Raw genomic sequence first — 53,706 nt, forward strand, 5'->3', positions numbered from 1 at the left:
CTCTTTGTGATTATCGACTGGTACAGCCGCAAAATCATCGATTACGAGCTCTCCAGCACATTGGAGAAGGCAGCGATCAGGGCAGTCATTTTACGAATCCGGATTACTTGGATTTATTGGTGAAGCACCAGGTAAAAGTGTCTATGGATGATAAGGGCCGAGCGCGAGACAACAGCCGTACGGAACGTTTCTTTCGTTCGCTCAAATACGAGGAGATCTATTGAACGAGTACGAAGACCCTCAGGCGCTTCGTAAAGCCATTACGGCCTATCTACGCTTTTACCATACCCAGCGTCCGCACCAGTCGTTGGGTTATGCCAAGCCGGATGAAGTGTATGCGCGGACCGCTTGATCGCGTCCGCTCCCCCACTACAATCGAAGGAGGACATAACTTATTTTTTCCGAAATTGTGTCTTGACAACGGGGGGCATTACACGGCTCCGCCGTGCCTCAGGGCTTGAACAATGCGTTCCCTCTATCGGGAGAATATAAAGTAATAGACTCGATTCGTTGATTTATGTTGAATCTGCTTCACTTTAAGTTGTCAGCTCCGTCTAATTAAGTATTAGACTGGCCCGAAAACAATAAGCAGCGATAGTCTAGGACGGAAAAATAAAGGCTTAGACTACTAAAATAGGACAGTTACTTCTGTACGATCTGAATAAGATTGCCGCAAGTATCGTCGAAGACAGCTATTGTGACTTCGCCCATTTTTGTCGGCTCCATTGTAAAATTCACGCCTTCTTCCACTAATCGTTTATATTCTTTGTGAATATCTTCAACGCCAAACATTGTTGCTGGGATGCCATCGGCAAATATCTTCTTTTGATACTCTTTGGCAGCAGGATGGTCATTCGGTTCGAGTAAAAGCTCGGTACCGTCTTGCTCATCGGGAGAAACAAGCGTTATCCACCTATATTTTCCTGCGGGAACGTCATGCTTCTTTACAAAGCCCAGCATTTTTGTATAAAACTCCAATGCCTTTTCTTGATCTTGAACGAATATACTGGTAACAATGATTTTCATAATGCTTTTGCCTCCTTTGATATATGCGACGTTGGTGCTCTTCTAACAAACTGGTTTCAATCAGAAAAAACCATACATTCGTCAGAAGTTTATCATTAAAGTTACTCTATCCATCCTTTCAGCAAGTTTTTAAGTGGTTCCTTGTTAAACAGAATTACTCGATACTTTCCCTTTCGTTTTGATATTACGAGCCCTGCATCTTCCAATGTAGCAAGATGTTTAGCGATCGCCTGTCGTGAAATAGAAAGATTGTGCTTCATAATGAGACGTGCCGTAAGTTCATACAACGTCAGCTCGTTGCGTTCGGATAGTTCGTCTAATATAAGCCGCCGAGTCGAGTCGCCAAGTGCTTTGAAAATAGCGTCTTTGTCCCAATTCATATATCGATTATAAGCAACCCTACAGTTGCTTGTCAAGATAAGCAACTCTAAAGTTACTTGTAAGGCATAACCAACGTATGGTTTCTTATTAAACTGTTGCCAGTTAGCTTAATAATGCCGCCAGTCTAGAACTTTATTTTCGATGTCTAACACTTTATTTTTCAGTCTAATACATATTTTCTTAGCACACCCTCGTCCAGTCAAAACAGTAACAAACGGGGACATCCATATCCGAATCCTTTTGAAAGACGGGAACTTTCAAGTCTCCCGCGGCGAAGGTCAACAAACCGATATCTTTAATGGCCTCGCCCATTCTTGCCCAACATATTTCAAGTTGTAGGTAGGTCATCCCATTCATGTATGTCCGACAATCGACTTAAAATTATTCTTCATGATCCATTTTGCAAAGTATCTGGATCCGATTTTCCCTTTACCTGCTTTAAAGTCGCTACGATAAGAAAGCTGACGATCACCAATAAGAACCAGGAACTCACCTTCCCTAGATGAACGAGACTCCATTCGTCAGTTTGGTTTGGATATTCCCAAGCTCCAAAGAACGTTGCGATATTTTCGGCTATCCATATAAAAAATCCAATGAGCACAAAAGAAAGTGCGAGTGGCATACGGTAACGAGTTCCATCAACCTCGAATGTGACCCATGATTGCCAAAAGACGAAAATTACAAGTCCAGATAACCACCAACGAACGTCAATCCAATAATGGTGGGTGAAAAAATTCAAATAAATCGCAGCTGCAAGAGGTACAACTACCAAAAACGGTGGCCACTTAACCAGTTCAACCTTAAACCTCCTCCACGCCTGGCAAAGATAACTCGCTACACTTGCGTACATGAATCCGCTATACAAAGGCACTCCAAAAATTTTGAAATATCCTTCCTCTGGATAAGACCAGGAGCCCATATTTACCTTGAAAATTTCAAGAGCAAGTCCAATAAGGTGGAACAATATGATAACCTTTAGTTCATCCCGTGTTTCAAGCCCTGAACGCACCATCCACCACTGCATAAGAAGGCAGATGATTAGCAGCCAGTCATACCGTGGTAGGAAAGGAAGTGGCATGATTTTTGTAAAAGCCAAAGAGGCAAAAATAACGACAGGAAACAAACATGATAGGGCCTGCTCCCAACTAAAACGAACGAGTTGTTTTAGTGCTCTCATGATTTGTGACACCAAAGTTTTCTTCTGATATATATATGTAAGTCCTGATTAATATAGTAGCTAAATAGATTTAGGGTTATGTACATAGGTTCACCGCCGAATAATTTCTTCTATTTTAAAAGGCTATTTAAAGAAGATTTATATCATCTAATGCCTTTTTATTTCCGAAATCTTTAGAAATGTTATGAATGGTAAAATTCATGAGTAACTCCCCTTTTATAAGTTTGATTTGATGATGGATATTATTACAGCAATGATAGAAACTAAAACAATAATATCCTGTAAAATATATCCCCACTACATTATCCTTGAGTGTCTTCGTCACTTTTGTATTCTAAAATATCTCCAGGCTGACATTCTAAAGCCTTACAAATCGCATCTAAAGTTGATAATCGAATTGCTTTTGCCTTTCCATTTTTTAATATAGAAAGATTAGCCATCGTTATTCCAACCCGCTCAGAAAGCTCTGTAACACTCATTTTCCTTTTAGCCAACATCACATCAATATTGATTATAATTGCCAAGTTATTCACCTCAGATCGTTAAATCATTTTCTGATTTTATATCTATGGCTTCTTGTAAAAGCCTTTGGAGAACAGCAGCAAAGACTGCAATAATCGTTGAAGCAAAAATAATGCCCAATCCGATTAGCATGATACCTGGGGCGTCTTCTAACTTCGCAGCGATATAGAAGAATGGCAAACCTGGCACATACAAGATACTGATTGTGATTGCACAGTATTTTATATTCTTTAAAGCCTTTACAGATAATTCCGAGAAAGCTTTTTTCTTGTCAATATAACTTAAAAGTTTAAAAGCCTGATACAGAGCGAAGAAAAATGGTATCGCCGATAAATATATAACTATTAAAAAGCCATATAGTACATAAGCGGACTCCGAATTACTTTCTGCTACTTCTTTAGCTAACATAGGCAACCCAAATATACATAAAGCAAGAACTGGAGTTCCGATAATAAAAACAGCTATTTTTAAAAACAATGTTGATCCTTGTTTCATCGAAAGCACCCCACTCATTTGTTGATAATTTGATTATATTGCCCAATTTATCGTTTTGCAATAATTTATTATTAAATTATATTATATTTTTATTGTTTTTATGAATGTATGCCCAATGATTGTTCCTTTCCCCTGCACCCTCTCACAAACCAACCGCAGGATACCGATCAACCCATTTTGATTTCTCTACTATGTCAAGAGAAAATAATTCATGTCCATCCCACTTTAGCCCCACCAAAGCCTCCAATCCCTTGCCACATAAGGGGTTTCAGGATTTGAGGAACTAGTTGGAACGAAATACCAGGAAAATAAAAAGCGTCCGTCGTTTTGGAAGAAATTAGGATAAAAGTTGACAGAGCACGAAAACGGAACGTTGAGAAATGTCCAGGGAAATAAAGAGTGAACAAATGGAGAAGACGAATTGAATCATAGCGGGAGGGGTATATTGGGAAACTGCTTGATAAATCAATATCTTTTCCTATCCCCTCTCCCCTGTATCACTTTAAAAAGAAGAAAAAGCCAAGCATGGATCAGGGCAACCCCCTGCCACGCTCGGCTTCTTGGACATTTTTTATTGTCTCTGGACAGTTTTTATTGCCCCAGGACGGGATTTATTAGCTGTCTACAAAAACTACCCAATATCGCTAACTACTCCACCGTCACGCTCTTTGCCAAATTCCGTGGCTTGTCGACATCGTTGCCGCGGGCCAGTGAGGCATAGTAGCTCAGCAGCTGCAGCGGCACAACGGACAATGCCGGGGTTAACAGAGGCAACGTTGCGGGAATGGCGAACACTTCATCGACTGCCTTGGCAAGCTCGTAATGCCCTTCCGAATGGATGCCGAATACATGCGCGCCGCGGGCCGTAACTTCTTTTATGTTGCTTACCGTCTTTTCGAACAGGTCCTCCTGTGTCGCCAGCGCGATGACCGGGATGCCTTCTTCGATCAGGGCCAGCGTTCCGTGCTTCAACTCTCCGGCTGCATAAGCCTCGGAGTGAATATAAGAAATCTCCTTCAGCTTCAGGGAGCCTTCCAGAGCTACAGCATAATCGAGGCCGCGGCCGATGAAGAACAGGTTGTCGTGCGTGGCGATTTGCTCCGCCACATTCTTGATGGCCTCCGATTGAGCGAGAATACGCTCCACCTTCTCAGGCAGCTCTTTCAACTCGGCGATGACTTCCGCGATGTAGGCATCGTCTTGCGAACCCAGTGTTTGAGCAAGGTACAATCCGAGCAAATAGAAAGCGATCAACTGCGATGTATAGGCCTTGGTCGAGGCTACGGCGATTTCCGGGCCGGCCCAAGTGGTAATGACATCATCCGCTTCACGGGCAACCGAGCTGCCCACTACGTTAGTGATGGCCAGCACACGCGCACCGCAGCGTTTGGCTTCACGGAGCGCAGCAAGCGTGTCTGCCGTTTCCCCGGATTGGCTCACAACGATAACCAACGTTTCCGGAGTAATGATCGGAGCACGGTAACGGTACTCGGAAGCTACGTCCGTTTCCACCGGAATACGCGCCAGCTTCTCAATTACCGATTTGCCGACAAGTCCTGCATGGTAAGCCGTTCCGCAGGCCACAATATGAACGTGACGAATTGCCTTGATCTGCTGCGGCGTCATTCCGACTTCATTCAGTACAACTTTTTTGCCGGACGGATCCAATCTGGAGCCCATGGTGTCACGGTAAGCTTTAGGCTGCTCGTGGATCTCTTTCAACATAAAGTGGTCGTATCCGGCTTTTTCCGCGGTGACGATATCCCAATCGACATGAAATAATTCCCGGGAAATAAAATTCCCCTCAATCGTCATTAATTCGACACCGTCTCTTGTCAGAACAGCCATTTCTCCATCATTCAAAATATACACATTTCGCGTATATTCGAGGATCGCCGGAATATCGGAGCCGATAAAGTTCTCACCTTCACCCACACCAATGATGAGCGGGCTGGATAAACGAACCGCAACCAGCTTATCCGGTTCATGCTCTGTCAATACCCCAAGTGCATAAGCGCCTTTCATCCGGCTGACCGCTTTTTGCACGGCTTTGACAATGTCGCCTTCATACAGGCTTGCAATCAGGTGAGAAATCACTTCTGTATCCGTTTCGGATACGAATACGTGACCTTGCGCCGCCAGCTCCTCTTTGAGCACCATGTAGTTCTCGATAATCCCGTTATGCACTACGGAAAACTTAAGAGAATTGTCCGTATGGGGATGCGAGTTGACATCCGACGGTTTGCCGTGCGTCGCCCAACGGGTATGTCCGATCCCGATCGTTCCGTTCAGCGGCGTTTCTCCGAGCTTGGATTCCAGATTGGCCAGACGGCCCTTCGATTTTTTGACCTGAAGCCCTTCGGATGTATAGACGGCTACACCGGCTGAGTCATACCCGCGATACTCCAATTTCTTTAATCCTTCAATCAATATATTTTGAGAATTACGATTCCCTACATAACCAACAATACCACACATAGAATAAGTACCTCCTACAGTATACAACACATAATCATTCCACTTGATCCCGTCGAACTCTTGTCCGCCCGGTCGCCCGGACGTTTTGCATTTCGACTTACGGTATGGATCATCACCGGAAGGCCCCCGCCGAATCCTTCGAACACCTTCACCTCGTCAACTGAGCCGCCCCCTGATATGCTTTTGCTTTCCGCGCTGTCCAAGAAAATGTACGGATCCCGGCAGTACCCGAGACTGGAAGGACCGGATTCGCAGAAATTTAAACCATCAGAAACAGCCGCTCAGTTCTGGCGCTTCGTATGACAAAATATACTACCCACCTTTCTCTTCAGAATAAATATAATCCCATCTTATTCATTTTGCCATCGATGTGCAACCTCTATTTTTCATGGTGTTTTCATTAATTATTTCGGCACTATGCCCTTATATAGAATCCCAGCCTCACAATTCGGGAGCTGATCCCGAAACCGTAAGGCTGGGGGTCTAACGCACTCAAATTTCCTGCAAAAAGGCGAATTAAGCCAACTCCCGCTGAATCACTTCGGCAATTTGCTGGACGTAAGCTTCCACCTGCTCCTTGTCCGGTCCTTCCGCCATGACGCGGATCAGGGATTCGGTGCCAGATGGGCGGACCAGTACGCGCCCGTTGTCGCCGAGTTCTTCCTCGACTTTGCGTATCGCCAATTCCACAGCGGCATTGTCCTTCAGCTTGCTTTTGTCGGCTACACGTACATTCACCAGCGTTTGCGGGTACTTGCGCATAATTTGCTTCAGCTCGCTCAACTTTTTGCCTGACTTCACGACCGTATCCATCAACTGAAGGGCAGTCAAAATACCGTCTCCCGTCGTATTGTAGTCGAGGAAAATAACGTGCCCGGACTGTTCTCCGCCGAGATTATAGCCGCCTTTGCGCATTTCCTCCATGACGTAGCGGTCTCCGACAGCCGTCTTGGCCGCCTTCATGCCAAGCGACTCGATGCCCTTGAAGAAGCCGATATTGCTCATCACCGTAGTCACAATCGTTTGCTGACGCAGCTTGCCCGCCTGATTCATCGCTTGTCCGCAAATGCTCAGAATATAGTCGCCGTCTACTTCCTCGCCATTCTCATCAATAGCGATCAGGCGGTCCGCATCGCCGTCGAAGGCAAGCCCGATATGAGCGCCCCGCTCCACCACAAGCTTCTGGAGCTTTTCAGGATGCGTCGAACCGAAGCCTTCGTTAATATTGCGTCCGTCCGGCTCCGCGCCGATGGTGATCACCTCGGCTCCCAGTTCCTCAAATACCTTGGGAGCAAGCTCATAGGCCGCCCCGTGAGCGCAATCGAGTACGATGCGGCAGCCTTTGAAGGAAGAATCGACCGTCGATTTTACGTAATCCAGGTACATGTATTTAGCCTGATCGTTGTCCAGAACCGTTCCAATCTCGCCGCCTACCGGCCGCGGAAGCTCGTCAAGCTCCGCATCCATCAACCGTTCGATCTCAAGCTCCGTCTCATCGGACAGCTTAAAGCCATCGGCCCCGAAGAACTTGATGCCATTATCCTCAACCGGATTATGGCTGGCCGAAATCATAACTCCCGCGTCCGCTTTCAGCGTCCGGGTCAAATAAGCAACCGCCGGCGTCGTCACGACACCAAGACGGATGACGTTTGCGCCGATCGACAGCAGCCCTGCCACTAGCGCGGCCTCCAGCATCGGGCCGGAAATCCGCGTATCTCGGCCGATCACGACATTCGGTTTTTCCACTCTCCCGGCAAGAACAAAGCCGCCGCAGCGGCCGATTTTATATGCAAGCTCCGGCGTCAATCCCTGATTGGCGACCCCTCGTACGCCGTCCGTCCCAAAATATTTCCCCATAGTTTATCTCTCCTCAAGTACAATAACCTTTTCATAAGAAAACCTTAAACGAAGCCATTCACTGGATAAGCAACCGCGATCAGAGGCAGGTTTTCTTGCAATAAAAACGGTTCAGCTCCGCAAGTTTACTCTGTCACTAAAAAAACCAATGATCCTTTTATTATCCACTAATCCTTGTATGCGGGTCAAATCCTATGACCGTTACGGTGAAGATGAAGGATTCGCGGTGCCGGAAGGAGCGGAGGCATCGCCCTCCCTGGCACTGATTTCCACCGTCGCTCTGAGATATTCCTGAGACCCTTTCTTTACAAAGGTCGGCAAGTTCCATGTCACCGGTACCTCATGCCGGCCCGGAGGCAAATTGCTCACATCCACAATGCCCTGCACATCCTGGGGCTTCAGCTTTTCAATCCAGTCCGGCGCTCCCTCGACCGTAAGATTCAATCGCCCTGATTGAGGAATCAGCACACTCGTATGAAAGCCGTCGTTTTGACCGATGATCGACAGCGGAATCGACTCCAATATTTTGGTTTGGGACGGCACAATGCTGACGCTCACCGTCACCTCACCGGGATCAATCTGCTTTACATCGCCCCGAAGCGGAATCGGCAGTGTGAATTCTTTATCCTCTTTCAGCCCGGAAAGATCCACCTGCGGCCCTTCGTAGAACTCCAGCCGATCCAGCATGTCCTGAGCTCCGTACACCGTAACCTTGTCGATGCTTTGGCGAATACCCGATACCGCAAAGCCCGGCGGCGGTTCACCTACCAGCTTCACTTGCAGCGGCACCAGCTTGAACGGACTTGTAATAGGCACTTCCACTTCCACTACCGCAGGATTGATGATGGCCTCCTCGATCGCTTTACCGTCCTTGTCATAAGCAACCAGCTTCGCCTGGGCCGTGACCGGTGAATCCGCCTTATCTACATCCACATCGGCCCGGACCGACTCCACGGCCTCATAGATACGGCTTGGCACACCTACGGTGACCTGCTTCGGTTTAACCACCGGCTGTCCCGCCTTCAAACCGACCGCCGGCGTCCCCGTAACCTGGACCGTCACCGGCATCGATTTGTTTTTCTTCTCATCGACAACCACTTTAGCATATGCCGGTGTGATTTTGACCGATACACTGGATGGGAACCCTACCGGAGTCAGCGGAACCATATGCTCCCCTTTGCCGGTGTTCGTTAAATCCAGCTCCACCGAATAATTGGTCGAATTCAAGACACGCTTCAACGTAGAGCTTCTCCCTGCTATCGTCACCGTAACTTGCGCCGGGGAGATATCCTCAATAAAAAATTGATCTTCATTATACTTGGGCGTGACCGCTACATTCCCAATCGTTTCTTCCACCGTTCCCGTCCCTGTCGATCCGGGAATGGAGCTGCCGTCCATTCGTACGACCGCCCACAGCAAAATACCGATGACGAGGGCCACTACCTTTACGACGTTCGTGTTGCGTAACCATTGGTCCATCTTACCGTCGCCTCCATTTCCAAATGGAGCTCTTTTCCTTGATTTTCATCTTCGGCTTTAATTCCTCGAACAGCTTGGCCAGCAGCGCATCCTCTTTAATGTCCCGCAGGACATGGCCATTCAAGGCCAGCGATACTTGACCCGTTTCTTCGGATACTATCACGCACATCGCATCAGATACTTCACTCATGCCAATCGCCGCCCGGTGACGAGTGCCGAGCTCTTTGCTGATAAATGGATTCTCCGACAACGGCAAATAGCAGCCGGCAGCCATCAGCCTGGATTTGCTGATAATGACAGCCCCGTCATGCAGCGGCGTGTTAGGTATGAAAATATTAATAAGCAGCTCCGAGCTGATCTGCGATTCGAGTTGAATGCCCGATTCCACATAATCGTTCAGTCCGGTTTCCCGTTCGAACACAATCAGCGCCCCGATTTTCCGCTGCGCCATATATTGTACCGCTCTCAGCACCTCGTTGATCTGCCGGTTGATATCCTGCTCCTCAACGTTCGTACGGCTGAAAAGTTTGCCTCGTCCGAGCTGTTCAAGCGCCCGGCGAAGCTCCGGCTGGAAGATGATAATGACGCCGACGAGCCCGAATGTGAATATCTGATTCATCATCCACTGAAGCGTATTCAGCTTGAACCAGGAACTGAGCGCCCAAGTCACCACGACGACGAGAATCCCTTTGAGCAGTTGAATCGCCCGTGTTCCTCTGACCAACAGAATTAACTGGTAAATCACATAGCTGACAATCAATATATCTATAATATCTGTAATACCTATGTCTGTAATCCACTCCATCGCGTGTGCCCCCAACCTGCCGCGGTGATTTCTTTCTATTATTGTCCCCTTCCTTAAATCATACCATATTTACAGCAAAAAACCCTCCCTTTTGACCATCGGTAAGGAAGGATTTATAACAATTGGGACCGATGAACTATTTCGATCCCGATACGAGAGTGAACCATTGATTCATTTTATAAAGTATCCAGCTAAACGCTTCGTCAATTTCTTTAATTTGTCCGGAGATGTGCGCCGTTGAGGCCAGGTTAACTGACCCGTCGATGACAACGATATTGCCTTCAATATCGCCGTCAACCTTGAGTTCTCCGTTCTCGACCGTTAGATCCCCCGCCACTTTCTTCCCTAAGGGGACATAGACCGTGCTCCCTTGGATGACGACCGATTGCAGGTCTGATCCTTTGACAAGCAGTTCTTTATCATCGTTCCATGTGGAAACAAAGACCGACATCATTACGAGAAAAAACACAGCCGCCACCGATACCGCCGGATGCCTGCGTATCCATTGATACCAAGGATGTTGTTCGCGAACGGGAGGCAGGACTTGCATCACCCGTTCCGTAAGCCCTTCCGGCACCGGCTGTGGAGGCCAGGCGTGGACAAGCGCTTCTACCTTCTCGTACTGTTGAAGACGCCGCCGGCATGCTTCGCAAACCAGCAAATGCTCCTTCAGCTTGGCCGACTCCCTCCGGTCTAATCCCCCGTCCAAATACTCGTGCAGCAAAGGGAGGGCTTCCTTGCAATCCATTATAAGCCACTCCTTTCATCTTTCCTACGCAGCTTGTGCAATACATTACGCACGAGCAACGCATATGTTTCAAAATTTATAATACCTGCTCCAATTTTTTTCTTAAAAATTCCCTGCCCCGGTGCAAGCGTGTTTTGATGGTCGTCACCGGCATCGAAAGGACTTCGCTGATCTCCTGCAGGGACAGATCCTGCAAATACCGTAATATGACGACCGCCTTATATTTCTCAGGCAGCGTCTCTATACTGTCGCGAATCTGGGAGCGAGTCTCCGACAACAGCACCTGCTGGTCCGGCGTCTCTTCGCGGCTGGGCAGGGTAGAATACCAATCGTTTCCTTCCCCTTCGCCCATCTCCGCATCCAGAGAATAATTGACCTTTCGTTTGCGAAGGCGGTCAATGCAAAGATTCGTACCAATCCGGTAAATCCATGTGGAAAATTTCTGCTCCTCGTCAAACCGGTCCAGATTCGTGTATACCCTCAGGAACGTCTCTTGTACAATCTCCTCCGCCTCATGCCGATTTTGCAGCATGCGGTAAGCGAGATGATAAATTTTTTCTTTATATAGCTCCACCAATTCGGCAAAAGCCGCCCGGTCTCCCTGACGGGCCAGCTTGGCGAGCCGGGTGTCCAATTGATTCACCAACCTACCTCCAACTCCGAATCGGACCCTGTTCCACCTGCGTCAAAATTCGGATTCTTCAAAGACCATGCTATTCTCTCCAAATCACGATCCTTGCTATTGTAAAAAGCATACCAAATCCTTCGCCCCGCTGTACAGTCTCCTGCAAAAGAAAGTGAAAGAATGCTGCAGATTCGGGAATTTTGGTCGGAATCGAGCGGCGGTCAAACGGAAATGAGCCGTGGAACACGGCCGCAGAATCAGGCGGGCTTTGTTCCATAATGATGAAAATCGTTTTTATTCTATCCAAAAAAGGCTCGGGTATCAAAAAGTAGCCGGATGTGCCGGATCATCCGATCCATTCCGGCGGGATTAAAAAATCCGGGAGGCTTGGCCATGCCAAGTCCCGGATTTTGTATGCGCCGACGTCATCAGCCCGTATTGCGAAGGCCTGCGGCAATGCCGTTGATCGTCAACAGCACCTCACGCAGCAGCGAATCGGCATCCCCCTGCTCCCGCAGCGAACGAAGCTCCGACAAGAGGCCTACCTGCATATAGCTGAGCGGATCGACGTATGGGTTGCGCAAGCGGATCGACTCCTGAATCACCGGTACGTTGTCGAGAATTTCCTGTTGACCGGTAATTTTCAAAATGAGCTCCGAGGTTTGACGGTACTCGTCTTGAATCAGATTGAAAATACGTTCAGCGATGCCCTGATCGTGAATCAAGCTGCTGTATTCTTTGGCAATCACAAGGTCCGCCTTGGCCAGCGCCATCTGAAGGTTGTCGATCAGCGAGCGGAAGAATGACCAATGCTGATACATATCCTGCATGATTTTCAGATTGTCCGGATTTTCTTGATAGAAGCTGTTCAAACCGTAACCGGAAGCGTACCAGGCCGGAAGCAAATACCGGCTCTGCGTCCACGCGAAAACCCACGGGATGGCCCTCAGATCCTCAAAACGGTCGCTGTTCTTGCGTTTGGACGGACGGGAACCGATGTTCAGCTCGCCAATCTCCGGAAGGGGCGTCGTTTCCTTGAAGAACGTCAGGAAATCCGGATCGCGGAAGATCAAATCCTGATACTTCTGCTGCGCCTTCTCGGAAATCCTGGACATAATTTCTTCCCAGCCTTGCTCGGCATCGTTGATTTGCGGGTTCTTTGCCCACAAAGCGCTCGTAATCAGCGCGGATGTCGCTTGCTCCAGACTGCGGTACGCGATGCCTTTCATCGAATAACGCGAAGAAAGCACCTCGCCCTGCTCCGTAATCTTGATGCCGCCGCCGACCGTATCTGCAGGCTGCGCCAGGATACTGCGGTTAAGCGGCATTCCCCCGCGGCCGAGCGCACCTCCGCGGCCATGGAAAAACTTCAGCTTCACGCCGAACGGCTTGGCCGCGGCCGTAATGCTGCGCAGCGCCACGCGCAGTTCCCAGTTGGCGGTAATCACACCGCCGTCCTTGTTGCTGTCGGAATAACCGAGCATGATTTCCTGCAGGTGGTTCGTGCTGTTCAAGCTGTTGCGGTACGCAGGAATTTGGAACAGCGTCGTCATAATTTCCGGGGCCGCATGCAGGTCGTCGATCGTTTCGAACAGGGGAACGGACTGCAGCGTGCAGGTAATCGAACCGTCCTCTTCATGCTGATACAACCCCGCTTCTTTACCGAAGACGAGCACTTCCAGAAGATCGCTGGCCCCCTGGGTCATACTGATCAAGTAACTGGAGATGCAGCTCCGGCCGAATTCCTGCTGGGCTTTGCGGATCACGCGATACACGTCCAGGCACTCCTGTGTCGATTCGGTATAGTGAAGGTACGGTGATGTAATCGGTCTGGGATCGTTCAGGATGCCTGTCAGCAGCTCGATTTTTTGCTCTTCCGTCAAAGCTCCGTAATCCGGACAAATGCTCATTTTGGCCAATATCTCCGTCATGGCCGATTCATGCTCCTTGCTGTGCTGCCTTATATCTAACGTAACAAGGTGGAAGCCGAACAATTCGACTTGACGAATGATCGTCCGTACATACGTATCGGCGATAAAATCGGCATAGTGATTGCGCAGGCTGCGTTCTATCACCAGCAGATCTTCCATGAACTCAGACGGATTGTTGTATTTTTGCCCTTCTCCGACGTTCGGATCGGCCGTATTTCGGATTTTCTGAATCATATACTTTACTTTAATGCGATAAGGCTCTTTCTCGTTGCGCCATACCACATCTGGAGGAAGAATGACGTTGCTGCGGTCCTTTTCAATGGAATCCAGCAGCTCTTTCGTCACCTCGACGATATTCTTGCTGAAGCTCATGTGCCGCATGAGTCCGGTCAGCTGCTCTTCATATTTCTTCAAGACCAGATTCCGGTGCATCGTGAGCGTCTGCCACGTAATCTTGGAGGTAACCGACGGATTGCCGTCGCGATCGCCGCCGATCCAGGAGCCGAATTTCAGGAACGTCGGCACGTACCACGACTCTTCCGGATAATATTTGTGCAGACAGCGCTCCAGCTCCTGATACACTTGAGGAAGCACGTCGAACAAGGTTTCGTCAAAATAATAAAGGCCGTACTTGACTTCGTCAATAACCGTAGGTTTACGGTCCCGCAGCTCATCCGTCTGCCAGAGGGTGATGACCTCACCGAGAAGCTTCTCCCGCAGCTGCTCCCGTTCGCGGAACGTCAGGTTCGGGTTGTCCAGCTCCATAACGTCGTTGGCAATGCGCTTATGAATATCGAGCACCGCGCGGCGGGTCGCTTCCGTCGGATGCGCGGTCATGACAAGCTCCAGCGAGATGCCCTGAATCATCTCCTGCACTTCGGCAAAGCTGATGCCAAGATTTTTCAGCTCGCGAATCGAATCCTCTATCGATCCGGGCTGCACGCTTTCTCCCGCCGTACGCTCATAGTCACGCTTACGGCGAATACGGTGGTTTTGTTCGGCAATATTAACCAACTGGAAATAAATAGCAAATGCGCGGATCACCTGATACCGGATTTCCGGCGCCAGGCCGTTCATCGTGTTTTTAAGTTCGGCATACATTTCCGGTGAATATTGGGCGCGAAGCGATTTACTCATCTCTCTGATTTTCTCTACAATAGTAAACAGCTCATTGCCGCCCTGATGCACAAGCATTTCGCCCAAAATATGCCCGAGAAACCGTACGTCTCTGCGCAGCAGATTGTTGGACGTGTTTTTGTTGATTAAACTAGCTGATTCCGACATGAGTACCCTCCATCCTACCAATGCAAGTCATAGCCACTATTTTATCACATCCGGGCTCAACCATGTAGTACGAATATTCGGTAATTCGAATGCGGCAAGCTCAAATCATCGCCTCATGGCCGGGATGCCTTGCAATAGATGGGAAACAAGGAAAAATTCATCTGCTGTATAACCCCGGGCTTCCCGGAGCAGATTGCGGATCCGATGCTGTTTCCGGCCGGCAGGAATCTTTCCTTGTTTCAGCCGCCAAACTTTACATCGACGGCGCAGAACCGATGCTTCGGAGATAAAATAAAGAGCCGCTCCTTTTAAAGGAGCAGCCCTTTGCAGCTTTGATGATCAGACGCTTCCTACCTTGGACACGGACGGATTCAACACAACATTCCGCCCCTTTGTAAACTGAGGCAGCAAATCCGCGTGGGCGTCCAACAATTCTTTGGTCATATCCCAGATTTCATCTAAAGACAATACGGACGAGGTATGCGGATCCAGCATAGCCGCCTGATACACATAATCCACATTGCCTGTAAGCACAGCCTCAACCGTCAGCTGCTGAACGTTAATATTGGTCATGTTGATGGCTGCCAGCTGCGGCGGAAGGTCCCCCACATGGCAAGGCTGAACTCCTCCCTTATTCACAAGGCAGGGCACTTCCACGCATGCATTTTGCGGCAGGTTAGTGATGAGGTTGGTGTTCAGGACATTCCCCCAAATGACACGGTCGGTTCCCGTTTCAATCGAGTGAATGATCGGAGCGCCGTATTCATGGCTTTTTTCCGTCTCGAACGATTCGCCGTTTTCAATCTTCCGCCTGGTTTCCTCAAACCGCTGCAGGTTTCGCTCACTACGGCGGATATACTCGTCAATCGGAATATCAAAACGCTGGATCAAATCATCCCGCTTATTGAAATAAGGCGTATATTCGGACATATGCTCACTGGATTCGGTCACAAAATAGTTCAGCCGCCGCATCATTTCAAAGCGAACCTTGTCTTTTGCGAATATCTCCTCGTTTTCCATCGCTTGAAAGAGCTTCGGATACAAATCCTCTCCCTTCCACTTGAGCTCCAGGAACCAGGCCATATGGTTAATGCCGGCCACCTTGTAATCCAGCTCTTCTACCGGAATGTTAAGATAGGAAGCCAAATCATCCGCCGTATTCTGGACGCTGTGGCAAAGCCCGACCGCCTTGACGGATCTCGCCTTCGCCACAGCCAGCATAAGCATGGCCATGGGGTTCGTATAGTTCAGCAAAAGGGCATCAGGACAAACCTCTTCCATTTCACGGCAGAAATCGAGCATGACCGGAGCTGTACGCAATGCTCTGAACACGCCGCCAATCCCCAGCGTATCGGCAATGGTCTGTTTTACACCATATTTTTTAGGAATTTCAAAATCCTTTAACGTCGCCTCATGCATGCCCACCTGGATAAGGTTCAGTACATAATCCGCACCCGTTAAGGCTGCCCTGCGATCGAGCGTAGCTTCCACCCGCGCCTGATTGCCAAACTGTTCCACCAATTTTTTGGCCATTTTCTCCGCAGTCTGCAGGCGAACCGGGTGGATATCGGTTAAACTGAAGGTACTGTTCGAAAGCTCCGGATACGATAAAATATCAGAAATCAACCGTTTTGCAAAAACTACGCTTCCCGCTCCAATAATTGTTATCTTAGGCATGTTGGTTCCTCCCATGAAATGATATTCTCTCTCCTATGTTTAATTATTCTTTTGTTCCCGAACTGACCATTCCCTGGACAAAATAGCGCTGGAACAGCAGGAATACGATCATGATCGGGATAATGGAAAGCAGTGTCAGACACATGGTCATCGTCCAATCGATGTAATGCTCCCCTTTGACCATAGCCAGGCCCAGCTGGACGGTGTACATGCTCTTCTCGGAGACTGCGATCAGCGGCCAAATCAGATCGTTCCATCTCCACATGAAGGTGAAAATGACCAGTACGGCGATCAAGGGCTTCACGTTGGGCAAGATGATCCGGTTAAAAATTTTGAACTCACCCGCGCCGTCAATTCGCGCCGCTTCGACGAGGGAGTCGGGGATGTTCATGATGTACTGCCTGGCCAGGAAAAGGCCGAACGCCTCCGCGCCCCGCGGAACGATGAGTCCTGCGTAAGTATTGATCCAATCCAATTGCTTCAAGATATAGAAATTGGGCACCATAATAATTTGCGTGGGAATCATCAAGGTGCTTAAGACCATCATAAAAAGAATCGTTTTGCCGACAAATTGATATTTGGCAAAGGCATACCCCGCAAGACAGTTAATGAAAACCGTCATGATGACGGCGAAGACCGCCACAATCAAGCTGTTCCCTACGTAGCCCATGAACGGAGCGGCATTCAGCGCATCCCCGAAATTGCTCCACATTAGCTTCTCGGGAATGATATGAATCCTGCTTCCAGCCGCTTCTGCCGGCGTTTTTAATGCTGTGGAAAGCATCCAGATAAAAGGAAGCAAAAATAAGACGGAGGCCGCGCAAAGAATCAAAAAGATCGCACTGGTTTTCACAGCATTCCGGTTCAGCTTAGGAATCGACTGAGTCAGGATGGACCTTTTCTTGAGGCCGGTCACTTCATGCGCTTTCATCCTTTCTCCCTCCCTAATCTTAATTGAATCGCAACCAGAACCATCATAATAAGGAACAGAACCGCACCGAGCGCTGACCCGTATCCCATGTCTCCTTCAACGAATGCTTTCTGGTAAATATATTGCACAATCACCGTGGTCGAATGACCGGGGCCGCCATTGGTCATCGTATAGATCAGATCAAATACCATAAACCCGTAAATCACGGAAATGACCAGTACGAACGTCGTAGTATGTTTTAACAAAGGTAAGGTTACATACCAAAACTTCTGCCATGCGTTCGCGCCGTCGATTTCCGCTGCTTCATATAAGGATTCGGGAATGGCCTGCAAGCCTGCCAAGTAAATCACCAGACAATAGCCTGTTCGTACCCAAAGCGTCGTAATGATCACAGCGGGCATAGCCCAGGTAGTAGAAGAAAGCCAGTTGACACCCTCAATTCCAACAAATTGCAGCAGATGATTAAACAGGCCGTAATTCGGATTATACATCCATGACCAGATCAAGCCGGTAGCCACCAAGGAAACAACGACAGGAGCGAAAAACACGCCGCGAAAGAAAGCACGCAGAGGAATCTTGCGGTTGAGCAAAATCGCCCCGGCCAAACCTAAAGCCATGCTAAAGGGAACGGTGCCTAGCGTATAATAGAGCGTATTCCAAAGCGAGATCCAAAAAACGTTGTCCGTCAATAACTGATAGTAGTTGCCCAAGCCCACAAAATCCGGCTTCCCCAAAATCGTCCACTTGTGAAAACTGATGTAAAAGGTGAATAAGATCGGAAAAATCATAAACACAAGGAACAAGAGTATGTTCGGCGCAATAAATAGGTAAGGTGCTATTTTTATCGAACGTTTTTGATACCAACTCATCAGACCAGGCACCGTTAGCCCCCCTATTGAATATTTACTTCATAAACTATTTACCGCTTAAAATATCATTGACCTTCTTATTCAACGTTTGAGCCGTTTGCTCAGGAGATACTCCCTGTGCGAATAAACCTTCCAACGAGTCTGCCAGCGCTTGATTGAGCTTCGCGAAGCTGTTGAGAGTCACCGTGTTGGCCATCGCTTTAGGCACCGTTTTGGATTGTTCAATAAACTTGTTCATCATCGACGGGTCTTTAACACTGTAGTTAAACGGACCCTCGATATCCGTTCGGCCGGGCAGGAACAAGCCCTTCTCAACGAACTTCTTCATGTTTTCTTTCTCACCCATAAAGGCCAGGAACTTCTTGGCCGCTTCAGGATGCTTGCTGTTCACCGGGATCGCTAACGCATTGCCGCCCAAGTCGGAAGCCATAGACTTCTTGCGAGGCATAAAGGTAACTCCCCATTCGTAATCTTTCATTTCCTTCTCCCACCTCGGAATCATCCAGTTCCCGTTGATCAGTAAACCGGCTTTTCCCGTTGTAAACAGAAGGTTATAATCATCGGTTCCCTTCATGCTGTTGCCTTGAGACATATAGTTTTTGAACATGGTCTGCAGGAACTTGAACGTCTCGATGGCTTCGGGCGTGTCTATATTTCCTTTCTTCAAATCTTCCGTTACAAGGGATGCTCCATTCTGGAAGAAATACGGCAATGTACGATAAGCCGATGAGGCAGACCAGTTGACAGCGATACCATAGGTAGCCAGCTTTTGATCCTGCAGCTTCTTGGCCACATCCAAAAGCTGTTCCCAGGTCCAGGCTTCCTCTATTTTGTCCGGGGCTTTGATGCCCAGCTTATCCAGATAGGTTTTATTATAAAAAACGGCTAATGTATCCGTTTGATGAGGAAGACCGTAGATCTTATCCCCGAATGTAACCGCTGTCAAAAGACTTTGATTAAAATTCTCCTTATCCTTGGCGAACGTATCCGTTACATCTAATAAGGCATCTTGGCCGGCAAACTCCCCTATCTTCTGGTATTGGACCCGGAACACATCCGGTGAGCTGTTCCCGGCGATTCTCGTTTGGATTTTCGTGTAATAATCCCCCTGACTCGGAGACGGAACCTGCTGCGCATTGACTTTGATATCAGGGTGCTTGGCTTCGAAATCGGCAATTAAACTTCTAAAGCCTTCCTCTTCACCACCTGCACTTGCCCAATAAACAAATTCAATCGTTTCTTTACTGCCTGAAGCCTGCCCGTTGGTTTTCGAATTCCCGTCACTCTGTGAAGCGGGTGTTTTCTCGGCCGCACAACCAGCCAGCATAGCCGCAGACAGGGCCGCAGTTAACCCGCCATAAACCAATTTGCGAAAAGTTGTTTTCATCTGTCCCCTCACCTTTCACTTCATTAGTCAACCCTTAAGACTTTACACCAAAGCGTAATGCGAGCAAAGCAAACCCTTATGTCCAGCCAAACGGATAATAACGGTTTCATCACCCCTTTCAAGCTAAATGCAGCTATTTAGATGAAAATCCGCAGCTTTCACGAACGATCAACTTCGTTGGAAGATAGCTCGCCATCGGCAGCGGCAAAGAGCCTTCGATCCGCTGAATGAACAACTTGACGGCAATTCGGCCCAGTTCTTCTTTATCCACTTTAACCGTGGTCAACGGCGGATGCATAAACTGAGACATTTCGATATCATCAAAGGAGGTGACGGCTATATCTCCGGGGATCGTTAATCCCGCTTCCTGTATGGCCCGATAGGCTCCCAGAGCCATCTGATCACTGGCCGTAAACAAAGCCGTAGGACGATCCTTGGCCATAAGAATTTGTTTCATCGCCTCGTAGCCGCCGCCAATCGTAAATTGCCCATCTGCGATCCATTCTTTATGAAGTGCAATCCCTTGTTCCTCCAAGGCATTCTTGTACCCCAGAAACCGCTGTTCTTTTTCCAGCGAGACGCTGTTTTGGAATGAGCTTGAACCGATATAAGCGATCTTCTTATGCCCCAAACGGAGCAGATGATCTACACTCTGTCTTGCTCCCTTCTCAAAATCAACGGTGACATAATCGATATCCAATTCAGGGGTACCCCCGACACTGATGATGTATTGCACTTTTTTGGATAACAACTCTAAAAGCTCGGTCGTGGTCGCAATGCAAATGATTCCGTAATCGTTTGCTTGAATTTCATCCACCACACTCATATTGTTCAGATCCTGAGCGTCGTATGTAAAGCCCAAGGTATACCCCTGATCCAGCAATTCCCGTTCTACTCCGTAAATCAACTCAGAAAAATAGGGGTCATGGTATTTATCTTTCATTTTGTTAATAATGAGACCGATTTGCTTTTCTGAAATTTTCTTGCGAATTTGCTCAGTTTTTTTCACCCGCCGGTAACCTAAATCTTCGGCAACCTGGAGAATACGCAAATGCATCGCATCCTCAACCCCATGCGGGCCATCATTTAATACCCTTGAAACCGTGGATATGGAAACATTGACCTTTTCAGCGATGTCCTTTAGCGTAACTTTCATAGGTTCCCCCAGCAGTGAAAATTTTTATATTTCTTCTCATCTTTACTGATATTATATTCTGTATTTTAGTAATTATCAACATATTTTTTCGAGAAATTTCCTGAAAATTTTCTGAAATGAAAGCGATATTTCTCACAATTGTCGATGAAAATATTAAAAAATGCAAAAAGCTTCCGGCACTTGAAGTGTCAGAAGCTTTTTGCATTACGTAAGCGGGTGATGGGAATCGAACCCACGCTACCAGCTTGGAAGGCTGACCGGGGGCCTCCCCTCTTTTATGCACAATTCCGCCAAGCCTTGTTATTACTGCATTCTTGGAATTGGATTTTAGGCTCGCTGCTGCTTCATTTTTCAGCATTTTGCTGAATTTCGTCCCCAATCCGTCCCCAGCAATGACCCGCAATTACAGATCATTATACCGCTTATCCAGACTAATACTACTCGGAAATTTATTCTTCCCTTTGCTTTATGAATTCAGTAACCTTCTTCAAAATTTCTTCGGACTTTTCCTCGCGTTGAAGAACAAGAAAACGTGCAAAGTTGACGATTTGCTTGGCTTCACTCGAAGTGATTTCAATCCCATCAATTTTTTGACCCGGTAAAGTTATATTATGTGATAACTCCCATAAGTCATAGTCATGTTCGTACCATTCATGTAATTCACTTTCTTTAGGTTCCGACAAATTTTTAGGTATTAAATCTACTACATCTATCTTAAAAGCCTCGGCAAGTAAAATCAATGTTGAAAGTCTAATATCTTGTTTTTTATGACCGCTCTCTATATCCGACAAATTCCCCGTAGATAGATTTGTTTTTTTACTCAGTTCGTCAAGGGTCCAACCATATTGCTGCTTTCGGAGTCCCCTAATTTTTTTGCCAATCGCATAAATTAGCGGATACTGCAATTTTTAACACCCCCACTTCAATTTGAAATTTACGTCAAAACGAAATTTAAATATATTTTCGCTTCATTTTACGTAGACTAACCCTTCTCTTTTTACTATAAAACGAAAGGAATTTACAATCCTGCCTATCCTGTTTTAAGCTTACCTCAAACCTCAGAAACAAGCACTAAACAGCCTGAGGGGAAAGGAGAAAGCCTGAAATGGAACAGAAGTCTTGGACACTAGCGGAGTTTTGCCAGCGTCACAACATGAGCCTGGATTCCGGTTACCGGATGGTAAAAGCCAAGAGGCTCCCACATGTTCGTATTGGTGTAGGACGCGGCTCTATTAGAATCACTGCCGAGCATGAGAACAAGTGGCTACAGGCAAACGAAATTTCACAGAATAACTCAGGTTGATCAGTCCACTTAAAAGGAGGCATGACTATTTTGAGAGCCAATAAAGGGCAAAGTCGTAACTGCGCCAACAGTACGACTTTGGATACAAAAAACTTAACCAATCTTATTTTAACCATTCAACAAGCAGGAAGTCAAAAGGAAAAACGCGCCGCGTTCTTCTTGGCGCTGTTTCCTCAAACTACTGTCCCTCAGGAAGCAAGTCACGTTATATGCTACACCCTACCCACCAAATCGAGTATGAAACCTAAAATGATTAGTCGTTTTTTCACACAATCACAGTTCGATGCAATGCTTCGCTTGAACGAATCACTAAACGGAAAAGCGAACATTTATTTCTCGACAACTTTACAGGACGCGGAAGCAGCGCTGAAAAAAAATCCACGTTCACGGGGGACAAGCGAAACAGCAGTTTATCTAAGTTTTCTACACGTCGATATCGACGTGGATGCTCCGGGGTTTCATAAGTCAGCGGGAAAACGTTTGTTCCCGCATAATGAGGCGGCTTTATTGTTTATAGAGAACGGCATCCCGCTAACCCCGTCCATTATCGTCAATACTGGCGGAGGCTGGCATGTGTACTGGCTCCTAGATCAGCCGATGATTCTGCAAACCGAAGCCGACCGAAAACGTGCGGGAACACTCTTAGCCCGTTTCCAACAGTGGATTAGGAGCCTTGCAGGGGAGTATAAGGCAAGCATAGATACTACGGCTGACCTTAGCCGCTTGCTCCGCGTCGCTTTCACTTACAACGTCAAAACAGCGGAGAGAAGGCTTGCCGAGATTATTGAGGTGACAAATCGCCGATACTCTTTGGAGGAAATTGAAGCGCTGCTTCCAACACAAGAACTCAAAAAGAAGGCTGCAAGGCGGCTACCCTTCACTAAGCGGCGGCAGCGATTTCCGAACATTGAATCTATCTATAAAAATTGCCGTTTTATGGAACATTGTCGATCAAGACCTAACGAAGTATCTTATAACGAATGGTTCGCAGCCCTTTCTATTGCCGTACATTGTGAAAACGGCATTGAAGAAGCGCATAAGCTGTCTCGCGGATACGACCGGTATTCCGAGGATGAAACTGAATTTAAGATCGCTGAAGCCTTGAAAGGAAAGCCTAACACTTGTTCCTACATTGCAATTACATTAGGTTCTAAAGGGTGCCAAGGTTGTCCTAAACTTGACGGACTGCGAAACGAGGGTTACGTCTTATGAGAAGCCCAATCGCTTTTGGCTATGAGCGCGAGGATATGGACAAGGAGGCGCTGCTTGAGCGCCTCTCTACAACTTTATCAAATGCCGAACAGAATAAGGAGCAAGCGATTCAACTTCTTTTCAGGGCTGAATTCTTGGAAGCTTTGGCGTGGTTGCAAATTGTTTCTTATCCTGACTTTGTAGAGTTAAAAAAGCAAGCCGAAAAATTAATTCCCAGTTCGGAGTTTAGAAAGGCACTTGCTCAAAAACTCCAAGTCATAAATCGGGAAGCGCAAGCTTTTACAAACAAAGATATCCCGACTTTAGGTGAAGCATTGGAAGACTGCCCGCAGGAGATTGCACATCTTCAATTCCCTTTTGGCTGGTGGATATCCAAGGATGGCGTTTTCAGGAGTCATACCGACCGAATGGGCAATGTAGAGTATGTGAAGTTATGTAGCTGGCCTTTGATTGTCAGCGGCGTGTATAGAGGCTATCAGGACGGTGAAATGAAGCTTGAACTCATGTTTCATCGGTGGGAGGATTGGCAAAAAATCGTATTAAATCGTTCTGATGCCCTAAATTATAAGAAGCTGCAAGAAATAGCAGCGGCAAAAGGCGCTCCAATCGACTCGTCGAATAGTAAGGACGTTGTTCGTTATTTGTCGGCTTTCGAAGCTGCAAATGATGGTAAATACCCTCTGAAACGAACCGTTGACAAGATCGGCTGGATTCCTGAAAGAAAGTTACTTATCACTTCAAATGGTATTTATTCGGTTAATGGAGAACATCTTAACGATTCCGATATTATCTATCAACCGGGGAAAGAACTGATTCAATTCAGCATTAAGCAATGCGATAACTGGCAGGAGACAGCTAAAGCAGTTTTTCCGCAATTGCTCAATTTGAATCATTTTAATGTGACTCTGCCGGTCATCGGTTGGTTTTTTGCCTCTGCGGTTGCACCGTTTATCAGAGCAAAACGCGACAATCAGTACCCGATACTGGTGTGTTGGGGCAAATCCGGCTCAGGCAAAACGACCTTAATTGAGATTATGTTGAAGATAACCGGGAATCCGAATGAACCGCAGAAAATCTCTACACCTTACGCGCTTACGGTTCAATTATCTTCGAACAATACTTTGCCTGTTGTGTTTGACGAATACAAACCATCCGAAATGACCGAACGGACACTAAGCGACTTTCTTAACAAGCTCAAGCTCTGTTACAGAGCGGATTCGGATAGCAGAGGAAAGCCCGGAGGCGTTCAGACTTACACTCTTAGTTGCCCGGTAATATTCATCGGAGAGGATTACCCAAGGGAAAACCAAGCGGTTGTAGAACGCTCGGTAACTGTTCAGTTGGAACGCAACTGGATTGAGCAAAACAAGGTAATGGCAGATTCGGTATTCAAAAACGTAATGAGTAATGATCTTGAAGCGGCCAGCAGTGGATTTTGGAATTTTATTTTCCACTATTTGGAGCAGGGTTTTTTGGATGAGGATATCGAAGAAGCCAGCAAGATAGCCGAAACGTTCGAAAGCATTCATTTCCGGGTGCGCTGGAACACGACCGTCCTTCTTACCGGAATGCGGATGTATCAGCGAATACTTGAATTTTTGAACTGTGAGGTTGCCTTTGGTATTGAAGAGATGAAACGAGCGGCAGTTTACACATTGTCAGCAGCAATGGAAGATCAGGAGAGCATGCTTGACCGGATTTTGCTTGCTTTTAACTATGACCACCGACAATTTTCAGAGTCGGATATTTGGCTCGATCAGGAAAACCACTTGCTTTACGTCACTGCCAGCAAATTCAAAGCATACGTCACGATGAATAACCAGTTTAAGTGTTCAGCAGCCCAATTGAAATATGAAATGGAATATTGTTGTCATAGTGGCGGGTATGTTGGAAATGGCAAGCGAGAGTATTATGTGCAGAAAAAGATTCGAGGGCGAAACGGTTGGCGCTATGTCTTCAATACGTTAAAGTTGGAGGAAGCCACCGGAATTTCAGGGGAAGCATGGCTTCCGAACGAATCCGAACCGCCTGATGAAGTAACCCCGCCACCTGAACGGCGTGTACATCCTGAGCGCTCTGCAAGACTGAAATCATTAAACCGGAAAACGCCTTCTTGAGCGGCGTTTCTGTAAAAATCAAAAGATGGAGTGATTTGTTATGATTATTTTTAATGAAAAAGAAAAGAACTGCCTGCGAACAGTGATTGAATGGGGAGAAGCAAGAGAGAAACATTACCATAAATACAGTCACATTATCTCTAAAAAAGGAAAAATCAAGGAACTGAATAAGGAAGAATCCTTGATTATTAAGCAACATGAAGCAAATACCTGTAAGCTTGAAAGGTTTTTAAACGAACTTGATGAAAAAAGTATTTTACTGTTACTTACAGTAGCACTGATCGGAAGTCAACCTGATGGCTTTCCGGAAATGATTTACAGGGAGCGATTTGAAGCAGCGCAACGCTTGGTACAATCCATTGGATACAAAAGAGAACACGCTATTGATACATTGAAGCGACCACAGGTGGCAGAAAATCTTCTTAAAGGTGTTCAACATCTTGGAAATACGTTTGAATACTAATGAAAAAGGAGCCGTTGCAGGCTCCTTTTTCAAATAAAAGCTCTATCAATAGCTTCAGCCAATTCAACAGAAGAAGGCATAGAATAACGTTTCGTCATATTAATATCAGAATGGCCGGTAAGAGCCGCCACCGTGCTTATATCAGTTCCGGCAGCGACAAGCCGCCGCGCAAACGTATGCCGCAAGGCGTGGGGGTGCGTCCCAAACTTGGCTAACATATGCTGGATTGTCCGAGCTGAAATTCGTTTTTTATGACTGCTCAAAAATAGCGCCGCTTCGTTATCATTCCGTATTGCAAGATACTGGGTCAAATGGTAACGCACTTCACGGGACAACGGAATCGTTCTTGACTTGCCGCCTTTTCCGTTTCGAACGATCATTTCACCGCTCCGTTCGTTAATCGTCACGTCTTGACGGTTCAAGGAGCAAAGTTCGGATACCCGAACGCCGGTTTCCAGCAGCATATACCCGATAGCGATATCCCGCTTATTTCCGGTTTTCTCAATCTCCCGTTTGAGCCGCTTAACCGCTAACTCCTCTAACGATTTTGGAGCCGTCTGCCTTTTGTTTTGCGGCTTGATACGCTTAATGTGTTCAACAATATCGGGACGCTGGATGAAACGGCTGTAGACGCTCAAGCAAGCAACTATTTTATCAACGGTTGCCGCGTTTTTGCCTTCCTGTTCCAATGTCTTCACGTAGGCTTGCACATCATACCTTGTAGGCTCGGTTAAATCCCCGCCGTTTCGATCAAGCCAGCGGCCAAACGCCTCCAAGATTCGCCGGTAAGTCTTGAGCGTATTTTCGGCTTTACCTTGTGCCTCCTGATCGGAAAGAAAACGTTGAACTTCTGCGACAAAATTTTTCATCGTTAATCCCTCCGATAATCATACTTCCGCGCCATTTCCCGTTAAGGTTTTGGCGCGGAAGCCAGCTTCTCTGCAACATTATCATTCCGAATCTTTGATTATTTTACCTCCAAAGATTGCTGCAATTTCCTCCGATGTAATTTCACGAATATGTTTCTTTTTCCACTCTTCAATTGTTTTTCGTTGTTGTTCTTCTTTAGCTTTTTCTCTCTCGACCTGGAGTTTCCTAATGTTTCTTCTCTTCTCAATAAGTTCGAGAGGTTCACAGTAATCACCATTAAAGAGAATACGAGCTTCACGAAGCAATTCAGGCATAAGACCAATTTTTTCAATATAATCTAATTTTACTTTATAATCCTTTAATGAATCCGTTCGATATCTACGGTATTTTTTGAAGAAGCGTTTGAACAGTTTGTTATAGTTTTCTTTGTAATTTTCTTTATTGTAACTTTTACTTCTTACTATGGTATTGATTTCATCTCTCGCACTTTTCAAAGAAACCATTCCCTTCTAAAAAATATCGTTATAATCACAACTTTTTAGTTTCAACATGGCTCTATGACCTAGCTTATAACCTTCATGCGGATTTCGGTACTCCAAGAATAACCGCCTAAAATCCATGTCATTGATAAACGGAACTTTAATCAAACTGTCCGTAGGAGCATCCGTTCCTCTGACAATGAAAAGCCCGGCATAATCGGTGGAGGGCAAGCGTTCAAAAGCAGCGCCATTGCCAAGGGCGATTTGACTGGACGCTTGTGAATCCATCCGGCCTATGCAGCGAAAGGAAATGTTACTCCGAAAATCGGTTGAGCCAAGGCTTTCCTGACTAGGCCGCTGTGTAGCGATCAGCAAATGAACGCCGTTGCTCCTGCCTTTCGCCGCAATCGCCTTCAGGCACGACATTCCTTCCTCAAGTCCCTGCCATTTATCCGTAAACTGTGCGAACTCGTCAAACACGACAAAGAGTTCAGGAAGGTTCGCACCGGTCATTTCGTTGTAAACGGCGATATCAGGCGACACACCCCATTCTTTCAAAAGTTGTTCGCGCCGTTCGACTTCCTGCGCCGCGCTTTTTACCAGTTCTAAAGCGGCTTCTTTCGTCGTTGCTATCGGGTATCCGGCATCTTCCACGAATCCGAAGCTGACCCCGCCTTTAAGATCAATGAACATGGGCAGATGATTTTGCCGTTGAAGCTGCAAGATGACCGAATAAAGAGCAGTTGATTTACCAGCCCCCGTTGTCCCGGCGACAATTCCATGCGGGATTTTCCGGTAATTCCATGTAACCATGCCTTTGCTATTCACACCCACAATGACGCTTTCCGGCATTTGGGCGACAGCATGAAGGTTAATCACGTTCTGGAAATGGATTTCCTTTGGCAGCGGCTGCTTGGCGATTTCAACCCCAACCGTTCCGATTCCGTCATAATCCCGGTGGATGAAGAATACCGGCTTTTTCAAATAGGCTTCGATGCGGGTAATGTTTTCCTCCCAACGTGTAAAGGCAACGGAAGGGATATCCCATATAAAGACTTCTGTTTGGCCTAAATCATGGTGTATAGGAGAGATGGTTGAAACGTCTTTCAAGTGCAGCACTTCGGTTAAAAATCGTTCCCATGCCTGTTTCATGGGGTAGTAATGATGGTTTAAAGTCTGGTTCTGGGACTTGAAATCAGGGACAGGTTTGCTTTCTTTCGTAACCGTATTATTGGTTGATTCTTGCATACTTCCCCTTTGCAGCTTCTGATAGCTGATCGCATGTAAAGCGGTATTGATTTGAGGTACCTTTTTCAAATTCCTGCTATGAAGCAGCGCGTTCGCTTGCTGAAAAATCTGTGACAAGTACGCGTGAAAGAGATGTTCACAAGCCGTATGATCAGCGGTAAGTGAACGGATGAAAGGAAACAGCTTGTAACCGGTATAAAGGCAGACGATATAAAAAAACAAGCCTGTTAAAATTGCAATAGGGAACCAGTGAAATAAAGGGAAATCAGTAAATAACCCCAGTATAAATGTGGTTATGACGGCAAAAGCAAACCCGCTCAGGAGCCACAATAACCGCCTTCTTAGAGCCGGAGCTTGCATCCCCAACCTCAAAGCCAATCGGCGATCTAGCGACAACGTCGGGCGTTTAAGCACCTCATAGTGGGCAATTGATCGCACTACCCAATCAATTGTATTCTGTGGAACATCTACTTCATAATATGGCTTGTTGGCGATATCATTGAGCAGATGATGAGCACGCAGAAGCTCTTCTTGTGCTGACCGTATCCAAATTTCAATAACCTTATTCCGTAAGCGCTCTTGATCGTCATAGCGCCACCAAGCAAGGAAACGCTTGATTGGCGGAAAAAGCGAAGAAAGCTGCTTACGAACTTTTTGAATGATACTCATGGTTTTCACCCGCCTGTGACAAGAACGTCCGCGCCATACGTTCAAAAAGATCAGGCAGCTTCATGTCATGATCGAGCGCAAAGCGCTTCAATTCCTTCAAAAGATGATTGTCAATAAGTAAGGTATATCGTTTGCGCATTCGCTTTTCCTCCTGAGATACAAGAGGGCTTGCAGTGTGATTGAATATACAAGCCCTTCCGGTTTTAACGAAACAAATCGTTTTTCAGCAGTTCTTCAAGGCATGGAGTATCCTTTAAATCAATGGAATTGCCATCAAACTTTAATAAACCTTTCGAAGCGGCTGCTCTAGCTAAATAACACAGATCGTCCTTCTCAAAAGCGGATTTCCCAAAAAATTCAGAGATACTTAACCTATTGCGCTTGGAGTGGAAATTTTCATTGCGAAGGAAGAGAAACAGAGCAGCACCAAACTCCGGCCATTTTCCTTTTTCCACCTGTTCAGAAGCCATAGACCAACCGCCTTCAATGCACTCCACCAACCGTTCCAGCAAAACATTGCCGCTGTCAACAAGCTTTATCGCCGCTGGCACAGAAGGGCGTTTTTTCTGATTCCCGCCTGAGAAAAAAATCCACCAAAGCAACAGCGTCATGATGATATAGCCTAAAAATGGCATAAGCAAACCTCCTGATCATCTTTGATTCTCCTACCTGCGACAAATAGTAATTACATGCGCTCCACCCCCTTTTAACATAACCATTACTTTTCACGCCTCCCCGCCGACAACACCGTTGAAACATCGGAGTAAAAATGCACAAAAATCTTTTTTATAGATTCTGCACTTTTATAGAGAAGCGATTGAGAAGATGTGAAAATCGTAGAATTGACCAAATACATAATTTAATGAACCTTTTTATACTCTAATTTTGGAAAGGTAGCACTCTGATAAAGTTAGAAAAATGAAAAAAGAATGCGCGTCATAATAAAGCGTGACACTGCATTCTTCGTAAAGTGAATATTAGTTTTTCTTAAAATGAGGCCGTTTTCGTTACTTTTGACCAGCGATTTGTTACCGCATATTACCGTCAAAATAGCTGAAAACCCTTGATTTATCTATATTTTTATTTTTATTGATAATAAGGTAACAAAGTAACAGGATTTGCGAGGGGATATACACAATCGGTGCGGCAAGCAATGAAGCCGTGGGATGAGATTGCATCAAATCCTTGTATAGAAGCATAGGTGTATGAAAAAAACTTGTTACCTTGTTACCGAACCTGAAAACCCTTGTGGTTCTAGGGATGAGCCGGTAACAGGCTATCTTCCCGGTAACAATTTATAGCTGGTCAAGATACCGGGGAGAGCTTTCGCGTTCTCGGATATAAGCCAATTCCCTCTTGTGTCGCAGATCGTGTCCGGCTGATTTCAGCAAATACGGAATGGCCGCTTTAGCGAGGGCATCCATCGAGCCGAAGCGCTTGCCGGTAAACGGGCATTCATATTGTGTTTTGGTTTTGACTTGGGCGGTTTCGGCTCCTTGAGGAAACAGGATATTATAAAACGATTGCTGCGCTGCTTCAATGACTTTGGTAGCATCCTGCTGCTCATTGTTCTTTAAATAATTCTGCCAACGTTCCTCCGCATGGCGGCGGGGGTAGCCGGTTGGTTTGGCTGCTGGCGCTTCTGCTTGCCCGTGCAAAAGGCGCTTCAAAAAAGCGGCGACGGTGAGGCCGGATTGCTGAATTTGCACCCATTCGGCTTCTGTGAGCGTCAGAGATACTTTGAGGGTATTTCCTTGGGCTTTCCGTCCAGCGCCTTCCCTTTTGCCACCTCTTGGCATTGTAATCACTCCCTAAGAAAAAAGAAAGGCGAAGCCGAACGTAAATTTGCGCAATATAATCAGTTTTTTTCTGTCCAAATCATTTCTTGTCAATTTCAGTAAGCGTTACATCATATAAATGTCCGTTAGGGGTAATCCAACCATTAATTTGTAGTTCCTTGATCCCCACAATATTCAATTCAATATCTACAGGTTCTTTACCTCTACCGGCCTCTGCAGAGTACAACTCTTTACCGTCCCCATAAATAACAATATAGTCAGTGCCGTCAGTGTTTGTAGTATTGTCATCAGATACAAACTTTGCTTTCAGTGTCTTATAATTCCCATGCAGAAGATAACTTACATTTAAGGAGTGATTATAGCCTGTCTTTTCCCCAGCATAAAAACTAGCATAAAAATCATTTATGGCGGGCTGGTATGTCTTTTGAAGCACCATGAAAGAATTTAGTTCTTCTCTATTTATAATTGCTCCAGTATAAGGTGTTAATTCCTGTAGAGGAATGATTCTTCCCGATATTTGAGAATTATCGCCAATCAGGACGGTATTCGTTTTTTGATCCCATTGTACGGGTTTTCCAAAAGCTGTTGCTATTGCTCTTAACGGTAAGTAGGTTGTCCCATCAACAATAAATGGCTCAATGGCCTTGCCTTCAACATCTTTAGGTTGAATAGTTATCCCATCAACTACAACCTTGATATTGTTAAATACTGCATTGATGGATTTGAGCGCCGGAGCGCCGAATGCCGACGTACTAGCAAGGAACAGAGTAGCAATTGTCGCTCCAACGGTATAATCTCTTAATCTCGCTGACCATTTTTTCATGTAAATTGCTCCTAATCGTTGATTTTTTTATAAGTGTTACCGGTTCATTAATGTAGCTGTTAAAGAAGAAGTCATCTGCTTTGTGGTCTAAAATAGTTATGTCAATTTGCTCCTGATTAAACTCAACTTTTACTTTATATATTCAGCCACCCCATATTTGTCTACTTTTTAATTACTTATTCTTTTATAGGTTATTACTGGCTCTTTAATATAACTGTTAAAGAATAAGTCATCTGCCTTATAATCTAGAATTGTTATGGTAATTTGCTCCTGTTTGAACTCAATTCTAACTTTATAAGTCACATCATCCTCTAAGAAATGGATACTTGTTTCCGCTACGCCATTGCTGTCCACAGTAAATTCATCCATGTCCCAACTTCTATTGCTTGTGCCTAGCCATTCCTCCACTCCATTAACAACATCAACATGTGAAATATCCAGGAAGCCGTTAAGTATTTTAACGGTGCTTCCCTTCGCTTCTACGGAGAAACCTATTTCAGTTTCTATTCTTGTCTTCTTATCCTCAGTCCATCTCTCCAGTTCAGTTCTCCAAGACCCCACGTATTGCTGAATATTAAATTTTCCACTAGGTTCACAGACTGTCTGTTTGCTATTAATTACTACCGTTTGATTTTCCCCATCCCACCGCACTTCGCTCCCCAAATTTTCCGCTATATAGCGGAGTGGAACGTATGTAGTTCCCTCATAAAGAAAAGGCGATTGCTCCGGCATCTTGGATTCCCCATTGATTTTTACATCTTTGACACCAAACATTACTTCAATTGTTTTTGAAGACGATGCTGCTGCAACCCCTATCGAACCGAATACTATTGCTCCAGCCACAAATCCTAAAGTAAACCTGAACCGCTGCATGAGCATGAAAATCACTCCAATTTATAGATATTTAGATAAGGAATATATGAATTATGCTACGCGAACTTTAATTCGCCAATTATTTGACGTTAAATAAAATTCACGTAATGGTTAACATTAGAACAAACATGTTAAGAGTTGTTTGTTCATTGAAATTAATCGAAGCAAGAAAACAAAGCGGAGTCACTCAAGAAAAACTATGTCGGGCAGTTAACATATCTTTAAAGCATTACCAAAACATAGAGCATGGACTTACAATTCCAGCCGTAAATATTGCCCTTCATATTTGAGAAATCCTCAATAGACCCGCGAAAAATTGATGAATGGAAAGACCGTAGGCAACCATCTTAACATGCTTACGGTCTTTTGCTTTTCAGCACAAGTATATTAGGAAAACTTTTCATATTTCTACGGACTATGAGTCACATAAATTGAAAATCGACAAAAATCTACACCATGAAGACAGGCCAACCGATATAGATTATAGAATTACGGATGTGTTGGAGGGCTTTTACATATGGATATTCGGTCTGAATTTGGAAAAAGAGTGCGGGAGCTTCGAGCGCGAAGCGGTATGTCACAAGAACTGTTAGCAGATCGTTCAGGATTGGATAGAACTTATATTAGCGGCGTCGAGCGTGGAGAGCGGAATATAAGCTTGGTGAATATCGAAAAAATTGCCGCCGCGCTAAATGTATCTATTGAATATCTGTTTTCGAGTGAGCGGTTTTCAGCGAATCTGGCTTACCAGCAAAAGGACTTTAAGGTTCCCTTTTTGGAGCGTTTCAAATTCCATTTGGACACTGATAGGAAAATTTTGGCCTTTCAGGTGAACGGACTATTAACGGGAGAAAATGTGGATTATATGTCTCGTACTTTGTTAGGCATTACGTCCGCCTTTTCACAAGGTGAATTGAATATTTTCGTAGATCACCGCGAGATGAAAGCATCGGATGGTGAACCCGTCGTATATTCACCTGAGGTAGCGGAGCGAGCGGTTCAATTCCAGCAAAAAGTAATCTCATGGGGTAAACAAGCGGTGGTGCTGTGCAATTCGGAATTTATGGTTCAACAAATGAACCACGTAACGACAATTAGCGGAATACGTGACAAAGCGGTTCATCTGTATGGAAAAGATAAAGAGATGATCGGCAGGGCATATGAATTGCTGGATATTAACGGAAATGAACTGATAAAACCTATGAAATAAACCGATACGGTCACAAAAAAGAAGCCGTAATAAACGGCTTCTCCAATCGATGTAGCTTCGCTAATTTTTAATATTCTTCTGGGAGCAAGATGGTAACCACGAGACCTTCTTTCGAGTTTGGCCCGTAATCGTCAACGATAAGCCATACATCCTCATAAATGCCGGGATAAAGAAAAGCAGATTCGGTCGCGATCAATTCTCCATTACCGTTTGTAATATCGAAACTATCTCCTTCGGCTGCATGTGCTACCGTCAAATAGTCATATGGGTCTGCCATATAACGGTCAAGAGCGATTCTAAAGAGCATGTCTGTTGTCACTTCTGGCAGTTCCATTGCTGTGACGCCTCTTGTTTGAAGTAATGTTACATTGCGATTTGTTGGAAAATTCATTGGAATTGCTCCTTTGATAGTATTTGAGATTCGCACCATTGTTGTGCGACATGCTTAGTAATTAAAATTCCTGTGTGTAGTTCCAATACAAGAAATTTCGAAGGTGAAGAGATCAGAATTTTTCCTAAGCCATTTTGTAGATTTTAAGCGTGAAATAGTATCCGTGAATTCAAGGTTTGTTCACGGATTTGTTAGTGGCGGATTAACTGCTTGGTGATGATTAAGTGTGGATAAAATGTGGATGTGGTATTGAATTTACGGTTTATGGAAACGGCATGTATTGTCAGTTTATTGGGGTATTATCGAATTGGATAAATGAGGAATCAGAGGAATTTGATCATTATTGGTGAATTCAAGTGGAAATGTCGGGTTAGAGGATACGGGGTATAGGAGAAATATAGGTTAAATATCAATTGGCAGGAGCAGGACGGAGAAGCTATAACCGTTGGTATTCACGTAACGTTGAAGCTCCGCGGCGCGGTTTTCCATCAAGGCGATAATGTCCAGCGGCGCACTTGATGAGGCGCTTTTTGCAAAGTCGTCAAGCCGCTGAAACGTATTGGCTATGTGGTAATGCGGGTTATCGACAATCAAAGCTTTAGGTGTTTCTCCTTTGGTCACGGCATCCAACATTTTGACTGTCGGTTGCGCCTCAAGACCAAGTGTTTCAATGAATCCTGCTTGTTCCATAGCCCACTGTACCCGCGCTAAATCGACTTGCAGTAAGCTTCGTCCGCGAAGCGTTACGCCGCGCATATTTAATTCATTAACACCATGCTGCAAGAGCCGGAAGATTTTGTTTTTTCGCTTGTCTATCACGGCCTCAATGTATCCCCAATCCGTAAGCGCCCTTGTACGCTGGTAGATCGTGTTTTTTGGCCGCTTGTCGGGCATGAGTTTAGATAAGCCTTGAATTCCTATGTGGCCGTATTTGCCAATGCATTGCATAATAATATGGTCAAGCGTCAGCAATTGCCGCTTAACAGCTTTTAGGGTTTCGGGCACCTTTGGAGCCTCCTTGTTTGGTTTTGTGCTGCGCCAGCAGTTCAACCGCCTTTGCCATAAATAAGACGTGTTCTCGTTGCTGCATTTCTAGTTTTTCTTTGGCCTTCATTGGTTTCGTCTCCTTTCCTTTATAACCTTAGTATACAGGCATCATTTATACATTATCAACATAATTTGATATTGCTATTGGATAAATTGATATGATACAATTTGACTGAGAAAGGAGGTGGAACAAAATGAATGTAAAAGAATTTGGCGAACATCTAAGAAAATTACGAAAAGCCGCAGGGCTTACGTTAGTTGAATTAAGCAAATTGTCGGGAGTCAGTCATCCATATTTAAGTCAAATTGAAAATGGAGCTAAGCCACGTTCTCCGTCCCCTGAAATTTTAAGCAAGCTTGCACCATACCTAGGGGTTAGTCATATGGATTTGATGTATGACGCAGGGCATTTGCCATTTCACGACCCAAGCCCTCCCGATGATGATACTACGCCGCTGCCTTACGGTTTGGATATCCTGACCAAACTGGATGATATTGAGAAATACTTGATTTATGATTTTATAAAGTACAAAGGCGTTGTTTTAACAGACGATGATAAGAAGAAACTGCTCGATTATCTTGATTACTGTCTATATCAAAAACAAAAGGGTGAGTAGCAAATGCCGTCAATCGAGAAAAGAGGCGAAGCATACCGCCTTGTAGTAGAGGCCGGTTATGATGCAAAAGGCAAGCGCATTAAGCGCTATAAGACAATCCGAGTCGATCAAAAACTGACTCCGAAAAAATTGAAGGAATATCTTCAAAAGGAGCTTTTAGCTTTTCAGAGCGAAGTTGAGAGTGGAACATACATTGCACCTACTCGCATGACGTTTGAAACCTTTGCATTCAATGAATGGTTGCCGAAGTATGCAGAAAAAAAATTTAGTCCGCTTACCTTGCGCAATTACAAAGATCATTTGGAACGTTCAATCTATCCAGCGTTTGGGCATAAACTGCTTCATGAGATTAAGCCGATGCACATTGTTTCATTCCTGAGTGAATTAGAGAAGCAAGGAACACTAAGCAGCGGCACAATTTTATATCTGTACAAGGTCTTAAAGTCCGTATTCAATAAAGCCTTTGATTGGCGGCTTATTCCGAACAATCCGATGATCGGCGTTGACCGACCAAAAGAAGTGAAGAAGAAAATGCGGTTTTACGATGAGACGGACGCACAGGCCGTTATCGCCGCGCTGGAGCATGAACCTACAAAATGGCGGCTTTACTTCTTGGGAGCCATGTTAGGTGGTTTCCGGCGCGGAGAACTTGTAGCTTTAGAGTGGCCGGAGGTTGATTTTGAATCCAATACAATTCGCGTGATTAAATCCATATCGCTAACAACCGAAGGCGAAGCGCAGGAGAAGCGGCCAAAAACGGAAACATCGGAACGGGAAGTCGATATGCCAGAGTGGTATATGCAGGAGTTAAACGCATTTCGCCAACAATGGGAAGCCGAGCGGGATTTGACAGGTAACGAATGGAAAGGCGGCGACCGGCAATATGTATTCCATAACGGCTACGGCAAGCCATATTACTACAATACGCCTTCAATGGTGTGGCGACGTTTTATACAGCGTCACAGCCTCCCAGAAGCCCGTTTACACGATTTAAGGCATACAGCAGCCACCTTGTTGATCGAGTCCGAAACCGACCTTAAAATCGTTCAAGAGCGGCTTGGACATACGAAGTATTCGACAACGGCTGATTTGTACGCGCACGTTACAAAGAAAATGAAAAAAACTGTTGCAGACCGGCTTGATAAATTTCGTCCCCAAACCGTCCCCAACGTTTAATATCCGCTAAATTAACCCTCCATATTCAGCCCCCGGAAAGACAAAAAAACCCTTGATGTACAAAGGTTTTTGGCTTGAAAAGTTTGGAGCGGGTGATGGGAATCGAACCCACGCTACCAGCTTGGAAGGCTGGAGTTCTACCATTGAACTACACCCGCATCGATTGATGGTCGGGACGACACGATTTGAACATGCGACCCCCTGGTCCCAAACCAGGTGCTCTACCAAGCTGAGCTACGTCCCGTTAGCTATGAGGCTGCTTGCAGCCCTTGTTTTACTACGTGCCCTGAGAGATTCGAACTCCCGACCTTTTGATTCGTAGTCAAACGCTCTATCCAGCTGAGCTAAGGGCACATATTCATTATTGGAGCGGAAGACGGGATTCGAACCCGCGACCCTCGCCTTGGCAAGGCGATGCTCTACCCCTGAGCCACTTCCGCACTGACTGGCGGGATTGCTTGGCCATCCCTCAACAGCGACAAGAATTAATATATCATTTTCTGAAGAGAAATGCAAATGTTTTTTTGATTTTTTTTAAACGCTGCGAACAAACCTGTAGAGACGGACAATCCAATAAACGAACAGCCCTTGGATAGAATACCATTATTCTTTACAAGGAGAGAACCGAATATGAAAAAAACGGCGATTATTCAATCCCGCAGGTGAAAAAGAACGCCTGAAAAAGCCGTTTATGGATTGCTGTTTACAGGACGAGAGGAAACGGAAAATACCCTTAGACAGACGATCTGTCTAAGGGCGTACTGTATAATAACGGTTAATCCACATGCACCCATACTCTGTTATTTTCAACCGATACCTCGTACACTTTCACTCTGTACCGGTCCGGGTCGACCAGCGCCTTCCCCGTCTTCACGTCAAACTCCCATGCATGCCAGGGACAGGTCAGAATCTCGCCTTCTCTTCCGTAAATGTATTCATGCGGCCTGGATTCCAGCGTCGTTCCCGTGAACTTCCCTTTACACAGCTCGACCTGCTGGTGAGGACACACATTGCGGATCGCATAATATTCTTTGCCGTTATAGTATACGCCGATGCTTTTTCCCGCAATCGTTACAATCTTGCATGCTCCGGCTTCAAGCTCTTCTACTCCGACGGCATCATACTTCGTCATTTCGCTACACCTCCTGCCAGCAAGCCTCTTTCCTGCAGCTGATACATCTCGGCGGCGTTCTCATCCGCTACCCGCCGGCGCATCTCTTCAGGCAGCTTGTTCAACACGAATAATGGAGCGTCGTTGTCCCAATGCGGATAATCCGTCGAGAACATTACCGTTTTTTCGGCTCGCATCAATTGGAGCATTTGAACCAGTTCCCTGTTGTCCGGCTCTTCGATCGGCTGGGTCGTCAAGCGGACATGCTTCAAAATATATTCGCTCGGCTTGTACTTCAACCACGGCACTTCGCTGCGCATCGCACGGAAGTTTTTGTCCATCCGCCACATCAGATGCGGCAGCCAGCCCAAGCCGCCCTCGATAAAAGCCACCTTCAACGTCGGGAACGTTTCGAAAACGCCTTCACAAACAAGGCTGTTCAACTGCGACATGTGGTGGATCGCCAGGATGTTGTGGCGCTCAAAGTTCGTCGTCGGGTACCCTGCTGCCGTTGTCGGCGGGTTGATGCCGTCTCCTTCCCCGCCGCCGTGAATCCCGATCACCAGGTTGTTGCGTACCGCCGCTTCGTAGATCGGATAGTAGCGTCGCTGTCCGTAAGGCTCGCGTGATCCGGACGTCATAAGCACTTGAACTACTCTCGGATGCGACCCCAGACGATCGATTTCTTTGGCGGCGAGCAGCGGGTCTTGCGTTGCGATGACAATCGACCCCAACCAGCGCTCATCGCTTGGAAGCCACGTATCCATCGTGTAGTCGTTGAATGCGGAGGCCAGCGCCGCGGCGTAATCCGGATTGTTGTGCGCCGAGATGGACAACAGGTTGCCTGTCAGAATCGCTCTTTCTATATTGTAGCGATCCAGTAAATCGGCCTTCGCGAATTCGGGGTCGGAGCCCGGAGGAAGTCCGTTGCCGGGTGCTGCATCGCTGCGTTCCAAGGGGATCGGACGGTACAAGAGAAAAGGCAATGTCGCATTGTGGGCCTTCAATCGATCCCACCATACCCGCGGCATATAAGGCTTCAAATCGTCATAGCTTTTGACACACTGATGCACATCGCAATCGATAATCCCGTGATTGAACTTAGAAGCTTTCTTCGTCGCAGACGCTTCCATACGTCTCAACCTCCTGTTGTTTTTGAATCCAGCCTTCGACCACAAACCGCGTACATCCATGCTTGAAATGGCCCCATCAGGCCAACATGAATGCATGTAAATTCCTTACAATACAGACTCCAGCAAAATGTAAACGGTTCCATTTTTGTGCCATCCAGCTCTACTTGTTATAGTTTTTTCTGTAGGTCACATCCTTCAACAGATCTTTGATCCCCGCTTTCCATCTCTTCAACATTCTAAATCCTGTTGTAAACAGAGATTAACTGATATCTAATATATCAGTTAATCTTTATACTTCACATTATAGCACAATCAACCCATCTGTCAATTCACTTTTTCTATATATTATTTCTGCCTTTTTACGACCTCTGCGACCACTTCCAAATCTTTCAGATCTTGTTCAAGCATCTTTTTAAAGTCTGCTCCATTCTGATAGTCAATGAACAGGTTTTGTTTATTCATGAACGCAATAAATTTGGGATCCTTCACTGCCTTGGCGAGAGCATCTTCCAGGATCTTTATGATTTCGTCGGGTGTACCGCCTGGTGCGGCAAGACCGCGATAGGCATGGGCAATCACGTTGATCCCTTTTTCCTTCATGGTCGGCACATCTTTAAAATAACCTTCGTCTCGTTTATCCGCCATAAGGGCCAACGGACGCAATCCCCCGCTTTCGATGTGATTTTTTACTTCACCGATCCCATAAATTCCGAATTCGGCTCTTCCGCCCAAAACCTCTATAATGGCCTGCCCCGTGCCTTGGAAAGGAATCGTGACAAAATCCAGATCGGCAGCTTCGGCAAATGGAATGCCGTAATAGCTTGGTGTGGAGGAGGAGGCGAAATTCAGCTTTCCCGGATTGGCTTTGATATCGGCAACCAACTCTTCAAATGTTTGATATTTTGATTTGGAAGAAACAACCACCATGGCGGGATCCGTATTGACCTTACCGATAAACTTAAAATCGAATGTTTTAAACGGGGCCAGACCGAGCACAGGAAGGGCTGCAATTTCACGGTTTGCCGCCGTTAATTTGTATCCGTCGGGCTTCGCTTGAAGCCCTTCATTCATGCCTACCGCACCGGATCCGCCGGTTTTATTCACAATAACGACATCCTGGCCAAGCACCGTCTTCATCGATTCAGCCAGAGCGCGCCACATGATATCCGTCCCGCCTCCTGCAGCAAAAGGAACTATGATTTCAATCGGCTTCGCAGGATAATTAATGGTCTTTTTTTCTTCTTTCTTTTCCGGCTTCGTTTCCGCCGAACTCGAATTCACGTATTGATTTCCGCAGCCTGAAGCGAACAGAGTCATCAGAAGAAGAGAGCCTGTTGCAATGATGGCCGATGTTTTTTTCATACCGGTTATCCCCCTAGTCGTATAAGATCAAAATCAGGAGCACTTCAGTAAAATTTTCATTACGCTGCTTCCGCTTTCCATTTGCCTGAATCCTTCCTCCAACCGCTCCAGAGGATAAATTTCAGTAATCAAACGATCCAGCGGCAATTGACCGGATGCGGACAGCTGTATCGCTTTTTCAAAATCCTCATGCTCATACACTCTTGCTCCGGACATTTTTAACTCCCGCCAGAAAAACCGGTGGAGGTCCACTTTCGGCGGCTGTGTAAAAATCCCCACCACTACAATGCGGCCACGCGTACGGGGCAGTCGGGTCATGACTTCCGCTCCGGCTGCCGATGAGGTGACTTCGAACACGACGTCGGCTCCTGCCATTCCCGTTTGTTTATTGACATATTCGACAATGTCTGCTTCTTTTGGATTGATCGTATCCAAACCGAGCGCTTTGGCTAATTCCAGACGAAACGGATTGATTTCCGATATTAATACTTTGGCTCCCGCTTCTCTGGCTACCAGAGCAATCAGCATGCCGATCGGCCCTCCGCCAAGCACGACAATATATTCCCCGCTTGTTACTTCACCGATTCTTACATCGTGACATGCCACAGCCAGCGGTTCGATCATGGCCCCATGCTCTAAGGATAAGCTATCCGGAAGACGGTGCAGGGTAAAGGCAGGTACCGTCCACAAGCTTTGAAAGGCTCCGGGCGTTTCAATGCCGAGAAATTTCAAGTTCTGGCAGATGTGGTTGTGTCCGGCTGAACAGGCTGGACACTGACCGCATGGGCTTAGAGGCATCACCGTCACACGGTCTCCAACGGCATAACCGGTAACGCCCTCTCCTAACGCATGAATCACCCCCGACATCTCATGACCCATAACATGAGGAAAGCTTACTCTTTTGTCCATATGGCCGTGAAAAATATGCAGATCCGTTCCGCAAATGCCGGCATGCGAAACCTCAATTTGCACTTCCCCTGTGCGAGGCGGCACACTGAGGCCTTCTCCTACCCGAATCGTTCTGTTTCCTTCATAAAACGCAGCTTTCATCATCATTTTCTCCCCACGTATTTATTTATTTGTTTCACCCGATTAAGCAGATCATGATGCCGCATTCCCCTTACGCTGTTTACCCGACACTACATAAATGAAGGAAGCCAGGTAGATAGTATGGGAACGTAGCTGATGATTAGAACATCTAAAGTTAAAATGCCCAGGTATAACAATACAGGACGAGTCAATTGGCTCATTTTCAATTTGGCAATTTGACAGGCCACCACCAGATTTACGGCTACCGGCGGAGTTAACATGCCGATCGCAACGTTAACCACCATAATAATCCCGAAGTGAACAGGATCGATTCCAAATTGTATAGCAATCGGAGCCAGAATAGGGGCTACAATAATAATGGTGATTAACGCTTCCATGATCGTTCCCGCAACAAATAAGAAGATATTGACCAACAACAAAAAGACAATAGGATTATCCGAGAATTCGGCTATCGCTTTACCCAGCCTTTGCGGGACCTCTTCAACGGTCAAGATGTAACCGAAAATCGATGCATAGCCTACAATCATCATGATGACTGCGGTCGCAAGAATCGATCTGGAAAAAATGGGCATTAAATCTTTCCATTTAATCTCGCGATAAACGAACATCCCGATGACAAAACCGTAAACCACCGCAATGACAGAAGCCTCTGTGGGTGTAAACCAGCCTTTATAGATCCCCCCGAGAATAATGAAGGGCATGAGGAGGGCTAACGCCGAATCCAGAAATGCTTTCCACAAATCTTTCAACCATTGACGTTTGTTTGTTCGATTGACAACGTCAAAGCCTTTCACTCTCGCAACAATGATAATGACCAGAATGAGGGAAAGACCAATCATAATACCTGGAATAAATCCGCCCAAAAATAAGCTGCCAACCGAAACGTTCGCAACTAAACCATAAACGACCATGGGAATGGACGGAGGAATGATGACTCCAAGCTCACCGGAAGCGGCACATGTAGCCGTGGCGAAGTTCTTCGGATACCCCTTATTCTCCATCGCCGGTATTAGTGTTGAACCCACTGCTGCCGTTGTTGCAGACGAGGAGCCTGAAATGGTCGCAAAAAACATGGAGGTTAACACAGCTACCGATCCCAGACCGCCCCTGAACCAACCGACCAGAACATTCGCCAGGTTAATTAATCGTCTGGACATGCCGCCAGTCTGCATCAGGTTACCCGCCAATATGAAGAAGGGAACCGCCATCAGAGCAAAGGAGTCCAAGCTTTCAAATACGGATTGAGCCACTGTAATCAGAGGAATCCCTTTCAAATATAAAGCCACTAAGGAAGCAAAGCCCAAACAAACAGCAATCGGAAGGCTGATGAACAGAAAAACAATAAAGGAAATGAACAATAACGAAATCATACGGCGATCTCCTTTCTGTTCTTCTTGTAATCTTCTATTGCCGCCTCGACTTCTGCGTTTATTTCTTCATCTGATGTATCCAGAATATCCTTTTTGTTAACGTAAATATCGATTAAAGATGTGACCGTATTCAAAATCGTCAAAGCTGCGCCTATGGACATCGCCGAGTATACGTAAACCATCGGCACTTTCAAGACGGGAGCCTTTTCTGAGAATCCGAATTGTGCCATTTCTAAGCCAACAAAGAAAATGCACACATAAAAAACAAGAACGAATAGATAGGCAGTGAGTTTCAATATTTTTCCCGCTGACGGCGGAACGACCTGAATCAAGATTTCCACAGCTAGCGAATCGACTCTACGCGCAGCAACGGCTGCACCGATAAAAATGGCCCAAATCATGAGATATCTTGCCAATTCCTCCGTCCATGGCACCGATGCCTGAATGCCCAATTCGCCAAGTACAAATCGAACGAATACCTGCACAAATACAACGGCAGTCATCAGTGCCAATGCGAATCCGGCAAGGCATTCCATCACTTTATTTAACTTATCAACGAATTTGATGAGCAGCACAAAATCAACCCCTTTCTATTGTCGGCTTGAAGGGTACAGATGGGGGCCATTTCAGCCCCCATAACCAATTATTGTTTCTTTGCAGCTTCAATTTCTTCCAAAAGCTGTTTTCCGTTCGGAATATCCTTCAAAATCACATCGTAAGCCTTACTGGTTTGTTCCTTCAAAGCGTTGACATCGGTTTCGATGACCTTAACCCCGGCCGCCTTCATCTTTCGAGCGAATCATGGTATTCTTTTTTGTAGTATTCGGTTTGGAAGGCCAATGCTTCTTTGGCCACTTCTTGAACGGTCTTTTGTTGTTCCGGACTCATCTTATCCCATTGCATTTTGGACATCGTCAAAATCAGAGGCAAGTAATGAATCTTGGTCATGTTATAGAACTTGGCTACTTCAATAAATTTATCCATAATAAATTGGTCGGGAGGCGTATCTCCTCCGTCTACCACCCCTTGCTGCAGGGACAAATACACTTCGGAATAAGCCATCGGCGTCGGTTGTGTCCCCAGCAGTTCATAAGCTTTGATGTGCCCCGGGGCCTGCATCGTTCTGAGCTTTAATGATTTCATGTCCCCGGGCTTATGGATCGCTTTGTTGGCAAATACGTTGCGTTCCACTACACTCATATACCCCAACCCGATAAGTCCATGCTGCGGGAGCAAATCCAGATATTTTTGACCTACGGGGCCGTTAAGCACTTTATTCGCTTGATCTATGCTGTCAAACAAGTAAGGCAGATCGAAAATCGTCAATTCCGGAACCGTATTTACCAGCGAGGCCTGATTCGTAATCGACAATGCTTGAACTCCTGTACGCATGGACTGAATCATCTTCGAGTCCCCGCCTAACTGAGATTGAGGGAACACCGTAATTTTAATGGTACCATTGGACTTTGCTGCAGCCAGCTCCGCCATCTTGTCGGCCATCACCTGAAAGTGGCTATCCTGGGATAGTACATGACCAAATTTCAGCTCAACGGTTTTGGCCGTGCCGCCTGCTCCTTGCGTGCCGGTGGCTTGGGTGCTGCCGGTTCCGCATCCGGCCAATAGCGTGCTCAATGCCATTACAGCTGCTAACCCCAGAGTCATTCCTCTCTTCTTCATAAAAATATTACCTCCATCCCATATGGATAATCTTCTCGCTTACATAGAAAGCCAGGCTCCAAGCCCGGCTTTATGTACAAGTACAGTCTCCTACAGATGGACATACACCTGATTCTCCTCAACGGAGACATCGTACCGTTCCACGGTGACATCATATGTTTTCGTCCTCATCTTCGGATCCGTGATCATACAGCCCGTCTTAATATCGAATTCCCATTGGTGCCAAGGGCAGCGGACGATCTCGCCTTCGCGTTCGTAAACAAAATCTCCCGGACCGGAAGAAGTAATATACGATGCCGTAATACCGGAACAAAGCTCAGCTCCCTGATGCGGGCAGGTGCTGCGCAGCGCATAATATTGCCCCGCTATATTATAAACGCCGACGCTACGTCCTTCGGCCTGAATTATTTTCTTTGAACCCTCAGGAATTTCGGATACCTTTCCTGCCAAAAACCGTTTCATCCCTCTGCTCCTCCTTGATCGCTTCTTCGTGCGGGAAGTTCATATAAGTCCGCTGCATTCTGATAGAAGATTCTTTCCCATAGCGCATCATCCAATTTAGGGAATGTCAACAGCGGAGAATCAAAATCCCAATGCGGAAAATCGCTGCAGAACATTAAGCATTCATCGGCATAAATTGCCTTCATCATTTGCTGGAACAGCTCTGTGCTCGGCGGCATCTCGATCGGCTGGGAGGTCACTCTGACGTTGCTGCGAAAATATTCGCTGGGCGCTTTTTTCACCCATGGCGTTTGGAAACGGAGACTTTTCCAATCGGAATCCAGCTTCCATAAGAACGGTGCAATCCAGAACGCACCGGCCTCTTGAAGCACAACCTTCAATGTCGGGAATTTCTCGAACACCCCTTCAAAGATAAAGCTGGCCAGGTGCGCCATCATGACCTGCGGTCTTGCAGCCCTATACTCGGGGTAGTAGGTCACATAACCGGCACCTGTCGGTCCTGTGTTGATGCCTAGCCCTTCGGTAAGCACATGGATGTTGAACGGCAAATTATGCCGCACACAAGCCTCATAAATCGGATGGTAAAAACGGTTTCCATAGGGCTTCTCAGCACCGTTCGCCACGATAACCTGAACCATGTCCGGATGCGAACCGATCCGGTCGATCTCTTTGGCTGCCAGCAGCGGATCCTGCTTTGCAATAAACAAAGAGGCCTTCAGCCTTTTGTCCTTTGAAGTCCAATGCTCTATCGTATAATCATTAAGCGCGGAACAGATCGCTGCCGCATAATCGGGATCGGGTGAAGCTTGGAATGAGTAATCGCTTCCGGTTAATATGCCGTATTCGACGTTGAACGGATCCAGGTGCTGCGACCTCAAATATTCCAGGTCACCGCGACCGCCAAGAGGGTTGGTGCCGTCCGGAGGAGTCGAGTCAACGGTTAACCCCTGAACCCCGCCGTTTAAATAGATCGGACCCGGAAGCCTCCATCCCCACAAATCAATCTGATCACGGTAGAATCTGGGTAAATTGTCCTTTATCGCTGATACTGGTGCAAGATGATGGACGTCACAGTCAATCATCGAACGTTTCATTCGAACCTTTTTTTCCGGTGCTTTGACTTCAACTTGTGCCATTCATGATCACTCCCTCAATAGATTAATCATTAACCATGTAAGCTTTACCACCCGCATTTTTTAGAATCGCTTTCAAATCAGTGGAACTCACGTCTGCCGGCATCACTTTCCCCTCATTATCGATGGTTGAAGTCGAAAATTTTCACATATGAGATATTAGTTTTTCTATATATGTAATATGTTACTTTGTATCCGTTTTCTTGTCAAACGAAAAATTTCCTTAAATTTCATATACAGGGAATCTCTTTTCGTATATGATAAAAAATATACCCTATTAAACGACAATATCATGAGATGAACATATACTTAGACCGGGCCGGCTATGCTATAATCAGGGTAACATCATGTACTTTTGGGGGTTGTCCGATGAAAAACAAGCCTTTCACACCGGTCAAATCTGCAGATCGGGTGTTTGATATACTAGAGGCGTTGGTAAAGCACAGTGACGGGCTTCATATTCGGGAGTTAGGCAAAAAGCTTAATATCGCCGACAGCAGCATCCATGCGCTGGTACATACGATGCTGCAGCGCAGGTACTTAAAAATGGACGAATCCCGCAAGCTTTTTTTGGGCTCCAAATTTTATCAATTTTCCAATATGATGTCTGCCACTCCTTTAGTTCCGATAGCCAAGCCCATTATGAAGCAAATCAAAAGCAAATTTAACGAAAATGTCCACCTGGCTGTTCTGGACGGCTTGGATATCGTCTACATTGCTTTTGAGGAATCGACCAATCCCCTGCGCTATCATATGGAGGTCGGCCGGGCCCAAAGCGCCTATATTACAGCCGTTGGCAAAATGCTTTTGTCCGCCCACTCCAATGAGCAGATCAGATTGCTGTATGAAGGGTACCCATTTGAAAAATTAACCGCTAATACGATCACCAGCGTGGATGAGCTCATTGCCGAACTGGAACGAATAAGAAAGAGAGGCTACAGCATTGATGATGCCGAATCCTATGAAGCCTGCAAATGTTTTGCCGCTCCTATCTATGATTCCACCGGCCAAATGATTGCCAGTATGAGCATCTGTATCCCGTTCGTCACGGCTCAGGAGAAAAGGGAACCGGAGATGATCGCAGCCATCCAAGAAGCGACAAACCGGATCACCTCTCTGCTTAAGGACAATTAATCCGGCCGCCTAACGAAACGAACCCAGTACCTGATAAAGGTCTGGGCTCGTCGATATACTCATCTATTTCATCATATTAACTAAAATTTTCATCATATGAAGGAATGAATGGATTACGCTTCAACGTCATCCGCAAGGAAGCCTCTTTTGTTTCTAACGCTGGAATAAATGCTAAAGATCAAAATCACCGCTGAAATTACCAGTAACGTGCCTGCGATAGGGCGTTGGAAGAAACCCATAAAGTCACCCTTGAAGAAGATTAACGACTGCAGCAAAGAAGTCTCCAGCATTTTACCCAGAACAAAAGTCAATACGAGAGGCGCCAAAGGAATTTCCAGTTTTTTCATAAAGTATCCGACAACACCGAACACAAACATGATCCCTACGTCCCAAAGGCTGTTGTTTACGCTATAGGCTCCGATTACGGAAACGACAATAATCATAGGATAAAGCAATTTCCCGGGAACCATGGCAATCTTCGCCCACATCCCCGCCATCGGCAGGTTCATGATCAGAAGAATCGTATTCCCGATGAACATACTGGCAATAATCGCCCAAACGATGTCCGGGTTGGTTTGGAATAAAGTAGGCCCTGGCGTAAGGCCGTGCATGATAAAAGCTCCAAAAAGAATTGCAATCGTTGGTGAACTCGGAATTCCCAGTGTGAACAATGGAATCATGGCCGAGCCGCAGTAAGCATTGTTCGCTGTCTCCGGCCCTGCAACGCCTTCAATGGCGCCTTTACCGAACCTTGAAGGGTCCTTGGCAAGCTTTTTTTCTAAAGAATAAGACAGGATTGCAGGTATAACGGAGTTGGAGCCTGGAATGAGACCTGTTAAAAATCCAATTCCTGTACCACGGCCAATCGCCTTTAACGTAGCCGGCCATTCTTCCCGTTTGGGAAGAAGTCCCTTTACCTTGGCGGGCTTCTCCGCTTTTGACATGTTTTCCATCCCGGAAAGGACCTCGGAAATTCCGAATAAACCCATGGTGATGGTCACAAAATCCAAACCGCTCATTAAAAAGGGCTGCCCTAAATCAAAACGCACGGCCCCTGAAATCGTATCCATACCAACCAAGGATAGGATTAAACCCAGAAGGGCGGATATCAATCCGCGAACCAATGATTTTCCCATTAAACCAATGACCATGACCAGGCCAACCAAAATAAGCGCGAAAAATTCCGGAGGACCGAATTCCAATGCCATTGCGGCGAGTGGAGGCGCAACAAATACGAGCCCCAGCGTCGTGAAAATCCCTCCGATAAAGGAACCGATACCGGCAACGCCCAACGCGGTTCCAGCCCTACCTTGTTTGGCAAGCGGATGACCGTCGAGACAGGTGATTACCGAGGCCGCTTCACCTGGTGTATTAATCAGGACTGAAGTGATGGTGCCGCCATACAGGGAACCGTAATAAATCCCCGCCAGCATGATGATGGCCGACACGGGCTCCATCGAGAAAGTGATCGGCAGCAAAAGTGCCGTAGCGGTTGTCGGCCCTAAACCAGGCAGGACGCCAACTAGCATTCCGATGGTAACTCCAATTAAACAGTACAGCAGATTCCACCAACTCAGAGCTGTCTCAAATCCCATGATTAGTTGTGCAAACGACTCCAAATTATTTCCTCCTTACCATCCGAGTGCGTTCACAGGCAGTGGAACACCCAACAGCGTATAAAACACATAAAAAACAAATAGTGAAGTGACAATCGAAATGCCTAGTGCCGAATACCACTTATATTCCCGAACCAAAGAGATAAACAATAACACGACAGCAGAAATGACAAACCCCGTAAAATCTACAATGACAATAAATACGAGCAAGGAACCTAATGCAACAAGCACACTGGCTAAAGGCCTTCCTTTTGGTAAAATTTCCGAAAAATAAATCACGCTTTTCTTAATCGATTCCCACAGATACAAAATAGAGAGCACGATTAAAGCGATGCATATCCATCTTGGAAGAAAACCAGGCCCAGGGCCCGCAGGAGTATAATAAGGATAAGATAAAGACTGCCAAAACATAAATCCTGAAAATCCGAGCAGAAGTAAAGCCGCCCACATACCCGCGTTTTTCAATCTTACACACCCTTTCTCAAAAGTACAGGGTCAAAGCATTCGAAAGGGGCGGGAGAATTGACCAGATCATGCTCCGCCCCCATTCCTCATGATTATTTCTTTTGCTTGTTCACTACCTGTACAATGGCATCCAATGCTACCGTATCCTTCTTAATCATTTCCTGGAATTCTGCTGAATTTAAATAATCAATAAACAGATTTTGTTTATTCATGAATTCAACAAACTTTTGATCCTTCACTGCTTTGCCAAGCGCTTCTTCCAACACTTTTACAACTTCATCCGGCGTATCTTTAGGTACGGCAATCCCGCGGTAAGTTCCGGCCCAATCGACATTAATTCCTTTTTCCTTTACAGTCGGCACATCCTTGAAGAATCCTTCAAGCCGCTTGTCGTTCATTACTGCGAGCGGGCGTAAATCTCCACTTTCGATTTGGGATTTGACTTCGCCCGGGTTGTAAATTCCGAATTCAGCTCTGCCGCCCAATACCTCGACAATCGCCTGGGCCGAACCTTGGAAAGGAATCGTAATAAAATCCAAATTGGCAGCTTCGGCAAATGGAATACCATATAAGCTAGGTGTAGAGGATGAAGCGAAATTTAATTTTCCAGGGTTGGCTTTGATATCGTTAATCAGGTCCTCAAACGTTTTGTATTTCGATTTGGAGGAAACGACAATCATGGCGGGGTCTCTGTTAATGTTCCCTACAAACTTGAAATCGGTCGTTTTAAATGGCGCAAGACCAAGTAGCGGATTCGAGACAATCTCCCGTGTCGCCATGACCATTTTGTACCCGTCGGCCTTGGCTTGAGCGACTTCATTCATTCCGACTGAACCGGATCCGCCGGTCTTATTGACAACCACGACATCTTGTCCAAGCAAAGGCTTCAGTGCTTCGGCTATAGCACGGCCCACCAGATCCGTTCCTCCGCCGGCAGCGAAAGGTACGATAAGCTCAATCGGCTTTGTAGGGAACTTCACAGCTTCTTTTTTAGGTGTTTCCGCTGCATCGGATCCCCCTGCTGGCGTAGATGCTTGATTGCCACAGGCTGAAGCCAGTATTGTCGCTCCAAGAAGTAATCCAACCGTTCCAAGTTTCATTGTTTTGTTCATCGTATATCCCCCTAGTTTTCATTTGTTTTATAAAATACCATAGGTTTGAAACACTTCTGAAACTTTCATGCCTTCACGAATTTTGTTGCGAACCAGATTTTCTCCGCTGACTTTATCCAGCGCCTGCTCTATGACCAGCTTTTCTATTGCCTTTGGAATTACGACAACGCCATCCATATCGCCAAAAATGAGATCTCCCGGCTGAACGGTAACTCCGCCGCATTCGATCGTAACGTCGTACTCGATCACTTCATTTCGCCCCAGGGAATCGGTAGGCCGAAATCCTATAGAAAATACGGGGAATCCTAATTCCAGAATTTTTTTGGCGTCTCTGACCATCCCGTCGATGATGGCTCCTCTGCCGCCGGCAACCTGTGTCGCTGTTGACATCAGTTCTCCAAAAAAGGCTGAGCGTTTAGAGCCGTTGACCGCTCCTACAAAAATCTCGCCTGGTTGAATCGCATCCAGAACCTGAATCTGTTTCTCATAAGGCTTTTCCGGAATCCGGTGCACATCAGCCACCTGCACCGTTTTGGCTCGTCCCACGACAACCATATCCGGAGTCAGCGGCCGAATATCCGGATGCATGGTCTGATTTCTGTAGCCGTGAGCATCCAGGATATCAGAAATAACGGCGGAGTACAGCTTTTCTTGCAGCGTATCATAATACTGCTGGGATTCTGGCAATCCTTCTCACTCCTTTATCCGATTTTATTGGACAACTCATTTTTTCGTCCGCCACCATACTTTGATATGATCGCTAAAGATGGCTTCCGCTTCATGAACGTCGCCGTTTTCCAAAGAACGGAGAAGCGGAATATGGCTGTCTGCAACCGCTTCCAAGTTAGGGAAATAGATTTGCGTCGCTACCGCTATGAATCTCTTGATTTGAACATGGATCTGATTCCATTGCTGAGACAGGACTTCATTGCCGCAGCGTTCGTAGAACAAACCATGAAAGCGCATGTCATATTCGATCAATCGGAATACATCATCCTCTTGGGCACACCTTTTCATTTCCGAATACAATCGGTTCAAATAATCGATGTCGCTTGATTTCAATGTTGGCAGCGCTCTCTTTACGGCAAAGCCTTCAATCAGCTCCCGCATTTCATAGATGTCCTCGATTTTCTTCTGCGTAATATCGGATACGAATGAACCTTTGTTATGCTTGCTGATGAGCAAGCCTTCTTGTTTCAGCCGTTCCATGGCCTCTCTGACCGGAGCTTGACTTATCCCTAGAGAATTGGCGATATCTAAAACGACCAACCGGAAACCGGGATAAAGTTCTCCCTTTAAGAGCGCTTGTCTTAAAGACAGATAAACGCGTTCACTGAGTGAATCCCCTTCCGGATCCAATTTAAGCGTTATCATGTTTCAGCTCCCAGAATCCCATACTATATGACCCATAAATTTATAGTTATCGAGAGAATTAACGAGAATGATGATCAGCTAAAAACACCATTTAATCCACATGCACCCATACTCTGTTATTTTCAACCGATACCTCGTACACTTTCACTCTGTACCGGTCCGGGTCGACCAGTGCCTTCCCCGTCTTCACGTCAAACTCCCATGCATGCCAGGGACAGGTCAGAATCTCGCCTTCTCTTCCGTAAATGTATTCATGCGGCCTGGATTCCAGCGTCGTTCCCGTGAACTTCCCTTTACACAGCTCGACCTGCTGGTGAGGACACACATTGCGGATCGCATAATATTCTTTGCCGTTATAGTATACGCCGATGCTTTTTCCCGCAATCGTTACAATCTTGCATGCTCCGGCTTCAAGCACTTCTACTCCGACGGCATCATACTTCGTCATTTCGCTACACCTCCTGCCAGCAAGCCTCTTTCCTGCAGCTGATACATCTCGGCGGCGTTCTCATACGCTACCCGCCGGCGCATCTCTTCAGGCAGCTTGTTCAACACGAATAATGGAGCGTCGTTGTCCCAATGCGGATAATCCGTCGAGAACATTACCGTTTTTTCGGCTCGCATCAATTGGAGCATTTGAACCAGTTCCCTGTTGTCCGGCTCTTCGATCGGCTGGGTCGTCAAGCGGACATGCTTCAAAATATATTCGCTCGGCTTGTACTTCAACCACGGCACTTCGCTGCGCATCGCACGGAAGTTTTTGTCCATCCGCCACATCAGATGCGGCAGCCAGCCCAAGCCGCCCTCGATAAAAGCCACCTTCAACGTCGGGAACGTTTCGAAAACGCCTTCACAAACAAGGCTGTTCAACTGCGACATGTGGTGGATCGCCAGGATGTTGTGGCGCTCAAAGTTCGTCGTCGGGTACCCTGCTGCCGTTGTCGGCGGGTTGATGCCGTCTCCTTCCCCGCCGCCGTGAATCCCGATCACCAGGTTGTTGCGTACCGCCGCTTCGTAGATCGGATAGTAGCGTCGCTGTCCGTAAGGCTCGCGTGATCCGGACGTCATAAGCACTTGAACTACTCTCGGATGCGACCCCAGACGATCGATTTCTTTGGCGGCGAGCAGCGGGTCTTGCGTTGCGATGACAATCGACCCCAACCAGCGCTCATCGCTTGGAAGCCACGTATCCATCGTGTAGTCGTTGAATGCGGAGGCCAGCGCCGCGGCGTAATCCGGATTGTTGTGCGCCGAGATGGACAACAGGTTGCCTGTCAGAATCGCTCTTTCTATATTGTAGCGATCCAGTAAATCGGCCTTCGCGAATTCGGGGTCGGAGCCCGGAGGAAGTCCGTTGCCGGGTGCTGCATCGCTGCGTTCCAAGGGGATCGGACGGTACAAGAGAAAAGGCAATGTCGCATTGTGGGCCTTCAATCGATCCCACCATACCCGCGGCATATAAGGCTTCAAATCGTCATAGCTTTTGACACACTGATGCACATCGCAATCGATAATCCCGTGATTGAACTTAGAAGCTTTCTTCGTCGCAGACGCTTCCATACGTCTCAACCTCCTGTTGTTT

56 protein-coding genes, 4 tRNA genes and 1 pseudogene are annotated in these 53,706 nt (G+C 46.4%); 9 read left to right on the forward strand and 52 right to left on the reverse strand.

The annotated features are described in order from the left end of the window. Positions 1-205: 205 nt before the first annotated feature. A complete protein-coding gene (locus NR121_RS25390) occupies positions 206-352 on the forward strand; it encodes an integrase core domain-containing protein (RefSeq protein WP_375162532.1) in 147 nt (48 codons plus the stop codon). Between the two features lie 290 nt (positions 353-642). On the opposite strand, the gene NR121_RS20720 is transcribed toward NR121_RS25390, so the two are convergent. The 20 genes and pseudogenes from NR121_RS20720 to NR121_RS20810 form a co-directional block, all read right to left on the reverse strand. Then, entirely contained in the window at positions 643-1,026 is a 384-nt protein-coding gene (locus NR121_RS20720; RefSeq protein WP_054820345.1) for a VOC family protein, read from the reverse strand. Between the two features lie 101 nt (positions 1,027-1,127). After that, positions 1,128-1,406: an ArsR/SmtB family transcription factor gene (locus tag NR121_RS20725; protein ID WP_054820346.1), complete on the reverse strand. Its 279-nt coding sequence runs from the start codon at positions 1,404-1,406 to the stop codon at positions 1,128-1,130. A gap of 190 nt (positions 1,407-1,596) precedes the next feature. Further along, a pseudogene (locus NR121_RS25395) lies at positions 1,597-1,695 on the reverse strand (putative iron-sulfur cluster-binding metallochaperone); the annotation flags it as partial. 100 nt (positions 1,696-1,795) lie between these two features. Further along, positions 1,796-2,584 carry a DUF817 domain-containing protein gene (locus NR121_RS20730; RefSeq protein WP_256831855.1) on the reverse strand — a complete coding sequence of 263 codons (789 nt, stop codon included), beginning with the start codon at positions 2,582-2,584 and terminating at the stop codon, positions 1,796-1,798. Positions 2,585-2,886: 302 nt separating this feature from the next. Beyond that, positions 2,887-3,108 (reverse strand): helix-turn-helix domain-containing protein, encoded by a 222-nt coding sequence (locus NR121_RS20735; RefSeq protein ID WP_111614371.1) that lies wholly within the window; start codon positions 3,106-3,108, stop codon positions 2,887-2,889. Positions 3,109-3,118: 10 nt separating this feature from the next. Then, a complete protein-coding gene (locus NR121_RS20740) occupies positions 3,119-3,601 on the reverse strand; it encodes a DUF2975 domain-containing protein (RefSeq protein WP_256831857.1) in 483 nt (160 codons plus the stop codon). Between the two features lie 648 nt (positions 3,602-4,249). After that, entirely contained in the window at positions 4,250-6,079 is a 1,830-nt protein-coding gene (gene glmS, locus NR121_RS20745) for a glutamine--fructose-6-phosphate transaminase (isomerizing) (protein ID WP_062410419.1), read from the reverse strand. 516 nt (positions 6,080-6,595) lie between these two features. Then, a complete protein-coding gene (gene glmM / locus NR121_RS20750) occupies positions 6,596-7,936 on the reverse strand; it encodes a phosphoglucosamine mutase (RefSeq protein ID WP_256831859.1) in 1,341 nt (446 codons plus the stop codon). A gap of 201 nt (positions 7,937-8,137) precedes the next feature. Then, complete coding sequence (locus NR121_RS20755; protein ID WP_256831860.1) at positions 8,138-9,415, reverse strand: CdaR family protein; 1,278 nt, start codon at positions 9,413-9,415, stop codon at positions 8,138-8,140. 1 nt (position 9,416) lies between these two features. Next, positions 9,417-10,220, reverse strand: a complete 804-nt coding sequence (cdaA, locus tag NR121_RS20760; protein WP_054819462.1) for a diadenylate cyclase CdaA — start codon at positions 10,218-10,220, stop codon at positions 9,417-9,419. A gap of 136 nt (positions 10,221-10,356) precedes the next feature. Further along, on the reverse strand, positions 10,357-10,968 hold the full coding sequence (locus NR121_RS20765) for a zf-HC2 domain-containing protein (protein WP_054819463.1): 612 nt from the start codon (positions 10,966-10,968) through the stop codon (positions 10,357-10,359). A 76-nt stretch (positions 10,969-11,044) separates the two neighbouring features. Next, positions 11,045-11,611, reverse strand: a complete 567-nt coding sequence (gene sigW, locus NR121_RS20770) for an RNA polymerase sigma factor SigW (protein ID WP_062410416.1) — start codon at positions 11,609-11,611, stop codon at positions 11,045-11,047. 410 nt (positions 11,612-12,021) lie between these two features. Beyond that, positions 12,022-14,808, reverse strand: a complete 2,787-nt coding sequence (gene ppc, locus NR121_RS20775; RefSeq protein ID WP_062410414.1) for a phosphoenolpyruvate carboxylase — start codon at positions 14,806-14,808, stop codon at positions 12,022-12,024. A gap of 339 nt (positions 14,809-15,147) precedes the next feature. Then, entirely contained in the window at positions 15,148-16,485 is a 1,338-nt protein-coding gene (gene melA, locus NR121_RS20780) for an alpha-glucosidase/alpha-galactosidase (RefSeq protein WP_062410413.1), read from the reverse strand. Positions 16,486-16,528: 43 nt separating this feature from the next. Beyond that, positions 16,529-17,416 carry a carbohydrate ABC transporter permease gene (locus tag NR121_RS20785; RefSeq protein ID WP_137671053.1) on the reverse strand — a complete coding sequence of 296 codons (888 nt, stop codon included), beginning with the start codon at positions 17,414-17,416 and terminating at the stop codon, positions 16,529-16,531. Next, positions 17,413-18,285 carry a carbohydrate ABC transporter permease gene (locus tag NR121_RS20790; protein ID WP_062411114.1) on the reverse strand — a complete coding sequence of 291 codons (873 nt, stop codon included), beginning with the start codon at positions 18,283-18,285 and terminating at the stop codon, positions 17,413-17,415. The genes NR121_RS20785 and NR121_RS20790 overlap by 4 nt, the downstream gene beginning before the upstream one ends. 46 nt (positions 18,286-18,331) lie before the next feature. Beyond that, the gene (locus NR121_RS20795) at positions 18,332-19,672 is read right to left on the reverse strand and encodes an ABC transporter substrate-binding protein (RefSeq protein WP_062410412.1); all 1,341 of its coding nucleotides are present in this window, start codon (positions 19,670-19,672) and stop codon (positions 18,332-18,334) included. Between the two features lie 133 nt (positions 19,673-19,805). Further along, positions 19,806-20,828 carry a LacI family DNA-binding transcriptional regulator gene (locus NR121_RS20800; RefSeq protein WP_062410411.1) on the reverse strand — a complete coding sequence of 341 codons (1,023 nt, stop codon included), beginning with the start codon at positions 20,826-20,828 and terminating at the stop codon, positions 19,806-19,808. After that, positions 20,800-21,186 (reverse strand): hypothetical protein, encoded by a 387-nt coding sequence (locus NR121_RS20805; RefSeq protein WP_256831862.1) that lies wholly within the window; start codon positions 21,184-21,186, stop codon positions 20,800-20,802. The genes NR121_RS20800 and NR121_RS20805 overlap by 29 nt, the downstream gene beginning before the upstream one ends. A 91-nt stretch (positions 21,187-21,277) precedes the next feature. Next, positions 21,278-21,733 carry a helix-turn-helix domain-containing protein gene (locus NR121_RS20810; protein WP_256831864.1) on the reverse strand — a complete coding sequence of 152 codons (456 nt, stop codon included), beginning with the start codon at positions 21,731-21,733 and terminating at the stop codon, positions 21,278-21,280. A 428-nt stretch (positions 21,734-22,161) separates the two neighbouring features. Here NR121_RS20810 and NR121_RS20815 point away from each other — a divergent pair, with 428 nt between their 5' ends. From NR121_RS20815 to NR121_RS20825, 3 genes are read left to right on the forward strand one after another with little or no spacing between them, the layout of a single operon-like run. Next, positions 22,162-23,343: a hypothetical protein gene (locus NR121_RS20815; protein ID WP_256831865.1), complete on the forward strand. Its 1,182-nt coding sequence runs from the start codon at positions 22,162-22,164 to the stop codon at positions 23,341-23,343. Then, positions 23,340-25,460 (forward strand): DUF927 domain-containing protein, encoded by a 2,121-nt coding sequence (locus NR121_RS20820; RefSeq protein WP_256831866.1) that lies wholly within the window; start codon positions 23,340-23,342, stop codon positions 25,458-25,460. Before NR121_RS20815 ends, NR121_RS20820 begins: the two co-directional genes overlap by 4 nt. Positions 25,461-25,500: 40 nt before the next feature. After that, a complete protein-coding gene (locus NR121_RS20825; protein WP_256831867.1) occupies positions 25,501-25,923 on the forward strand; it encodes a hypothetical protein in 423 nt (140 codons plus the stop codon). 29 nt (positions 25,924-25,952) lie between these two features. Here NR121_RS20825 and NR121_RS20830 read toward each other — a convergent pair whose 3' ends face one another. The 8 genes from NR121_RS20830 to NR121_RS20865 form a co-directional block, all read right to left on the reverse strand. Further along, the gene (locus tag NR121_RS20830) at positions 25,953-26,792 is read right to left on the reverse strand and encodes a tyrosine-type recombinase/integrase (protein WP_054819478.1); all 840 of its coding nucleotides are present in this window, start codon (positions 26,790-26,792) and stop codon (positions 25,953-25,955) included. An 81-nt stretch (positions 26,793-26,873) separates the two neighbouring features. After that, a complete protein-coding gene (locus NR121_RS20835; RefSeq protein WP_256831868.1) occupies positions 26,874-27,287 on the reverse strand; it encodes a hypothetical protein in 414 nt (137 codons plus the stop codon). A 15-nt stretch (positions 27,288-27,302) separates the two neighbouring features. Then, positions 27,303-29,189, reverse strand: coding sequence for an FtsK/SpoIIIE domain-containing protein (locus NR121_RS20840; RefSeq protein WP_256831869.1), 1,887 nt, complete (start codon positions 29,187-29,189; stop codon positions 27,303-27,305). Further along, a complete protein-coding gene (locus NR121_RS20845) occupies positions 29,164-29,328 on the reverse strand; it encodes a hypothetical protein (RefSeq protein WP_160327413.1) in 165 nt (54 codons plus the stop codon). The genes NR121_RS20840 and NR121_RS20845 overlap by 26 nt, the downstream gene beginning before the upstream one ends. A 64-nt stretch (positions 29,329-29,392) precedes the next feature. After that, the gene (locus tag NR121_RS20850) at positions 29,393-29,824 is read right to left on the reverse strand and encodes a hypothetical protein (protein ID WP_256831871.1); all 432 of its coding nucleotides are present in this window, start codon (positions 29,822-29,824) and stop codon (positions 29,393-29,395) included. Between the two features lie 660 nt (positions 29,825-30,484). Then, positions 30,485-30,988: a hypothetical protein gene (locus NR121_RS20855; RefSeq protein WP_054819482.1), complete on the reverse strand. Its 504-nt coding sequence runs from the start codon at positions 30,986-30,988 to the stop codon at positions 30,485-30,487. A gap of 79 nt (positions 30,989-31,067) precedes the next feature. After that, complete coding sequence (locus NR121_RS20860; RefSeq protein ID WP_256831872.1) at positions 31,068-31,811, reverse strand: stalk domain-containing protein; 744 nt, start codon at positions 31,809-31,811, stop codon at positions 31,068-31,070. 168 nt (positions 31,812-31,979) lie between these two features. Next, positions 31,980-32,690, reverse strand: a complete 711-nt coding sequence (locus NR121_RS20865) for a copper amine oxidase N-terminal domain-containing protein (protein WP_054819484.1) — start codon at positions 32,688-32,690, stop codon at positions 31,980-31,982. Positions 32,691-32,812: 122 nt separating this feature from the next. Between NR121_RS20865 and NR121_RS20870 the strand changes: the two genes are divergently transcribed. Together NR121_RS20870 and NR121_RS20875 are read left to right on the forward strand one after the other, a co-directional pair. Continuing rightward, positions 32,813-32,974, forward strand: a complete 162-nt coding sequence (locus tag NR121_RS20870) for a helix-turn-helix transcriptional regulator (RefSeq protein WP_256831873.1) — start codon at positions 32,813-32,815, stop codon at positions 32,972-32,974. 227 nt (positions 32,975-33,201) lie between these two features. Continuing rightward, positions 33,202-33,894, forward strand: coding sequence for a helix-turn-helix domain-containing protein (locus NR121_RS20875; RefSeq protein WP_256831874.1), 693 nt, complete (start codon positions 33,202-33,204; stop codon positions 33,892-33,894). A gap of 67 nt (positions 33,895-33,961) precedes the next feature. Here the strand turns inward: NR121_RS20875 and NR121_RS20880 are convergent, their stop codons facing one another. From NR121_RS20880 to NR121_RS20890, 3 genes are all read right to left on the reverse strand, one after another. Next, the gene (locus NR121_RS20880; protein ID WP_256831875.1) at positions 33,962-34,285 is read right to left on the reverse strand and encodes a hypothetical protein; all 324 of its coding nucleotides are present in this window, start codon (positions 34,283-34,285) and stop codon (positions 33,962-33,964) included. A gap of 402 nt (positions 34,286-34,687) precedes the next feature. Then, positions 34,688-35,290: a hypothetical protein gene (locus NR121_RS20885; RefSeq protein ID WP_256831876.1), complete on the reverse strand. Its 603-nt coding sequence runs from the start codon at positions 35,288-35,290 to the stop codon at positions 34,688-34,690. After that, complete coding sequence (locus tag NR121_RS20890) at positions 35,265-35,399, reverse strand: hypothetical protein (protein ID WP_256831877.1); 135 nt, start codon at positions 35,397-35,399, stop codon at positions 35,265-35,267. Before NR121_RS20890 ends, NR121_RS20885 begins: the two co-directional genes overlap by 26 nt. A 127-nt stretch (positions 35,400-35,526) precedes the next feature. Here NR121_RS20890 and NR121_RS20895 point away from each other — a divergent pair, with 127 nt between their 5' ends. Together NR121_RS20895 and NR121_RS20900 are read left to right on the forward strand one after the other, a co-directional pair. Next, positions 35,527-35,949 (forward strand): helix-turn-helix domain-containing protein, encoded by a 423-nt coding sequence (locus NR121_RS20895; RefSeq protein WP_054819488.1) that lies wholly within the window; start codon positions 35,527-35,529, stop codon positions 35,947-35,949. Between the two features lie 3 nt (positions 35,950-35,952). Then, complete coding sequence (locus NR121_RS20900; protein WP_256831878.1) at positions 35,953-37,125, forward strand: site-specific integrase; 1,173 nt, start codon at positions 35,953-35,955, stop codon at positions 37,123-37,125. An 84-nt stretch (positions 37,126-37,209) separates the two neighbouring features. Here the strand turns inward: NR121_RS20900 and NR121_RS20905 are convergent. The 14 genes from NR121_RS20905 to NR121_RS20970 all read right to left on the reverse strand — a co-directional run bounded on the left by NR121_RS20905 (position 37,210) and on the right by NR121_RS20970 (position 46,426). After that, a tRNA-Gly gene (locus NR121_RS20905) sits at positions 37,210-37,283 on the reverse strand. 9 nt (positions 37,284-37,292) lie between these two features. After that, positions 37,293-37,369 (reverse strand) — tRNA-Pro (locus NR121_RS20910). Between the two features lie 36 nt (positions 37,370-37,405). Beyond that, a tRNA-Arg gene (locus NR121_RS20915) sits at positions 37,406-37,479 on the reverse strand. An 11-nt stretch (positions 37,480-37,490) separates the two neighbouring features. After that, positions 37,491-37,565: transfer RNA gene (locus NR121_RS20920), tRNA-Gly, on the reverse strand. A 335-nt stretch (positions 37,566-37,900) separates the two neighbouring features. Further along, on the reverse strand, positions 37,901-38,257 hold the full coding sequence (locus NR121_RS20925) for a Rieske (2Fe-2S) protein (RefSeq protein ID WP_062410398.1): 357 nt from the start codon (positions 38,255-38,257) through the stop codon (positions 37,901-37,903). Continuing rightward, the gene (locus NR121_RS20930; protein ID WP_256831879.1) at positions 38,254-39,369 is read right to left on the reverse strand and encodes an amidohydrolase family protein; all 1,116 of its coding nucleotides are present in this window, start codon (positions 39,367-39,369) and stop codon (positions 38,254-38,256) included. The genes NR121_RS20925 and NR121_RS20930 overlap by 4 nt, the downstream gene beginning before the upstream one ends. A 345-nt stretch (positions 39,370-39,714) precedes the next feature. Continuing rightward, a complete protein-coding gene (locus tag NR121_RS20935) occupies positions 39,715-40,731 on the reverse strand; it encodes a tripartite tricarboxylate transporter substrate binding protein (protein WP_074729652.1) in 1,017 nt (338 codons plus the stop codon). Between the two features lie 33 nt (positions 40,732-40,764). After that, positions 40,765-41,787, reverse strand: coding sequence for a zinc-dependent alcohol dehydrogenase (locus NR121_RS20940; RefSeq protein ID WP_256831880.1), 1,023 nt, complete (start codon positions 41,785-41,787; stop codon positions 40,765-40,767). 83 nt (positions 41,788-41,870) lie between these two features. Then, positions 41,871-43,151 carry a TRAP transporter large permease gene (locus NR121_RS20945; protein WP_062410407.1) on the reverse strand — a complete coding sequence of 427 codons (1,281 nt, stop codon included), beginning with the start codon at positions 43,149-43,151 and terminating at the stop codon, positions 41,871-41,873. Beyond that, the gene (locus NR121_RS20950) at positions 43,148-43,726 is read right to left on the reverse strand and encodes a TRAP transporter small permease (RefSeq protein ID WP_062410406.1); all 579 of its coding nucleotides are present in this window, start codon (positions 43,724-43,726) and stop codon (positions 43,148-43,150) included. Before NR121_RS20950 ends, NR121_RS20945 begins: the two co-directional genes overlap by 4 nt. Before the next feature lie 68 nt (positions 43,727-43,794). Further along, positions 43,795-43,938 (reverse strand): hypothetical protein, encoded by a 144-nt coding sequence (locus tag NR121_RS20955; RefSeq protein ID WP_256831881.1) that lies wholly within the window; start codon positions 43,936-43,938, stop codon positions 43,795-43,797. Then, positions 43,935-44,828, reverse strand: a complete 894-nt coding sequence (locus NR121_RS20960; protein WP_256831882.1) for a TRAP transporter substrate-binding protein — start codon at positions 44,826-44,828, stop codon at positions 43,935-43,937. The genes NR121_RS20955 and NR121_RS20960 overlap by 4 nt, the downstream gene beginning before the upstream one ends. Before the next feature lie 90 nt (positions 44,829-44,918). Then, complete coding sequence (locus NR121_RS20965) at positions 44,919-45,290, reverse strand: Rieske (2Fe-2S) protein (RefSeq protein ID WP_256831883.1); 372 nt, start codon at positions 45,288-45,290, stop codon at positions 44,919-44,921. Then, positions 45,287-46,426: an amidohydrolase family protein gene (locus NR121_RS20970; RefSeq protein WP_256831884.1), complete on the reverse strand. Its 1,140-nt coding sequence runs from the start codon at positions 46,424-46,426 to the stop codon at positions 45,287-45,289. The genes NR121_RS20965 and NR121_RS20970 overlap by 4 nt, the downstream gene beginning before the upstream one ends. Positions 46,427-46,792: 366 nt before the next feature. Here NR121_RS20970 and NR121_RS20975 point away from each other — a divergent pair, with 366 nt between their 5' ends. Beyond that, on the forward strand, positions 46,793-47,557 hold the full coding sequence (locus NR121_RS20975) for an IclR family transcriptional regulator (RefSeq protein ID WP_062410402.1): 765 nt from the start codon (positions 46,793-46,795) through the stop codon (positions 47,555-47,557). A 113-nt stretch (positions 47,558-47,670) separates the two neighbouring features. On the opposite strand, the gene NR121_RS20980 is transcribed toward NR121_RS20975, so the two are convergent. From NR121_RS20980 to NR121_RS21010, 7 genes are all read right to left on the reverse strand, one after another. Further along, a complete protein-coding gene (locus NR121_RS20980; RefSeq protein ID WP_235594198.1) occupies positions 47,671-49,176 on the reverse strand; it encodes a tripartite tricarboxylate transporter permease in 1,506 nt (501 codons plus the stop codon). 12 nt (positions 49,177-49,188) lie between these two features. Beyond that, positions 49,189-49,638 carry a tripartite tricarboxylate transporter TctB family protein gene (locus NR121_RS20985; protein ID WP_062410400.1) on the reverse strand — a complete coding sequence of 150 codons (450 nt, stop codon included), beginning with the start codon at positions 49,636-49,638 and terminating at the stop codon, positions 49,189-49,191. Positions 49,639-49,730: 92 nt separating this feature from the next. Beyond that, the gene (locus NR121_RS20990) at positions 49,731-50,750 is read right to left on the reverse strand and encodes a tripartite tricarboxylate transporter substrate binding protein (protein WP_054820104.1); all 1,020 of its coding nucleotides are present in this window, start codon (positions 50,748-50,750) and stop codon (positions 49,731-49,733) included. Positions 50,751-50,777: 27 nt separating this feature from the next. Then, positions 50,778-51,437 (reverse strand): RraA family protein, encoded by a 660-nt coding sequence (locus tag NR121_RS20995; RefSeq protein WP_137671058.1) that lies wholly within the window; start codon positions 51,435-51,437, stop codon positions 50,778-50,780. Positions 51,438-51,473: 36 nt separating this feature from the next. Beyond that, positions 51,474-52,124 carry a GntR family transcriptional regulator gene (locus NR121_RS21000; protein ID WP_054820101.1) on the reverse strand — a complete coding sequence of 217 codons (651 nt, stop codon included), beginning with the start codon at positions 52,122-52,124 and terminating at the stop codon, positions 51,474-51,476. A gap of 91 nt (positions 52,125-52,215) precedes the next feature. Then, positions 52,216-52,572, reverse strand: coding sequence for a Rieske (2Fe-2S) protein (locus tag NR121_RS21005; RefSeq protein WP_256831885.1), 357 nt, complete (start codon positions 52,570-52,572; stop codon positions 52,216-52,218). After that, on the reverse strand, positions 52,569-53,684 hold the full coding sequence (locus NR121_RS21010) for an amidohydrolase family protein (protein ID WP_062410397.1): 1,116 nt from the start codon (positions 53,682-53,684) through the stop codon (positions 52,569-52,571). Before NR121_RS21010 ends, NR121_RS21005 begins: the two co-directional genes overlap by 4 nt. Positions 53,685-53,706: the final 22 nt, after the last annotated feature.

This window comes from Paenibacillus sp. Pae15 (genome assembly GCF_024519685.1).
Lineage (GTDB): Bacteria > Bacillota > Bacilli > Paenibacillales > NBRC-103111 > Paenibacillus_G > Paenibacillus_G naphthalenovorans.

Excerpts from the sequence above, each read along its gene's own strand:
- NR121_RS20720 (WP_054820345.1), bottom strand. The coding sequence starts at position 1,026 with ATGAAAATCATTGTTACCAGTATATTCGTTCAAGATCAAGAAAAGGCA.
- NR121_RS20725 (WP_054820346.1), bottom strand. The coding sequence starts at position 1,406 with ATGAATTGGGACAAAGACGCTATTTTCAAAGCACTTGGCGACTCGACT.
- NR121_RS20730 (WP_256831855.1), bottom strand. The coding sequence starts at position 2,584 with ATGAGAGCACTAAAACAACTCGTTCGTTTTAGTTGGGAGCAGGCCCTA.
- NR121_RS20740 (WP_256831857.1), bottom strand. The coding sequence starts at position 3,601 with ATGAAACAAGGATCAACATTGTTTTTAAAAATAGCTGTTTTTATTATC.
- glmS (WP_062410419.1), bottom strand. The coding sequence starts at position 6,079 with ATGTGTGGTATTGTTGGTTATGTAGGGAATCGTAATTCTCAAAATATA.
- glmM (WP_256831859.1), bottom strand. The coding sequence starts at position 7,936 with ATGGGGAAATATTTTGGGACGGACGGCGTACGAGGGGTCGCCAATCAG.
- NR121_RS20755 (WP_256831860.1), bottom strand. The coding sequence starts at position 9,415 with ATGGACCAATGGTTACGCAACACGAACGTCGTAAAGGTAGTGGCCCTC.
- cdaA (WP_054819462.1), bottom strand. The coding sequence starts at position 10,220 with ATGGAGTGGATTACAGACATAGGTATTACAGATATTATAGATATATTG.
- NR121_RS20765 (WP_054819463.1), bottom strand. The coding sequence starts at position 10,968 with ATGGATTGCAAGGAAGCCCTCCCTTTGCTGCACGAGTATTTGGACGGG.
- ppc (WP_062410414.1), bottom strand. The coding sequence starts at position 14,808 with ATGTCGGAATCAGCTAGTTTAATCAACAAAAACACGTCCAACAATCTG.
- melA (WP_062410413.1), bottom strand. The coding sequence starts at position 16,485 with ATGCCTAAGATAACAATTATTGGAGCGGGAAGCGTAGTTTTTGCAAAA.
- NR121_RS20785 (WP_137671053.1), bottom strand. The coding sequence starts at position 17,416 with ATGAAAGCGCATGAAGTGACCGGCCTCAAGAAAAGGTCCATCCTGACT.
- NR121_RS20790 (WP_062411114.1), bottom strand. The coding sequence starts at position 18,285 with ATGAGTTGGTATCAAAAACGTTCGATAAAAATAGCACCTTACCTATTT.
- NR121_RS20795 (WP_062410412.1), bottom strand. The coding sequence starts at position 19,672 with ATGAAAACAACTTTTCGCAAATTGGTTTATGGCGGGTTAACTGCGGCC.
- NR121_RS20800 (WP_062410411.1), bottom strand. The coding sequence starts at position 20,828 with ATGAAAGTTACGCTAAAGGACATCGCTGAAAAGGTCAATGTTTCCATA.
- NR121_RS20805 (WP_256831862.1), bottom strand. The coding sequence starts at position 21,186 with ATGCTGAAAAATGAAGCAGCAGCGAGCCTAAAATCCAATTCCAAGAAT.
- NR121_RS20820 (WP_256831866.1), top strand. The coding sequence starts at position 23,340 with ATGAGAAGCCCAATCGCTTTTGGCTATGAGCGCGAGGATATGGACAAG.
- NR121_RS20825 (WP_256831867.1), top strand. The coding sequence starts at position 25,501 with ATGATTATTTTTAATGAAAAAGAAAAGAACTGCCTGCGAACAGTGATT.
- NR121_RS20830 (WP_054819478.1), bottom strand. The coding sequence starts at position 26,792 with ATGAAAAATTTTGTCGCAGAAGTTCAACGTTTTCTTTCCGATCAGGAG.
- NR121_RS20840 (WP_256831869.1), bottom strand. The coding sequence starts at position 29,189 with ATGAGTATCATTCAAAAAGTTCGTAAGCAGCTTTCTTCGCTTTTTCCG.
- NR121_RS20845 (WP_160327413.1), bottom strand. The coding sequence starts at position 29,328 with ATGCGCAAACGATATACCTTACTTATTGACAATCATCTTTTGAAGGAA.
- NR121_RS20850 (WP_256831871.1), bottom strand. The coding sequence starts at position 29,824 with ATGCCATTTTTAGGCTATATCATCATGACGCTGTTGCTTTGGTGGATT.
- NR121_RS20855 (WP_054819482.1), bottom strand. The coding sequence starts at position 30,988 with ATGCCAAGAGGTGGCAAAAGGGAAGGCGCTGGACGGAAAGCCCAAGGA.
- NR121_RS20860 (WP_256831872.1), bottom strand. The coding sequence starts at position 31,811 with ATGAAAAAATGGTCAGCGAGATTAAGAGATTATACCGTTGGAGCGACA.
- NR121_RS20865 (WP_054819484.1), bottom strand. The coding sequence starts at position 32,690 with ATGCTCATGCAGCGGTTCAGGTTTACTTTAGGATTTGTGGCTGGAGCA.
- NR121_RS20870 (WP_256831873.1), top strand. The coding sequence starts at position 32,813 with ATGTTAAGAGTTGTTTGTTCATTGAAATTAATCGAAGCAAGAAAACAA.
- NR121_RS20875 (WP_256831874.1), top strand. The coding sequence starts at position 33,202 with ATGGATATTCGGTCTGAATTTGGAAAAAGAGTGCGGGAGCTTCGAGCG.
- NR121_RS20880 (WP_256831875.1), bottom strand. The coding sequence starts at position 34,285 with ATGAATTTTCCAACAAATCGCAATGTAACATTACTTCAAACAAGAGGC.
- NR121_RS20890 (WP_256831877.1), bottom strand. The coding sequence starts at position 35,399 with ATGAAGGCCAAAGAAAAACTAGAAATGCAGCAACGAGAACACGTCTTA.
- NR121_RS20895 (WP_054819488.1), top strand. The coding sequence starts at position 35,527 with ATGAATGTAAAAGAATTTGGCGAACATCTAAGAAAATTACGAAAAGCC.
- NR121_RS20900 (WP_256831878.1), top strand. The coding sequence starts at position 35,953 with ATGCCGTCAATCGAGAAAAGAGGCGAAGCATACCGCCTTGTAGTAGAG.
- NR121_RS20925 (WP_062410398.1), bottom strand. The coding sequence starts at position 38,257 with ATGACGAAGTATGATGCCGTCGGAGTAGAAGAGCTTGAAGCCGGAGCA.
- NR121_RS20930 (WP_256831879.1), bottom strand. The coding sequence starts at position 39,369 with ATGGAAGCGTCTGCGACGAAGAAAGCTTCTAAGTTCAATCACGGGATT.
- NR121_RS20935 (WP_074729652.1), bottom strand. The coding sequence starts at position 40,731 with ATGAAAAAAACATCGGCCATCATTGCAACAGGCTCTCTTCTTCTGATG.
- NR121_RS20940 (WP_256831880.1), bottom strand. The coding sequence starts at position 41,787 with ATGATGATGAAAGCTGCGTTTTATGAAGGAAACAGAACGATTCGGGTA.
- NR121_RS20945 (WP_062410407.1), bottom strand. The coding sequence starts at position 43,151 with ATGATTTCGTTATTGTTCATTTCCTTTATTGTTTTTCTGTTCATCAGC.
- NR121_RS20955 (WP_256831881.1), bottom strand. The coding sequence starts at position 43,938 with ATGAAGGCGGCCGGGGTTAAGGTCATCGAAACCGATGTCAACGCTTTG.
- NR121_RS20960 (WP_256831882.1), bottom strand. The coding sequence starts at position 44,828 with ATGAAGAAGAGAGGAATGACTCTGGGGTTAGCAGCTGTAATGGCATTG.
- NR121_RS20965 (WP_256831883.1), bottom strand. The coding sequence starts at position 45,290 with ATGAAACGGTTTTTGGCAGGAAAGGTATCCGAAATTCCTGAGGGTTCA.
- NR121_RS20970 (WP_256831884.1), bottom strand. The coding sequence starts at position 46,426 with ATGGCACAAGTTGAAGTCAAAGCACCGGAAAAAAAGGTTCGAATGAAA.
- NR121_RS20975 (WP_062410402.1), top strand. The coding sequence starts at position 46,793 with ATGAAAAACAAGCCTTTCACACCGGTCAAATCTGCAGATCGGGTGTTT.
- NR121_RS20990 (WP_054820104.1), bottom strand. The coding sequence starts at position 50,750 with ATGAACAAAACAATGAAACTTGGAACGGTTGGATTACTTCTTGGAGCG.
- NR121_RS21000 (WP_054820101.1), bottom strand. The coding sequence starts at position 52,124 with ATGATAACGCTTAAATTGGATCCGGAAGGGGATTCACTCAGTGAACGC.
- NR121_RS21005 (WP_256831885.1), bottom strand. The coding sequence starts at position 52,572 with ATGACGAAGTATGATGCCGTCGGAGTAGAAGTGCTTGAAGCCGGAGCA.
- NR121_RS21010 (WP_062410397.1), bottom strand. The coding sequence starts at position 53,684 with ATGGAAGCGTCTGCGACGAAGAAAGCTTCTAAGTTCAATCACGGGATT.